The following is a 56209-nucleotide window of genomic DNA, read 5'->3' as shown; positions in this document are numbered from 1 at the left end:
ATACGCCCGCCGGCGGTGACCAAAGCCGTGCATAGATCATCGCCGTCGCCACGAGGGTGGACATCGTGAGGCTAAAGGCAATTGCGATGGCGATGAAGAGGGGGAGCGCGCCAGCGGTCGTGGCCGAGCGCGTGGGACCGAAGTGGAGGAGCAGCACCAGCGCTGTTCCAGGTCCGGCCAGCATCAGCAGGCCGATCACCGCCAGGCGCAGGCCTTCGGGCCCGACAAACGAGAGCGGTATGGCGGCCAGGGCGACGGCTGCCGTCGCATAGCTCACGTAGCTGCGTTCAGTTGCCATTGGTAACTCCTTCGATGTGAAAAATCACGCCGCCCGCGTTTTCATAGACCTTCGTCCAGCCTGGACTGGTGGCGCATGTGGCGGTAAAACGTTGAAGGTCGCCGGTGGGAGTCGAACCGCGGAGTTCGGCCGCCTCCCGCTGGCTTTCGGTAACGATGAGGTACGCGCCCGCTTTGTGGGCGATCTGGTTGGCCGCGTCACAGCTAAGCGGAGCGGCGTTGGGAATCGGCTCGGCAGCAACGAGCGCCCGGTAGTCGTAGTCCGCGTAGTGCTGGTATCTCCACGGGGTGTTGCGAACTGCCTCAATGAGGACGGCGCCGGTGGGCGCAGTCGCATAGAGCCGGTTCACTAAGGCGATTTCGTCGTCGTTGAAGCTCTCCATGCCGTCGTTTCCGTAGCGGGAAACCACCGTTGCCGTGGCCAGTACCGCGCCCATGAGCAGCAGCGCGAGGGCTCGGCGCAGGCTCAGCCCGGCATTGCTCTCTGACATCAGCGGCAGCACCGCCAGGCACACGGCAAACGGAAGGCTAAAGAGATACAGGCGCAGGAGCAGTTCGCCGCCATATGGCTGGAGCGGAATCAGGACCAGCGGCGCAAGCGCCGCGGCCCCGGCCGCCAACCACGGTGCCTTCCGCCGATAGCCAACGATGGCGCCGGCAACGGCGAGAATCCAGACCAGCGCGACCTCGGCGATGCGCGTGTAGACCACCAACACGTGGGCATCGCTGCCTGAGACCCGGGTGCTCAGCGCGCCGAGGCTGTTTGCGCCAATGTCACCGAAAGAGCCGAGCAGCTGGCCAAAGTGCCCCGACAAGAAGGCTGAAGCCGCAAAGATCAGCCAGCCGACCGGCAGGACCACGGCCAGGACGGGGAGGAAGCGCAGCCGGAGATGGCCGGTCAGCAGCAGCGCGGCCAGGATGGGGATCGCGGCGAAGGGGCTGAGCTGATGGGAAGCGGTCATGGCGAGAAGGAACAGCCCGCAGACCACCACGAGCACCGCCGTGTCCGCCCGGAGTGGCTCAATGGCGCCATATCCGGGCGCTGAGCTGTCAAGCTTGTTGACGCTGCGGGCAAGCCACCGGGAGAACCCGTTGCGCTCCGTGGACCAGGCCCAGCCGGCAAAGACGCTGAGCAGGCAGGCAACCAGGGTGAGCAGGAGGACGAAGGAATGCGCCTGCGGCGAGAGATAGTCCTGTCCAATCCAGCTGGCCACGTAGAAGATCCAGACAGCAGCCCACGCCTGGCGCGGATTTGCCGTCAGCCGCCGTGCCAGGGCCAGCAGCGGCGCGAGCAAGAGGAAGTTGATCCCCACCGGCGCCCAGGTTGCGATGCCGAATAGGTCCTTGGCGCCTGTCGCCCCCGAGAGCATTCCCAGCATGCTGAAGAATCCGGGCCAGTCGAAGTACGCGTCCAGGGTCGGATCGAGTTGGCCCGATTGGCTCATGGTGTCGGCAATGCCCAGATGGCGGAAGCTGGCCTCGAGCCGAGGCAGGCCATGGATGATGGGGTCAGCTCCAGCGAGGACAACCACTGTCACCAGAAGCTGCCAGGTCAGCAGGGGAGGGACCAGGCGGCGGAGGCTCAACGAGGCGACAAATCCGGTCAGGCTGAGCCCGAGCGCTACGAAGTAAGCGGGCGGGAGGACGCCAATAAGTCCGGCGCCGCCGATCCGAAGGGGATCGACCTGGGTCATACTCCAGACGCCGAGGACGAGGGCGACCGCGGCTGTGGCGGCCAAGGCGCCGACGTGCCACGACGGCGTCAGTCCCAGGTTGCGGCGGGTGGGCGGTTTGGCGCCGCCGACGTGCGCATGCGCCTCATGCCGGTGGGCGGTGTTCACGGGGCTTGTTGCCGTTTCGTGTGTCATCATTTCCTCGATTCAACTCGGCTGGTGGCGCGCTGAAGGAATCCCGCCTGCGGCTGGGGCGGGGTTCACTCGGGTCAGTGTGATCAGACGCCAAGCAGCAATCAGCGAAGCCGTCGCCTGGGCAACGGCCCAGAGTACGGATACGCCGGTCAGGCCATATTGCTGGGCCACAGCCGCGGCGGGGGCCACGATCAGGATGGCGGTCAAGGTGGCGACTACCGTTGATTCGAAAAGCCGCCCGTGGGCCCGGCACAGCCCGTAGTAGACCTGGGTCACACAACTCAGGAGGAGTGCCGGAACGAGTACAGGAAGAAGAACCCACGCGGCCGCGTACTGCGATCCGAGGAAGCCCAAAAGCAGTGGCCCGGCCAACATCAATATCAACCCGGCCGCGAGAGTCAACAGGAAGCTGGCCCGCAGGGCGGAGCCGAGGAGTCCCGGCCGCGCCCGCGTTCCCGCGAGGGCCGTTTGCAGCGTAAACCCGGCGGACTGCGGCACGAAGAACACCGCCGATGCCATCATCCACACCACGAACCAGGCGGCAGTCGGGGCGGGCCCCAGAGTTGCTGCAACGATGAGCGGAAGCAGGTAGCCGGGAGCGCGGTCGGCGAGCATGAGGGCGTGGTTGGGAAGCCCGGGCTTCAGGAGTTTTAGGGCCGGACGCGGCCGGAGGCCATGCTTCCAGTCGGGGGAGACCTGGGCCCGGGCAAGCTGGCGCAGTCCCACGAGGACGCTGGCCAGCGCGCCGGCGGCAACTGCGGACACAATCACCGCCAAGTCACGGAGTCCGACGGCGAACGCGGCGGCCAGGAAGGCGAGCTGCACGAGGCTCTGCACGAGGCTTCTGACCAGCGTTCGGTCGGCCCGCTCCTGGGCCACGCCCACGTAGTCAAGCTGGTAGGCGCTGGCGGCGAGGAGCGACGTGGCCAGGAAAAGGACCGTGACCAGCGGGATCCAGGCCTCGCCCACACCTGTGCCGAGCCAACTTGTGACGACAACCAGCAGGCCCGCGCCCAGCAGGGCGAAGGTCGCGACGGCAAGAAGGCTAGCGGCGATGAGCCGCCGCCCGCCGTCACTTTCCGCCGGTAGGAGCGTCAGGGTGGCGGGCCCGACACCGAGCATCCCCAGCTGCACGGTCAGGAGGGCGGCCGACACCACCGCGGAGCCGAGACCCAATTGCTCCGGCGGGAGCACGAGGGCCGCGAGCGCCCAGAACAGGAAGCCCGTCACCATGGGGGCGATCCTCGCGGCGGCCAGCCAGGCCGCGTTCCCTCCGACCGAGATGGGCTTGTGGGCCGGCCGCAGGAGTTCGCCGGCCATGGCGCGGTAGTTGTAGAGCAGGAAACCCATCCAATACGGCAGGAAGCGGGGCGCACGGACCAGCGACAGGCCCACGCCCCGCACGGTGGCCAGCAGGGGCAGCATCACCAGCCAGCCGGCCCTGCCCGTGTGCTTGCGGACGGTGCGGGCCATTCCGGCCCCATCCTGGAGCCACTGGTCGCGGGCGTAATCGAAGGTGTCGTCGAACCTGTGCCTGACCACTACGGAGTCGGAGACGCCGAGCCGGTACCCTGCCTGCTCCAGCCTGATCCTGAGCTCCACATCTTCCCCGGAGCGGAAGTCGTCGTCGAACCCGACGTCGAGCAGCACGTCGCGGCGCATCAGCGTGGCGCTGACGCCGAACCACTTGCGCACCCGGCTGTGGTTGTGGTGCCACGCCAGCGCAGCCCCCCAGTACCCGGGTCCGTCGGCTTCGCTGGCCAGCCCGAATTGCAGGCCGTCGTAACCCCCGGATTCGAATTCGGTCAGCAGCCGGGGCAGGCTCGTCGACGGAAGGACGACGTCGGCGTCGATCAGGGCGACTACCTCCCCGGTGGCTGTCCGGGCGCCGAGCATTCGTGCGGCCGGCAGGCCGCGCCCCTCATCGGAGATGACGGTTGCCCCGCAGTCGCGGGCTATTGCTGCAGTGTCATCCGTGGAGCAGCCATCGACCACTATCATTTCGTGCGGGTGTTGACTGCGGATCGACTCCAGGCACTCGCCCAGCCAGGCTGCGGCATTGCGCGCTGGAACGACAACCGACACCCTCAGATCGCTCACGTGGCCTCGCCTCACTCATCCAGTTTTGAAGGAACCAGATTCGCGATGAAGTCAGAGGCCTGGTCCGCTGACCAGGCGGCCGGCAGCCGGAGCAGCCAGCAGGGAACGTCTTCCAGGGCCCGGCGCACCACGGCCGCCTTCTGGCCGAAATGCTCCTCCAAGGGGACGAGGCTGGTGGCGCCGAGGGCCTCGACGAGCCGCCGCGACACCATGGGCAGTTCCGAATGGAAGTTGCCGACGATCCGCGACGTCATCCACTCCGCGCTTCGTGACTCCAGCCGTGCGTCCGCGCCGTCGAAGCGCTCTAGGAAGATGGCCAGCTGTGCCGGAGCCGCGGACGAGATCCGCTGCGCGCCGAAGACATGCTCCGGCTGGACCATGCGGTGCTCGGGGGACCAGCGCCGGGTGAAGGCCGCTGTTTTCGGATACCGGACAATAACCGGATGGACTGCCGTGGCCAGATGGGCGACGGGCGTCGTCAGCCATCCGGGGGCCAGAGGCTTGCGCGTACCCCGGAACATGTCCGGGTAGATGGCGCGGTGGTGGGGCTTGATAAACATCGGCTTGGCATAGCCCATGAGCATTCCGCCGGCGCCCATGAAGGCCCAGTCGTCCGCCATGAAACGCACGTCCGGCATGGCCACCAGCTTCGCCACCGTGCTGGTCTTTCCGACTCCGCCCCAGGCTGGCAGGAGCACCCCGGAGCCCCGGAAGTCCACCACCGCGGCATGGATCATTGCCGCATCCTCCTTGACGCACAACCGGTCCAGCAACGGAATCACGGAAGTCAGGAGCTCGCCGGCGCCTTCGATCCGGTACCCGTCCTTCGTCTCGATAATCTGGACGCGGTCTGCCGGAATATAGAGGGATTCGCCGGTGAACCGGTAGGCATCCTCCGCATGCGACTGGTTGGAAATCGGCGTAATTTTGGCGCCGATGGTGATCCGCCGTGGCGCGCCGGATTCCCCAAGGAACGGAGCGAGCATGTCCCTTAGCTGCGGTTCCCCTGGCGTCCCGGCCTCGACATCGATGCCCACGATCCCGTGGACATCGAAGGAGGCTCCGGCAGAGGCGCCGATCGGCTGTTTCACGTCGCGTTCAGGTTGGCTCATGATCCAGACTTTCTCGGGTCGGGTTCCTGCGGTCAGGCGGTTCCGTACGCAGGGGCTGCACTTGAAGTTTCACAGGGCGGTGTACAGAGACGGGCACCCAAGCTGCGCGATTCACTGGACTTCCCTCCAAGGCTCTTCCGCCGACCCCGCGGCCGCTTTCAGCGGCGATGCCGCGATAGGCAGGCGGCGGCCGCGTACATAGCCGGTCGCGGTGGCCGCGAGCACGGCCACGATGGTTGCGGCCCGGCCGAGCCCGGCGCGGTCCCCGCCGCCGAGCCAGCCGCGGATTCCGGCAAACACTGCACGTGGGAGGACCCGCCGGACATAGCGCCGTTCGGGACCCAGTGCCCGTTTGTGGCCGACCACCCTGCTGACCTGCGCCTTGGAGAGCCCTTCGCCCCAGGAACGTGCAAGCATGTAGCGCAGGGTGCCGCGCTCGACCGGAACGTGGTGGTGCACCAGGGCAGCGGGTTCATAGACCACCCGGGATCCGGGCGCTCCCAGCACTGCACGGATGCACAGTTCGGTCTCTTCGCATCCCAGCGGGACGGTGCCCTGGCGTCCCAAAGCTGTGTTGAAGCCGCCCACCCGGTCCAGGACATCGGCGCGGAAGGACATGTTCGCGCCAATGACATTGCGGACTTCGGCGGCGACCTTGGGCATTCCCCGGTACGTGCAGCCGACAATCCAGTCGAGCTCATTGGCGAAGTGGCCCGGCCGGCCGGCCTCCCAGAGCGGCTCCACCCGGCCGCCCACAGCCAGAACGTCGGGATCGTCGTACAGGGCCGCGAGGTGCTCGAGCCAATCCGGCTCGGCTTCGGCATCGTCATCGAGGTAGGCCACGATCTCCGCCTTGGCGATGCCCGAACCGGTGTTGCGGGCGCCGGAGAGGCCCTTGGGTCCGGTGTTCTCGACAATTACGGCGTCCGGGACGGTGAAGATGAGGCGCTTGTACAAGTCGACGTTGTAGTCGACGACGACGATCGTCTGCTTGGGCGGGACGGTCTGGGTGCGGACCGAGTCCAGGGCGCCCATCAGCCTGTCCCACCGGTCCTCCGAGTAGGAGCAAATGACCACGGATACTTCCGGAATGCTGGGGTCCTCGGACATCCTATTCGCCTGCCCGTCCGCCCAGAACGCTGCTGGGATCGGTGGGAACGTGGGGAAACACCACGCTGGGGTACTTGTACTTGACTCGGCGCAGGGCCTCGGGACGGGCGCCGGCTGTCGGAGCCTCCCAGCTCACGCGCTCGCGGGCAAGGGTGCGCAGGACCCGCCAGCCGTCCCGGAACGTGTGCAGGTTCGACTGGCCCGAAATCCGGGACAGTTCATGGCTGGGAACCTCGGCAATGCGGAGGCCGGCCCGTGAGGCCCGCACAATCAGTTCAGTTTCGATCTCGAATCCGTCGGACTCCAACTCCAGAATGTCAACGCATTCGCGGCGCAGGGCGATGTAGCCGTAGCAAAGATCCGAGTAGTCACTGTGGAGGACGGCGTTGGCGAGCCAGGTGAGCAGCCTGTTACCCCCGCTGCGCAGCAAGGTGAGATCGTCCGAGCCACCGCCCGTCACATAGCGGGAACCTTTGACGAAGTCGTACTCATGCTGGAGCGGAGTCACCAGCCAGCCGATCTCCTGGGGGTCCATGCTGCCGTCGCCGTCCAGCATGACGATGATGTCCCCGGAGGCCGCGGCAAATCCGGCCCGCACGGCGTTCCCCTTGCCGGGGCGGGGTTCAGCCACCACCACGACGTCCAGGCGCAAGGCCCGGGCCACTTCAACTGTGCCGTCCAGGGAACGGCCATCAACAATTACCACCTCATCCACATAGGAGGGCATACGCCGCAGCACCCACGGCAGGTTCATTGCCTCGTTCAAGGTGGGGATCACCACACTGACGGAGGGATTTGCCGGCGGGGGCGTCGTTTGGGGGCGCACGTTTGGCTTGAGATTCGGGATGGACACTGGCCTCACCACTCAATAACGTTTCTGCTCGTCTTAACTGCAGCGCTTTCCGGCTCCTCAGCCGGAAAATAGACCCAAGCTGACGCTGCGGTTGTCGACAACTTATTGATGTACCCCAGGGTTAAAGTTTGGTCATGTCACCTTGCATTAACCTTGGATTAAGTTGAAGAGTCAAGTTAAAATCGAGGGAGACTGTTGATGCCGGCTGGCCTCCATGCGACACTGGCCGGATGCGGACACGCGTTGTACGGGGGCGCGTGCCGGCAGGCCGCCGGCGTCCCCCCATCTTCCGTTTTATGGCGGCTACCGCCATGGCCCTGGGCCCGGTCCTGGCCCTGGCGGCATGCAGCGGGGACGGCGCTCCCGGGAGCGAGCGGCCACTCGTCACGTCCTCTTCGGCGTCGCCGGCCGGACCGTCAGGCGCACCGAGCACTGGCACTACGGACACCGGCTCCACGTCGGGAACGCCGTCGGGAGCTCCCGAAGGCGGTGCCGCGACTGGGCCCGCCGTGGCATCGTTGAATCCGAGCGCTCCCCAATCCGTACCCGCCCCCGCCCCGTCTCCCGTCCGGACCACGGATGTGACAATGACCGGTGACCTGCCCGGCTGGAAGCAGGTCTTTGTCGAGGACTTCTCCGGCGGCGGCGTCCCGCTGGGCCGCTTCCCGGGCCCGCTCTATAGCGCGCGGTGGAGCGCCGGCTACAAGGACGGGACCCCGGACACGGCCGGGCAACGCAGCGGCGGCAAGTCCGGCTACTACCCGTCCAGGGTGCTCAGTGTCCGCAACGGTTCGCTGGACTGGTACCTGCACTCGGAGAACGGGATCTCGATGGGGGCGGCGCCGACGCCCAGGATCCCCAACGCCAGCTCCAACCCACCGCGCGCCAACAGTCTCCTCCGCGGCCGGTACTCCGTCCGCTACCGGGCTGACTCGCTGCCCGGATTCAAGACGGCCTGGCTACTGTGGCCGGACAGCGGCGTCTGGCCCCGGGATGGCGAGGTGGACTTCCCCGAAGGGGACCTGGCCAGCATCATTTACGGCGCCGTCCACTTTGACCGGAACGGTGCCGATGCCTGGGAGAAATTCGATTCCGACCAGTACGTGACCTCGTGGCATGTGGCCACGATGGAATGGAGCCCCGGACGGGTCGAGTTCTTTCTCGACGGGCGGTCCCTGGGCGTGAGCACCAAGGCGCCGACGACGCCCATGCACCTGATCCTGCAGACGGAGTCCTGCCTCACCGGTTGCCCGGCCCCGGCGACCCAGGGCCACGTCTCGCTCGACTGGATCAGCATCTGGGTGCCGGCCTGAGGCTTCAGGACGCCCGCGACGGATTCCGCGGTCGACTGACGGCGTCCGAATACTAGCGGTCGATCACTTGCGCTTGAGCGTGAAGGAATCCGAGAAGGTGTAGCCGTCGGCGGGAACGAATCTGGCGGCAAGTTCATCCGCCGTGGCCGTGACGTCCAGGGTCCCAAAGGCCGGTTCCTGGTTCTTTCCGGAAGTGCTGGCGAAATAACCTATTTCCGGGTCATCGGATCTCACGTTGTAGAGTCCCACGCCGCCAACGCCGACCGTGGCGAACACGGTCCCCGATCCCTGGGCCATGGCGCCGTCGGTATCGCCCAGACAGCCGGAGGTGAAGCTGGCGGGAACGAGTTCCGCGCAGCTGCCGCCCGTGGCCAGCTGATGCGTCCGCTGATAGACGTGGTCGTGGCCGGACAGCACCAGGTCCACCTCCTTTTCGATCAGCATGTTCGTGAAATCCTGCCCCGCCTGACAGTCATAGTTGCCCACGCTCAGGCACGGGGCGTGCATCCCCACCACCGTCCAAGGGATGTTCTGCGATTTGGCTTCGTCGATGGCGTTCGCGGTCCAGCGCCAGCGCTCGCTGCCCCTTGAGTAGTCCAGGGGCTCCCCGCCCCGGAAGTCGATGCCGGGGGAGACCAGGATGAAGCGGACAACGGGATTCTGCTCGGGGACGTCGACCCGCCACTGGATGCCGTACTGGCCTTGGAGCCCGGGCAGCCTGTTGGGCAGGCACCGGACATATTTCTCGATGTCGCCGTCATGGCCGTCGCTCTCGTGGTTGCCGGTCACGAGCTGGTAGGGGAAGGCCTCGCCGAGGCGGGCTGTGACCATATCGCAGAACTGCTGTTCGAGTCCTGCCTTGTAGGCGAAGTCGCCGAGGGCAAGGTTCAGTTCGGGATTAAGGGCGGCAACGACGTCGAGCACCTTTTCGGCGCCAGAGCCGATGCCGATGTCGCCCTGCGCGGTGAAGTGCACGGACTCGCCGGCCGGGGGCGCGGCGGAGGACGGCGGGGCGGACGACGGCGGTGCCGAGGACGGCGGGGCGGACGACGGTCGGGCGGAGGAGGGGGTGCCCGGGATCGGGGCGGGTTCCGGCGGGCCGGGCAGGCAGGCTGACAGCAATATCCCAAGGCCCACCGAGAAAGCACCGATGCCCGCCTTGCCACGTTTCCCCAGGGACCCGGCCACGATTCCTCACATCACTTGGTTGATCAGAACTGTGCGAATAGTTCTGCGAAATTCGGTGAATGCCCGGCATTTATAGGCCAGAGTAACCCGGCCGCCGAACGATGGCCAGAGAACACTTCGGGCCCGGATCGCGGCATCCGCCGTCGGAAATCCTGAAGTCCATGCCAGCGTGCCCGCCTCACTGCTCCCCGTCAAGGACCGGCCGGACCTAGCCCGGGACGGGCTTCCTCGTTAGCATGCAGAGTGGGGAACACACCCCGATCACCCCCGGCGGAACAGGTCCGCCATCGCTCGAAGGAGACCGTTGTGACTCTGCCCGAAGGTTTGACCCCCGGCGTGTGGACGCTGGACATGTCCCACAGCGAAATCGGCTTCAGCGTCCGTCATGCGGGCATCAGCAAGGTCCGTGGCCGGTTCAACGAGGCCTCCGCCGAGGCCCGGGTGCGCGAGTCGCTGGCGGACGCCAGCCTGCATGCCACGGTCAAGACCGCCAGTTTCGATTCGGGGGACGCCAATCGTGACGGCCACGTCCGCGGCCCCGACTTCTTCGATGTCGAGACGTACCCCGAGATGACGTTTCGGGCCACCGGGATCCGCGGTGACGGAGAGGACTACGTGCTGACCGGCGAGCTCACCATCCGCGGCGTCACCAAGCCCGTGGATCTCGAAGTCGAGTACACCGGTGTGGCGGTGGACCCCTTCGGCGCCACCCGGGCCGGATTCAGTGCTGAGGCGGACATCAGCCGGAAGGAATTCGGCCTGACCTGGAATGCCGCCCTCGAAGCCGGCGGGCTGCTGGTCAGCGACAAGGTCAAGATCAACGTTGAGGCCGCCATGGTCAAACAGGCCGACACCTAAACGCCGAAGACGCGGGGCCCGCACTTGAAGCGTTTACCGGCACCCAGAAGCCGGTTGCCCTGAGCCGGAGAGGGCCGGGGCACGAAAGTCAGGGATTTTCCGGGTGAACCACTCATCCGAATGTCACTCCTACGGGCGAGAATGAATCCATGAAGACACTCCTGAACCTCATCTGGCTGCTCTTTGGCGGACTGTGGCTGGCCATTGGATATTTCCTGGCCGGCGTCGTCTGCTGCCTGCTGGTCATCACCATTCCGTGGGGGCTGGCCTCGTTCCGCATCGCGTCCTATGCACTGTGGCCGTTCGGCCGCATGGTGGTGGACAAGCCCGGCGGAACCAGCATCTTTGCCCTGCTCGGAAACGTGATCTGGCTGCTTGTGGCAGGGATCTGGATCGCGATCGGGCACGTCGTCACGGCCTTCGCCATGGCCATCACGATTGTCGGCATCCCGCTGGCGATCGCCAACCTCAAGCTCATCCCCGTCTCGCTGATGCCGCTCGGCAAGCAGATCGTTCCGAGCAATTCGCGCTATGTGACCGCGTACAGCCCCAGCCGGCGCTAGGGCTGCAGCGCAACCAGCGGTGAGGGGGCGCTTCCCCTGTCAGTCCAAGCAATTCGAGGGAGAGGATCATGAGCGAACCGGCGTCCGGGGATACGGACCTCATTCTGGTCATTGTCCGCGAGTTCAGGGCCCCGATCCAAGGCGTGTGGTCCGCGTTGACGGACCCGGACCAGGCCCCGCAGTGGTGGGGTCCGCGCGGCTTCCATGTCCCGCGTGAGAGCGTCGACGCGGACCTCGAAGTCGGCGGACTGTACCGCGCCTGCATGATCCAGGACAGCACCGGGCAGCAATTCTGGTGGAGCGGAGTGCATACCGATGTTGAGCCGCCGCACTTGTTCGTGTTCACCCATGCCTGGGACAGGCCCGACGGCACCCGCGGCTTCGAAACCGAGGTCACGATCCGGTTGGAAGAGGTCGACGGCGGCACGCAGATGACGTTCACCCAGGGGCCGTTTGATTCCGCGGCCAGCCGCGACCGCCACGGCGAAGGGTGGCGTGAATCGTTCGATCGGCTGGCGAATCACCTCAGCGTTGCCGCCTGAGCCTGGGCGGGTTGCCGGACGGGTTGCCGGGACACACCGTCAGGCTAGTTCGCCCTGCAGGTTCCGGCGGGCCGGCTCCAGCCACAGACCGCGGGCGCGGTCCGTATGGAAGAGCGGATCCAGCCGCAGCAGCCCGCGGACGACGGCGGCACGGCCGGCAGCGAAGTCGGCGTCGCCGATATGAGCGAAGTCTTCCCGGACGGCGGCCACGTAGCGGGCGTAGGCCTCCGGTTCCCCGCCGAGCACAGAGAGGTCGGCGTCACTGAGCAAAGCGCCGCCGTCGTCCCCGGGCTCCGGACGGTGGTCTGCCGTCAGCAGCACCAGGCGGACCACTTCGTCCACCTCGGCGGCCGGGAGACCTGCATGCCGGAGCCGGTCTTCGGCAAGCCGCGCCGATTCCTCCTCGTCCTGTCCCGCCACGCCGCGGTAGACGGCATCGTGGAACCAGGCGGCCAGCACCACGGTCCGGGGCGGATCGGCCGGATGGCACAGCAGGTCCAGGGCCTCCAGTACCGCCAGCAGATGGGTGCGGCCGTGGTACTTCCGGTGCTCCTCGCCCCAGCGGTCCATCAGGTCCAGGAAGAGGGCGTCGTGGCCGGGCAGTGCCTCGTTCCAGCGGTTCAGGAGCGGAACCCGGAGGGCCTTGCCGCGCCGGCGGGCCGGGATCCTCAACCCGCTGGCGATCAGCTTGCGGACCAGGACCCTGCCCTCCACCGGGACGGCTCCGGCCGCCACCAGGGCCGTGTACCTGGCCTCGGCGACGTCGTAGTGGTCGCCGTCGAACGCCCGCTCGGGGATGCCGGCGGCCGCTGCGAAGGCGTGCAGCTCCTCGAGTGAGGTGTCCGAGACGAGGTGCGAAAAGTGGGTTCCGTGGGCAGGCCAGAGCGGCGGATCGACGTAGACGGCCATGGTGGCAGTCTAGTCCTGTCCGCGGACACCGGCACGGGCACCGGCACGGTCCGTCGTCGGAGGCCCCAGACGGCGTCGGGCGGGCTTTTGGCGGGCTCTGGCGGGGGTCACACCGCGACGGCGGGGCGGATGTTCTGGTTGCCGCGGAAAACGTTCCCGGGATCAAACTCGCGTTTCACTTCTGCCAGCCGGTTGTAGTTTTCGTCGCCGTAGGCCGCGCGGATACGGGCTTGTCCTTCGTCGCCGATGAAGTTCAGCCAGACGCCTCCGGTGGCGTAGGGGGATATGTCCTGGCGGAAGCGCTTGACCCAGGCCTTCGCGTCCTGCCCGCCCTGCGGGGTGTCGCCCAGACCGAACGGGTGGCTCACCCAGCTGGCGCTCCGGTTCAGCAGCGGGGTGGCCGCGGCGGCAGGCCCGCTCACCGCCCCGCCCCAATGGGCTATCAGCTGCTGGGAACTTGGCCCCGGGAGGTTACATGCCGGCCACGGAATGGCCGCCGGCGCGGACGGCGACGTCGAGGCCGTGGGTCTTCGCGTAGGCCAAGGCCTCGGTCACCTCTTCTGGGTCGGCGCACGGGGCAATGACCGCTGGATGGCGGTCGATCATCGCGTTGAAGATTCTTCGAGTTTCGTCGTATTCCGGGTGACCCGGCCTGACCCACCTCATGGCAGTGCTCCTGGTGACCGCGGTTCCACCCCACTTTTAGAGCTTACCGACCGCGCGCCAGCTGTGGCTACGGCCCGTTGCTCGGCCAGTGAGCCGCGGACGGCGCGGACCAGGTGGCGGGATGGATAGCCGCGTGGTTAGCCGCGGGCGTGTGGCGAGTTAGTCGCGGGCCTCCCGGATCGGGTGCTGGCTGACGATGGAAACACGGTTGAATGCGTTCATCGTGATCGCCAGCCAGCTGACGGCGGAAAATTCGTCGGCCGTCAGGTGCCGGCGAGCCTGTGCGCTCTCGTGGTCGCGGGCTTGGGCGTCAGCGATGGTGGTGATGGCCTCGGCCAGCGTCAGGGCTGCGCGTTCCTTTTCGGAGAAGAGAGTTGTGTCGCGCCATGCAGGGAGAACGGCCAGGCGCTGGGCCGACTCGCCGTTCTTGACGGCATCGCCCACGTGCATGTCAAGGCAGTAGGCGCAGCCGTTAATCTGCGAAATGCGGACATTGAGCAGCTCGATCAGCGTCTCGTCCAGCCCGGCATCGCTGGCGGCTTCTTTGGCCTTCAGGCCCAGCCCGTTGAGTGCGCGCCAGGCAGCAGGATGCGCCTTGTCGAGGAATACATTCCGCTGCTCAGGACTCTGCTGCTGGGGATTCTGCCGTGCTGCCGTCTCAGTCATGGATTCCACAATACCGACGAGCCTCCGCGCGGCCGGGAGCGGCGTGTGACAGTTTTGTCAAACATGTGACAAGCTTAGGGGGTGGGAGTGTTTTGGTCCGGTGGCCGGCTCCTTGGGGGACCCAGCCACCGGACCACTCCTTCCGAACCGCTCCTTCCGGACAGGCCGGGGCCGGGCTTCGCCCCCCGAGTCTAGAAGTGCCCAGCCGCGTTGAGCTCTGCAAAGCCGAGCTCCGTCGGGCCGATCTTCCCCAAGCCTGCTGGGGGACATGTCCAGCTGTGCGGGCCAGCTGAGGGCATGCCCCGTGGCCAAGTGTGGAAGCCGAGGACATGTCCAGTTTTAGCGCCCGGAAATGCGCACAACGGGTGTATGTCCAACGGTGTGCGCCAGGGGAGGGCGTGCCCCGTGGCCAAGTGTGGAAGCCGAGGACAAGTCCGGTCTTCGCGCCGTTCTGGCCCAGACCGAGGGGACGTGTCCAGTCCCAGGCCTGGGCGCTGGACATATTCGGACTATGTCCAGTCTTCGGGTTCGGGGGAGGACATGTCCCCGGGCCGGGCCAGGTCGGTCGGCGGCGGCCGCGCCTCCCAGGCCGGCGGGCAATCCGCCCCTAGACAGGCGTTTCGCTGTCGGCAAACATGGAGCCAGCGTCCCTCATTGCAAAGTTGAGCGATGTAGACTCAACTTCGATATCAGGACCATTCCGAAAGGAGCCCTCTTTGGACGCCAAATTCACCACCAAGAGCCAGGAGGCTCTCGCCGCTGCCGCCATGAACGCCTCGACCGCGGGAAATCCGCAGCTTGAGCCCGCTCACCTGCTCAAGGCGCTCATGGACCAGCGGGAGGGTGTCGCCGTCGCACTGCTCCGAGCCGCCGGCGCAGACCCGGACGCGGTCAGCGTCCAGGCGAGCACCGCCATCAAGGCTCTGCCGTCGTCGTCCGGGAGCAGTGTGCAGCAGGCCCAGTTGTCCCGGGCCGGCCTGCAGGCGATCAAGAATGCCCAGAATGAGGCGGAGCGCCTCGGGGACAGCTTCGTCTCCACCGAACACCTGCTGCTGGGCCTGGCCGCCGGGAGCGACGGAGTCGGGAAGCTCCTGCGCGAGGCCGGCGCCTCCCATGAGGCGTTGCTGGCCGCCCTGCCGGGCGTTCGTGGCGACCGCAAAGTGGACAACGCCGACCCGGAAAACGCGTTCCAGGCGCTCGAGAAGTACGGCACGGACCTCACGGCGGTCGCCCGCTCCGGCAAGCTGGACCCGGTGATTGGCCGCGATGCAGAGATCCGGCGCATCATCCAGGTCCTGAGCCGGCGCACCAAGAACAACCCCGTCATTATCGGCGAGCCCGGCGTCGGCAAGACCGCCGTCGTCGAGGGCCTCGCCCAGCGGATCGTGGCCGGCGACGTGCCCGAAAGCCTGCGCGGCAAGACCCTGATCGCCCTGGACCTCGCCTCGATGGTGGCGGGGGCCAAGTACCGCGGCGAGTTCGAGGAGCGGCTCAAGGCCGTGCTGGAGGAGATCAAGAACTCCGAGGGCCAGATCGTCACGTTCATCGATGAACTCCACACAGTGGTGGGTGCCGGCGCCACCGGGGACAGCTCCATGGACGCCGGCAACATGCTCAAACCCATGCTGGCCCGTGGCGAGCTGCGGCTGATCGGCGCGACCACGCTGGACGAGTACCGCGAGAACATCGAAAAGGACCCCGCCCTGGAGCGCCGGTTCCAGCAGGTCTACGTGGGCGAACCAAGTGTGGAGGACACCATCGGCATCCTGCGCGGACTCAAGGAACGCTACGAGGCCCACCACAAGGTGTCCATCTCCGACTCCGCCCTCGTCGCGGCGGCGACCCTCTCCAACCGGTACATCTCCGGCCGGCAGCTGCCGGACAAGGCAATCGACCTCGTGGACGAGGCCGCGTCCCGGCTGCGCATGGAAATCGATTCCGCCCCGGAGGAGATCGACCAGCTCCGGCGCCAGGTGGACCGCCTGACCATGGAGGAACTGGCCCTGGCCGGCGAGACCGATCCCGCCTCGATGGAACGCCTTGCGGCACTGCGCGCGGACATGGCGGACAAGAAGGAGGAGCTCGCGGCCCTGAACGCCCGGTGGGAGGCCGAGAAAGCAGGCCTTAACCGGGTGGGCGACCTGCGGGCCAAGCTCGACGAGCTCCGCTCCGCGGCCGACAAAGCCCAGCGCGAAGGGGACCTAGAAACGGCGTCGCGGATCCTCTACGGCGAGATTCCCGCCCTGGAACGGGAACTGAACGCCGCTGCCGAGGCCGAGGCCGCCGTGCCCGACAAATCGAGGCAGATGGTGGCCGATGAGGTCACCGCGGATGACATCGCCGAGGTGATTTCGGCCTGGACTGGCATCCCCGCGGGGCGCATGCTGCAGGGCGAGAGCCAGAAACTGCTGAACATGGAGCACGTCCTGGGCGAGCGACTGATCGGCCAGAAGAAGGCCGTCGCCGCCGTCTCCGACGCCGTACGCCGTGCCCGCGCCGGGATCAGCGACCCCAACCGGCCCACCGGCTCGTTCCTGTTTCTCGGCCCTACCGGCGTCGGCAAGACCGAGCTCGCCAAGTCCCTCGCGGACTTCCTCTTCGACGACGAGCGCGCCATGGTGCGGATCGACATGTCCGAATATTCGGAGAAGCACTCCGTGGCCCGGCTCGTTGGGGCGCCTCCCGGGTATGTCGGCTACGAGGAGGGCGGCCAGCTCACCGAGGCCGTGCGGCGGCGCCCGTACTCGGTGCTGTTGCTGGACGAGGTGGAAAAGGCCCACCCGGAGGTCTTCGACATCCTCCTGCAGGTGCTCGACGACGGCCGGCTCACCGACGGTCAGGGCCGCACCGTGGACTTCCGCAATGTGATCCTGGTGCTCACCTCGAACCTGGGCAGCCAGTTCCTCGTGGACACCAACCTCGACGCCGTGGCCAAGAAGAACGCCGTCATGGCCATGGTGAACGCCTCCTTCAAGCCGGAGTTCCTGAACCGGCTCGATGAAGTGGTGCTGTTCGACCCCTTGAGCGTGGAGGAGCTGTCCGAGATCGTGGAACTGCAGGTCAAGGAGCTGGGCGAGCGGCTCAAGGGCCGCCGGCTGAACCTCGAGGTTACCGAGGGCGCCCGCGCCTGGCTGGCCGTTTCCGGCTTCGATCCCGCCTACGGCGCCCGGCCGCTGCGCCGTCTGGTGCAGCGCGAGATCGGCGACCGGCTGGCCAAGGCCATCCTGGCCGGCGAAATCACCGACGGCGACACCGTCCTGGTGGACACCGCGCCGGATTTGATGGAACTCACCATGGGCGGGCTGGAGGAGAGCTACGTGCCCGACGGCGGCGCGGGCACCGGCGCCGGACTCTCGGTCCGGCGCAAGGAGTAGGCGCCGAGGCCAAGAGTGCGCTAAAGCGCCACAAGCAGCCGGGCTGGTCCCGGCTGCTTGTGGGTTAAGATCGTGCGCCATGCCGGCACGCCAGATCCGTGCGCTACTGCAATGCGCTGAACCAGCGACTGAAGCCGGCTAGCGCTAGGGCAGCAGGGACTCCTTGATAACGTTTCCGGCGTCCGTCACGGCGTAGCAGTCGACTCGACGGTCGGCTCTCTCCCAGCTGCGCGAGCTTGGGTAGGCCAACTTGTAGCTCAGGTTGTACGCGCCGGCCTTGTCCGTCAGCGGAGCCGCCTTGCAGGCATCGCGCGCTCTCTGCTTGAGCGCGTCCCGGCCCGGGTAGGACTCGTTTTCGCCGTACTTCTCCACCGCGACCAGCTGGGCCGAGTGGCCGGTGGCGCAGTCCACCACGGTGGACTGCTGCGCATCCGGGTCGAAGTCCTTGAAGCAGTCCCGCAACTGGAAGTCCAGGGGGCTGACGCCTTCCAGGGGCAGGGTTCCGCGGCTGGCCGGGGCCGACGCCGACGAGGCCGCGGGGGTGGGGCTGCCGCCTTCGGCAGGGGCTTGGCTGCTGCCGGCGAATGCGGCCACAGCCCACCAGACCAGAAGCCCAAGCGCGACGATAAGGGCCGCGGCCACGCCCAGCCGCTTTGGCCCTTGCCTGCGGATCCGCCGGACCGCGGGGCGGAGCCGTCGGGCCAAGGGGCGGGCTCGGCGGGCCAGGGGGCGCGCTCGCTTCGAGAGTGCGCGCATGCTGCCAGCGAAGGTGCGGCCCGAGGGCTTCGCCGCTGCGGGCGCCGACGAACGATTCGTGGACCGCGCGGGTTCGGCTGTAAGAACGGGCAGGGCGGACGTCGGCGGCCTCGAAGGCGGCGGCGGGATGGACCCGGCGTCGTGCCTTGGATTCTCTTCAGTCACTGAGAAATTCACCACTTCCGTGCGTCTTCGCCGGGGCTGGAAGCCCGGCGTCGCGGCCCTTTTCTGGGCGCACATCACGAAACTCTATCGAAGATGCGCGGCACGGCGCATGTGCCGGTGGCCGCGGGCACCGTGGCGGGAGGCGCCACGGTGTCCACAGGGGGCAGGCCGGCGAGCAGTTGACGCCGAAAGCATGTAATCTAGGTGTACGACAAATTGACCAAACATTCCGGGGCCTCACCGATCGCCAAAGGTGACCACCTCCGGTCCAAGTACAAAAGGGGGTCACGCCATGGGGCGCGGCCGTCAAAAGGCAAAAGCTACCAAGCAGGCTCGGGACATCAAGTACTACTCCCCGAACACTGACTATTCGGCCCTTCAGCGCGAGCTCACGGGCCCGGGAAGTCGTGCCACGAGCCACTTCGCGGATGACCCGGTCGAGCCGGATTATTCAGCGTATGTGGATAAGTACGCGGACGATGTGGAAGACGACGACGACGAGGTTGATTCCCGTCGTATAGGTTAGTCGACGCTTCCCCGGCAGTTTTCTCCGGGGGATCCTTCCGGCACTGCGGGCCTGCCAAAGATTTTCAGGCCGCCGGCCACCCCTGTTTTCAGGCGTGGCCGGCGGCCTTTCTTGTACCCGAGCGTTTCCAACCTTGCCTGCGCCGCAGCCCGGCAAGTGATCCGCTCGGCAATACCCGGAACGGAGCAAACCACACGCCCGGCGTCCGCGGGACCGGCTAACGCTGCTAGGGGACGGCACGTGCCTCGTTGGCGTTCAAGAGCCGACCGCCCGCCAGCGTGCCGAAGGCCTTCACGAAATGCGCGCCGGCAGGGAGCAAATCTGCCAGGATCGAGGCTGCTGATTCGCCCTCCGGCAGCGTCGTCGTGAAGCCGCTGTTACCGATCCCGGTAATTGCAGTAGTCACTTCGACCTCCAGATTCAGGTGGCAGAAAGCCTACGACCGGAGGAATCTGCATGTAAACGGCCTCAGATTATTGATTCGGGGATGACAGTTTTCCCGGTCTTGGCGGCTAACTCGCCCTCGAGTAACTGGCGGAGGGGCGCGTCACGCCGGTTGGCACGCAAGGCGCTGAGCAGCGCTGATACAGTCCTGCTTTGGAGTAGGTTTATCTCCGGCCCACATTGGATTATCCGGAGGACCCGCAGCCCATGGACTACAGAGTCGCCCGAGAGCAGGCGCAGGCCGCGGAAGAAAGCCTGCAGTTGCCTGAGCCGGTCTCAATGCGTTCCATCCAGGCGCATCTGGAAGCAGCCAGGGGACGCAGGATTGTCATCAAGCCCATGGACAACACCCCGACGGACAAGGTCTGCGGTCTGTGGTTCGGTCTGGACACAGTGGACCTCATCTTCCATGCCAAGACCGCCTCGGAGGTCTACCGACAGCAGATCGTTCTGCACGAGTTTGCCCACATGGTCCTCCGCCACGAGCAAGAGGACCTTTCGCACGACTACGCCAAAGCCTTCTTCCCGGACCTCGATCCGGAGCGCGTCGTCTCGGCGCTGAAGCGTACCGACTTGTTCGACGAGCTCGAGGTGACAGCTGAGCTCCTTGCGGACCGGCTTGCGTCCCGTATCCGCCGCTCCGGCCAGCGGCCTGACGCGCAGCCCGGCAACTTCGGGGCGGTCTTCGGATGATGCAGTTCCTCATGGCAGCGGCACTGTTCCTGTTGGCCGGGGCCCGCATTCCCGCCCTGCTTCGCAACAGGACCGACCTGGTGTTCTCCTGTGCCGTGTTCGGGGCCGTCGGCTCTTTGCTCATGTCCCCGGCTGTCTACGTTCCCGTCGACACGGCCTTGGGCGGGATGAACCTGGTCAAACTGGTCCTGAACTCCCTGATGATCATCTCTCTCTGGTATCTGCGCCTCGCTGCATACGCCGCTATCGCCCCGGAAGCCGGCGGTCGCCGGTCCTGGTGGACACGCACCCTGCCTCTGACGCTCACGCTGACCCTGCAAACCGCGTTCTTCCTTCTCACCGGACCCACCATCACGACCCCCGCCTGGGGCATCTATGAGGACCGCTTCCCGGCTCTCCTGTTCTCACTGATGCTCACCCTCTTTATCTGTTCGATGAGCGCGGAAATTGCCGTGATCTGCTTCCGCTACGTTCCGCGTATGAGCCGCTCATTCCGTGTCGGTTTCTCCATGCTGGGCGCAGGCTGCATCATGGGTTTCCTGGTGATGGCCGAGATGTGCCTCTCCCTGCTGGCCCGACACCTGACGTTTCTGGCCATACTGGTCAGGCCTGATTTCCCATACCATCAGCTGGAACTGGTCGCGACCGTCCTGGCCGGCGCCGGACTCACGATTCCGGCGGTTGCCGGCAGGGCTGCCCGCAGAAGCCTGCACCGCTGGAACACCGAAACCCTCGCACGCGTGGAGTCCATCTGGGCCAAAGCGCTGCGGAGCACTTCTCTTGACCGGACCCTTGAGGCCGACCCCCAGGCGCCGGTACAGGACAGGCTGCACCGGATGATTGTCGAAATCTGGGACGCTGACCTCGCCGCCGACACTTCGGCGACCTTCCTGACCGCGGAGGAGCGCAGCTACCTGCTCTCCGTCGAAGCAAAACTCCATATCTCCCCTGCCCGGGCATAACCTGCGGCAGCTACAGAAGGCTCGCCATCCCCGCCACAGCGAGGACCCTGGCGACGACAGGAGATGAAAGCCCGGCTGATGAAGCGCGATCCTACGACACCGGCATCGTCATCTACGAGATCATCGCCAGCGGCTTCGAGCACGAACGAAGCCATGCCATGATCGAACTGCTCCGAACCGCCCGTCGTTTCCCTTGGTGCGCCATGGTTTCGCCGGCGCAGTTGTCACCGGCGGGGCCCCGGGCTAGGTTGTTGGTGCCGGATTTTCCCGGATGCGACCCAGATGCCCGGAAGGACTGCCATGACCATGCGCACAGGATTCGCTGAGGGTGAGCTCTGCTGGACGGACCTCCAGACCAGCGATGTGGAGGCAGCCAAGGCCTTCTACGCGGAGGTTTTCGGCTGGCGGTACGAGGACCTGCCCACCCCGGACGGGCGGAGTTACGCCAAAGCCTTCCTCGGCGATGCCTTGGTCACGGTGCTCGCGCCGCAGAACGCCGAGCAGGAAGCCGCGGGCGAACCGGGCCGGTGGAACGTATATTTCGCGGTCGAGGACGCCGGGGATCTGGCTGGCGAACTGGCCCATTCCCCGGGAAACCTTGAATTCGGCCCCGAGGCGATCGGAGACACCGGCGTCATGGTCTTCTTCGCCCCGCCCGGCGGCGGAACCACAGGGGCCTGGCAGGCGGGCAGCCATTTCGGAGCCGGCCGGAGCCAGGAACCGGGTACTTTGGCCTGGGCCGAGCTGCTGACGCCGGAGCCGCAGGCCGCCGTCGGCTTCTTCCAGCAGCTCTTCGGGCACGAGGTGACGGAATACCCCCAGGACGACGGCGGCACGTACACCACGCTCATGGTGGGCGGCACCGAGGTGGCCGGCATCGCCCGGGTTCCCGGCGACGCGCAGGGCACCCTCGAGCCGGGATGGCAGGTCTATTTCGGCGTCTCCGATGTCGCGAAGGCGGTGCAGGCAGCGGTGGCCGCGGGCGGTGTCGTACTGATCGAACCGGACGAGGTCGAGGAAGCCGGCACGATCGCCACGCTCCAGGACCCGCAGGGCGGCGTCTTCAGCCTGCTGGAGGTCTAGGCCTTAACCATCGAGTGCTCCACAACTGCCGTTTTCAGGTCTCAAAACGGCAGTTATGGAGCACTCGATGGGGGTTAGGAACCCTTAGGCGTAGGCGTTGACCAGCCGGACGGCGCCGCCGTCGACGCCCTTCGCGCCCTGGACGTAGTCCGGACCCGTCTTGATGACCGAGTCGGAGTTCTCGTTGACGGTGCCCATGATCCAGGACGGCAGGCCGCGGTCGTTGAGCCGGTTGACGGCGGCGTCGGCCGCTTCCGGCGAAACGATGGCGACCATGCCCACGCCCAGGTTCAGGGTGCGCTCCAGATCGGCCAGCGGGACGTTGCCGAGCTCGGCCACCAGCTTGAAGATAGCCGGGAGTTCCCAGGTGGAGCGGTCCACGGTGGCCAGCAGGCCCTGCGGGAGGACCCGGGCGAGGTTGGCCGCGAGGCCGCCGCCGGTCACGTGGCTGAAGCCGTGCACCGCCCTGCCGGCTGCTGAGCCGTTGACCGGGAAAGTGCGGGCCAGGTCCAGGCAGTCAGCGGCGTAGACCCGGGTGGGCTCGAGGAGCTCCTCGCCCAGGGTGCGGCCGAGTTCGGAGACCTGGCGGTCCAGGGCCCAGCCGGCGTGGTTGATGACGCGGCGGACCAGCGAGTAGCCGTTGGAGTGCAGGCCGGAGGAGGCCATGCCGATCACCACGTCGCCGGCGCGGACACGGTCCGGGCCGAGCAGCGCGTCGGCCTCGACAACACCGGTGGCGGCGCCGGCGACGTCGTACTCATGCTCGCCGAGGAGGCCCGGGTGCTCGGCGGTTTCGCCGCCCACCAGGGCGGTGCCGGCGACCGAGCAGGCGGCCGCGATGCCGCGGACAATGTCGGCGATCCGCTCCGGGACCACCTTGCCGCAGGCGATGTAGTCGGTCATGTAGAGCGGCTCGGCGCCCACGACGACGATGTCGTCCACAACCATGCCGACGAGGTCGAAGCCGATGGTGTCGTGGATGTCCATGGCCTGGGCGATTGCCACCTTGGTGCCGACGCCGTCGGTGGAGGTGGCCAGCAGCGGGCGCTTGTAGGTGAGCAGCCGGGAGACGTCATAGAGGCCGGCGAACCCGCCGACGCCGCCGATCACCGAGGCGTTGTGGGTTGCCTTGACGGCGCCCTTCATGAGTTCGACGGCGCGGTCTCCCGCTTCGACGTCGACGCCTGCGGAGGCGTAGGTGATGCCGGTGTTTTGGGCGGCGTTCATGTCAGCGGCCGGGGAGGCGGAAGTCATACTGGCTCTTTCTTGTCGGCTGTGGTGACGCGGTCGGCATCGGTGAGCAGTTCTTCGAATTCGGAGTCCGGCCCCGGATCGCACCCGGTGGCACCGGCCTTCTCGGCGGGATCGTCCGAGATCGCGGTGCCCGGTTCGGCGTCGGACTCCGATGCCGCAGCCGCGGACGCCGTGCCGGCGGAGGCCGGAGCGGGGGTTGACGGCAGCCCGCCGAGGTCCGTGCGCTCGAGCAGGTTCTTGCCGAGCTTGTCCGCGCCGGGCAGCTCGATCGGGTACTTGCCGGTGAAGCAGGCGGTGCAAAGACGCTCACGCGGCTGCCGGGTGGCGTCGATCATGCCGTCTTCGGAAATGTAGGCGAGCGAGTCGGCGCCGATTGCCTGGGTGATTTCATCGATGGTGGCGCCGTTGGCGATCAGTTCCGCGCGGGAGGCGAAGTCGATGCCGTAGAAGCAGGGCCACTTGACCGGCGGTGAGGAAATCTTGATGTGGACGCTTGCGGCGCCGGCTTCCCGGAGCATCCGCACGATGGCGCGCTGGGTATTGCCGCGGACGATCGAGTCATCCACCACCACAACACGCTTGCCGCGGATCACGGATTCGAGGGCGTTGAGCTTGAGCCGGATGCCGAGCTGGCGCAGCGTCTGCGAGGGCTGGATGAACGTGCGGCCCACGTAGGAGTTCTTGACGAAGCCGTGCGCGAAGGGGATGCCGGATTCCTCGGCGTAGCCCACGGCCGCGGGGGTGCCCGATTCCGGCACGGGGATGACGATGTCCGCTTCCTGGGTGTTTTCGCGGGCCAGCTGGCGGCCCATTTCCACACGGGATTCGTACACCGAACGGCCCGCAATGGAGGCGTCCGGGCGGGCGAGGTAAACGTATTCGAAAACGCAGCCGGCCGGCGTCGCCTCGGCGAAGCGCTGCGAGCGGACGCCGTCCTCGTCGATCGCGATGAACTCGCCGGGTTCGATTTCGCGGATAAAGCTGGCGCCGACGGTGGCGAGGGCGGACTGCTCCGAAGCCACCACCCAGCCGCGTTCCAGCCGGCCCAGGCAGAGCGGGCGGATGCCGTAGGTGTCCCGGGCCGCATAGAGGGTGCCCTCATCCATGAAGACGAAGCAGAAGCCGCCCTTGATCTTGGGCAGCAGCTCCATGGCGGTCTGCTCAAGGGACTTGCCCTCTTCGCCCTCCAGGAGTGCGGTGACCAGGGCCGTGTCCGAGGTGTTGCCCTGTTTCATCTCGCCGCTGAGGTTTCCGCCGTTGCGGTCCTCGATCATTGCCTTGAGCTCGGCCGTGTTGGTCAGGTTGCCGTTGTGGGCGAGGGCCACGGTACCCGTGGTGGTCGCGCCCAAGGTGGGCTGGGCGTTGGCCCAGTGGCTCGCACCCGTAGTGGAATAGCGGCAGTGGCCGACGGCCAGGTGCCCGGTCAGGGTGTTCAGGGTCGTCTCGTCGAAGACCTGGGAAACGAGGCCCATGTCCTTGTAGACGTTAATCCGCTTGCCGTCGCTGGTTGCAATACCAGCCGACTCCTGGCCGCGGTGCTGCAGTGCATACAGCCCGTAGTAGGTGAGTTTTGCTACTTCTTCACCGGGTGCCCAGACCCCGAAGACGCCGCATGCGTCCTGAGGGCCTTTTTCGCCTGGGAGAAGATCATGAGAAAGTTTTCCATCGCCGCGTGCCACTGGTCGATTATCTCACGATGTGCGCTAAGACTTTTCCGGCGGCCGGTTTATGACCTGCCGCCCTGTTGGGGCGGGGTTGAGGCGGCGGGGTCGAGACGCGGCTCAGGCGCGGTCGTCGTCGGCGTCCGGTGCGGACTCGACGACGGCGCGCTCGGCGCGGCGGACGCTCATGCGGTCCAGGACCAGCGCGACCAAGGCACCCAGGATGACGCCGCCGGCCGCGCAAAGGACCATGAAGAAGCCGAACACCGAGCCAGCGTCATAGCCCTCGTCGCCGGGAAGGGCGTAGGCGATGATGGCCGCGACGGCCACGCCCACCAGCCCGCCCAGGATCAGGAAGGGAACATATTTCGGTGCCCGGCGCACGGTGACCGCGCGGCGCTCCGGAACGTTCCCCGGAACGTTGCCGGGGGCAGGCTCCCGGTGGGGGTCGTTGCCTGCTGTGCCGGGGGTTTCGTGGGAAGACATGCCATTAAGCCTACTGCCCTTGGACTCATTGCCGGGGCCCGGTTCCCGGAGCAGACTAGGGCTACGTACAGACGAGCTAAGGAACCGCCATGTTAGCCTCAGCCGCCCGCATTCGCGACGAGCAGCGCATGATCTGGGATGAGTTCTCGGCGGGCTGGCACAAGTGGGACGCTGAACTGGTCGGCTGGCAGGCGCCGTTCGGGGACGCACTCCTCAAACAGCTGCCGCTGCGCCCCGACTCCCGGGTGCTGGATGTCGCGGCGGGCTCGGGGGAACCCGGTCTCACGGTGGCCGAGAGAGTGCCGGAGGGCAGCGTGGTCTTGGCCGATATCTCGGCGGGGATGCTCCGCGTGGCCGAGGAGAAGGCATCGGCCCGGGGCCTGACCAACGTGGACTTTGAGGTGTGCGACGCTGCCGCTATGCCCTTCGCGGACAGCACGTTCGACGCCGTGTACTGCAGCTTCGGCCTGATGTTTTTTCCGGTGATGTCCGCGGCCATGGCGGAGATGGCACGCACCGCCAAGCCGGGTGCCCGCGTTGGCGTCGTCGTCTGGGGGCGCGCTGCGGCCAACCCCTGGGCCAGCCTGATCCTGGGCACGATCGCCCGGCACCGGGAACTGCCCATTCCGCCGGCGGGCACTCCCGGGCTGTTCCGCTGCGCACCAACCGGTTTCATGACCCGGATGTTCAAGGACGCCGGTCTGGTCGAGGTGACCGAGCGCCAGGTCAGCACCGATCAGGTGCACGACTCTCCCGAGAGCTACTGGGAGTTCATGACTGACATCGCGACCACAGTGGCGATGGGCCTGGCCAAGGCGGACGAGGCGTCGCGGGACCTGATCCGCCAGGACGTGTTCGCGCTGCTGGGCCGCTATGAGCACGACGACGCGATCCGGCTCCGGTCGACCGCCACGGTGGTGGCGGGGACCAAGGTGTAGCTCAGGCGGGCGACGCCGGTCCGGACGCGTCCGCGATGATCGCACGCACGCTGTTATTGCGTTTGTCGTGGGTCAGTTCCACGAGGCCCAAGGCTTCGAGCAGGGGCGGCAGGTACATCCCGAACCGTCCCCGGTAGCCTTTGCGCAACCCGTACCACCCGCCCACGGGGTTTTCCGGGTCGCGGCCCCAGGCTTCCACTGACCCCTCCGCTGCCGGCTTGTTTTCGTCGGCGGCGCCCAGCGGAACCCAGTCCACCTTCTCCATCAGCCACAGGTGCAGGTCATCCAGCGCCCGGAGGTGGTATTTGAGGGTGGTGGAACCGACCTGGCACACCAGCGCCGGGGGATCGGACTCCTCGTCGCGGTACATCGAATACTCCGAAGTGCCCGGGGCCGTCTTGAGCTGCCAGGGATCCTGCTTGGTGCCGTTCGCCACGCTGTACCGCCTTCTGTCCGGCCGGATGCCCGGCGCCGATGGACCGAGCCTACCGAGCCATCCGGCGCGCGGCGAGGCCGGCGGCGGGAGAGAGCCGTGCCCTGTTAGGCGCCCAGCGCTTCCTTCAGCGCCGCCACGTGGCCCTGGGCCTTGACCTGGTACTGCGCCAGCGTCACCTTGCCCTCGGGGTCCAGCACCACGGTGGAGCGTACGATGCCCTCCGTGACCTCACCCTGGATCAGCTTCTCGCCCCAGGCGCCGTAGGCCAGGGCGACGGCGTGGTCCTCGTCGGCCAGGAGCGGGAAGGTCAGGGCGAAGTCTCCGGTGAAGTGGGCCAGGGCCTCGGGGGCGTCGGGGGAGATGCCCAGGACTTCGTAGCCTGAGCCCTGCAGGGACGCGAGGTTGTCGCGGAAGTCGCAGGCCTCGGTGGTGCAGCCCGGGGTGGCGGCCTGCGGGTAGAAGTACACAATGACGTTCTTGCCGCGGTAATCGGCGAGGGCAACCGGCTTGCCTTCGGCGTCCGGCAGCGTGAAATCCGGGGCCGGTGTGCCGGGCTGAAGCTTGACGGTCATGTTTGCGCTCATGGTGATCCTTCGGGAGTGGACAACGGGTCTGTGATGCACAACATCGTGGCCCGGGGCTCTATTCCGGTGCTGCATACCGCCGCCTGAGACTATCAAGAACCCGTCCCGGACGGCTTGCCAGGCTCGGGCCCTGACAGCTCATTCATAGGTGCCGCATAGCTGCCGTGCTTAACTTGGAGCCATTATGGAACAGCAAACTCCACGACAGCCACGTTTCGGATCCCGGCGCACGGCCACGGGACGGCAGCCAACGCCTGCCCGGTTCCGGGCCCGGATTCAGGTGGTCTGTGCCGCGGTGCTGGCCCTCGTACTGGCCCTAGGCATCTATTCCTTCGCGGACCGCTCGACGGCGGCAGATCTCACAACGACGTCTGCCGCGACGACTGGGGAGGCCAGTGCCTCGCCCTCATCCAGCCCCGAGGCGGCCGCCCCGGCTGCCCGAAAAGTCGACGCGGCACTGGGCGCGCGCATCCAGGCGATTCTCGATGCCAACAGCCAATACCAGATCGGCGTGGCGGTGGTCGACCTCTCCCAGAACGCCGGCTCCGCGGACGTCAACGAATATGGGGTCCGGGATAAGTTCGTGGCCGCGAGCACCGCCAAAGTCCTGGCCGCGGCGGCCTACTACCACCTGGTAGAAACCGGAGCGGCCACCCTCGATGACCCCTTAGGCAGCTACACCGCCGGATTCCAGCTCCGGGAGATGATCCAGCAGAGTGACAACGACTCGTGGTCGCTGATCATGAATGCCGTGGGCCACGAGGAACTGACGGAGTACGCGGCCTCGCTGGGCGTGAGCTATGACCCGACAACCAACACGCTGACACCGGCGGAAATGGCGACGATCGTCTCCCGCCTCTACTCCGGGACGCTCCTGAATGCCGGGAACACCGCCCAACTGCTGTCCTATATGCAGGACACCAACTACGAAACGCTCATTCCCGCCGCAGCGCCGGCAGGGATCACGGTCTTCCACAAGTACGGGCTCCTGGGCGGTGAACTGCACGACGCCGCCATCCTCACGCAAGGCGACGCCGCCTACGCCCTCGTCATCTACACCAAGGGCCAGGGCCTGAGCGACGATCCGGAACGCACCGAGGTGATTCATCAGCTGACGCAGGCGGTGGCGGGCGCCCTCTTTTAGCGAGTTCTAGCGAGGCGTTTCCGGATAACCGCGGCAGAATCGGACCATCGCACCGCGGATCCCTCGCCCCAAGGCGGCGCGGAAATCCCAGAGCAGCGCGGACCATCCGGCGGGCCCCTAGATGCCGAGCGCCTCCCGCAGCGCCCGGACGTGGCCCTGCGCGCTGACCTGGTACTGCGCCAGGACCACATTCCCGTCGGGGCCGACAACCACGGTGGAGCGGACGGTTCCTTCGCGGACTTCGCCGTCCACCAGCTTCTCACTCCACGCCCCGTACGCCAGGGCCGTGGCGTGGTCCTCGTCGGCGAGCAGCGGGAACGTGAGTGCATGTTCCGCGGTGAAGGCGGACAGGGCCTCCGGTGCGTCAGGTGAGATACCCAGGACCGCGAAGCCCGCGCCCTGGAGGGCCGCAAGGCTGTCGCGGAAGTCGCAGGCCTCGGCCGTGCAGCCAGGGGTGGCAGCGCGGGGGTAGAAATAGACAATGACGCTCTTGCCGCGGAAATCGGCCAGGGAAATCCGGTGCCCCGCAGCGTCGGACAGCGTGAATCCGGGCGCGGGAGTCCCACTGTGCAGTCTGGTGGTGCTGTTGAGTTTGGTCGTCCTGTGCAGTCTGGTGGTGCTGTGCAGTTTGGTGGCAGTTGTGGACTGCATGCGGTTCCTTTGATCGGGGGTCGGGATAGTGACGGGAGGGAACTCAGATGCTGTATTCCGCCGGTCCGCGCACCGTTGCCCGCGGGCCGGGGACGAAGCGATAGCCGCCACTGCGGACGGTGACGACGGCGTGCCGGCAGCCTTTGAGTTTCCGGCGTAACCGGCCGACGTACACGTCGATGGACCGTGTTGCCGCACCCGGGGTATCGAATGCGTCGAGGCAATGCTGCAGCTCCTGCCGGCTGACCGTGCGGGAGCAGTTCTGCACGAGGCATCTTAGGAGGGTGAACTCCAGCTCGGTCAGGGGCACCGGCTCGCCATCGAGCTTGGCGTCCCCGGCCGCGAGGTCGACGGCGAGCCGGCTGATGCTGCCGGGGGCGGGCGCCGGGCCCGCGCCGCCGTCGTCGCCGGTGGTGTCCCCCGCGGGAACCTCTGGTGCGGTTCCCGCGGGGGTGCTGTCTTCCGGGGACCGGACGACAGCGGACGTTGCGGCTCCGGCGGCGGGCCTAAAGTGGACTTCCGCCTCCGGGGCACATCTGAGGGCGCGGGCGAGCACGAGCTCGGCCGCGCGGGCCAGTACGGCCGGGTCACAGTCGGTGGCTTCCGGCAGGGTGACCCAGACGGCCAGACCCTTCGCGGTGAGGGCGGCGTGCCGGGCCCGTGCGGGAAGGGCCTGGCCGCGGCTGGCTTGCCGGGCCCTTCCGTGCACGTTGTGTCCGGCACCGGCCACGGCCGCCTGGCTCATACTCCGCCGCGGCGGATGAGCTTTCCGCCGGGGGTCTGGCCATCGATCAGGGTGCCGCGCAGGAATGTTTTCCGGACCACACCCGAGAGTGCCTTGCCGTCGTAGGGCGTGATGGGGTTCTTGTGCTTGAGCTGGGACACATCCACGACGAAGGCTTCGTCGGGCGCAAAGACGGCGAAGTCGGCGTCGTACCCCAGCGCGAGCTGGCCCTTGGTTGAGATGCGTGCCAGGGCTGCCGGCTTCTCGGCCATCCAGGAAACCACCTGCTCCAGGGAGATGCCGCGGTGCCGGGCCTCGGTCCAGATCAGCGACAGGCCCAGCTGCAGCGAGGAGACACCGCCCCAGGCCACGGCGAAGTCGCCGTTTTCCAGGTCTTTCAAATCCAGGGTGGAGGGCGAGTGGTCCGAGACGATGCAGTCGATGGTGCCGTCCTGCAGGCCTGCCCACAGCAGTTCGCGGTTGGAGGCTTCGCGGATCGGCGGGCAGCACTTGTAGGCCGTTGCGCCGTCCGGGATTTCCTCGGCCGTCAGCGTCAGGTAGTGCGGGCACGTTTCGACGGTGAGGTGGACGCCGTCGCGCTTGGCGGTGGCGATCATGGGGAGCGCGTCGGAGGAGGACAGGTGCAGGATGTGGGCGCGGGCGCCGGTCCAGCGGGCCCGTTCAATGACCTCGGCGATGGCCTTGTTCTCGGCGCCGCGGGGGCGGGACGCCAGGAACGTGGAGTAGTGGTCGCCGCCCGGGTGGGGTGCGTGGTCGATCGCGTGGGAGTCCTCGGCATGAACGATCATGAGCGAGTCGAAGGACTTCAGCTCGGCCATGTCCTCTTCCATCTCGTCCGCTTCCAGGTGCGGGAACTCGTCCACACCGGAGTGCAGCAGGAAGCATTTGAAGCCGAAGACGCCCTCGTCGTGCAGCGGCCGCAGTTCGTGCTTGTTGCCGGGGACGGCTCCGCCCCAGAAGCCCACGTCCACGAACGCCTGGTCCTCGGCCACCTCGCGCTTGAGTTTCAAGCCTTCCACCGTGGTGGTGGGCGGGATGCTGTTCAGCGGCATGTCGATGATGGTGGTGACGCCGCCGGCCGCGGCCGCCCGGGTGGCGGACGCGAAGCCCTCCCACTCGGTGCGGCCGGGCTCGTTGACGTGCACGTGCGTGTCCACCAGCCCCGGAATGAGCGTTTCGTCGTCGGCGAGCTCGATCACCTCCGTGCCGGCAAGTCCGTTGCCGAGCGGCTCGATGGCGACGATCTTCCCGCCGCGCACACCGACCTCGCGGGCTGCGAGACCGGCGGTGGTGAGAATGCGCCGGCCCCGGATGACGAGGTCAAAGCTGTTTTCAGACATTGAGGGTCTCCTTTGTGCGGGCACTGTTCCCCGGCGCAATGCTGGCGGGCACCAGGCCCGGCAGTTCCGCGCCGATTTGCTTTCCCAGTTGCTCAAGCAGGGGTCTTGGTTCGGCTATACATATTTCTACATTGGCCTCGAGCGATGTCAGCGGGTAGACCTGCCGGAATCCGGAATCCGCCTGCTGTTCCCGCGTCAGCGTGGTACGGCCGCAGACGGCCACCACCGGCACGCCGGCCCGTGCAGCCGCCCTTGCAACGCCCATTGGTGTCTTGCCCAGCAGGCTCTGCTCGTCGAGGCTGCCTTCGCCCGTGATCACCAGGTCCGCGCCGGCCAGCCGCTCCGCCAGCCCGGTGAATTCAAGGACCACGTCGATGCCCGGCCGGCGGGTCGCGGCCAGAACCGCGATCGCGGCGTAGCCCACGCCGCCGGCTGCCCCGGCGCCCGGCGCCCCGGCGGCTTTCCCTGCGCGCGGCCCGATTTCGGCCCCGAGCACGTCTGCAAAGTGGGTCAGTGCGGCGTCGAGGACCGCTACGTCCTCAGGCGTAGCGCCCTTCTGCGGGCCGAAGATCGCCGCGGCACCCTGGGCGCCGAGCAGCGGGTTGTCCACGTCGCTGGCGAGCACGAAACGTGCCCCGTCCAGGCGGGAATCGAACCCGGAGAAGTCGATCCAGGCCAGCCGGGCGAGGGCCGCGCCGCCGGGCGGCAGAACACCACCGTCGGCGTCGAGGAATCTGGCGCCGAGTCCCTGCAGGAGCCCGGCTCCGCCGTCGGTGTTGGCGCTGCCGCCGACGCCCAGAATGATCTGCCGGCACCCGGCGTCGAGCGCTGCCCGGATCAGTTCCCCGGTGCCAAGGCTGGTGGCGCCTTTGGAGTCCTTGACGCCGTCCGGCAGGACGGCGAGGCCGGATGCGGCGGCCATCTCAATGACCGCCGCGCGGCCGCGGACCGCGAACTCTGCTCGGAGCGGGGCGCCGGTGGGGCCGCTGACGACGGCGCTGCGGCGGGTGAAGCCGGAGCCGACGGCGGCATCGAGGGTGCCCTCGCCGCCGTCGGCCACGGGAATCCGCAGTACCTCCAGGTTGCCTCCGCATGCCCTCTGGAGCCCCGTTTCAAGGTGCCGGGCGACGTCCGGGGCCGAGAGCGAGCCTTTGAACTTGTCCGGCGCAATGACCACCCGCATCTCAGGCCTGCAGGGCCAGGATGGCGGTCGGGGCGTCTTCGGCGGTCTCGGCCAGGGCCTCGAACTCGTTGACGGCGTTGATCTCGGTGCCCATGGAGATGTTGGTGATCTTCTCCAGGATCACTTCGACCACGACGGGAACCTGGAACTCGCCCATGAGGGCCATGGCCTTGTCGAACGCGGCCGGCAGGTCCTCAGGGGTTTCCACCCGGATGGCTTTGCAGCCCAGGCCCTCTGCCACTTTGATGTGGTCCACGCCGTAGCCTCTGGCGGTTTCGGAGAGTTCGGTGGAGTTGATGTTCTCGAACGCCAAGGACACGTTTTGTTCCATGTTGAACCCGCGCTGGGACTGGCGGATCAGCCCCAGGTAGGAGTTGTTGACCACCACGTGGATGTACGGCAGGTTGAACTGTGCGCCCACGGCCAGTTCTTCGATCATGAACTGGAAGTCGTAGTCACCTGACAGGGCAACAACGGTCTGGTCCGGCTTGCCGCGAACCACGCCCAGCGCCGCGGGGGCCGTCCAGCCCAGGGGGCCTGCCTGTCCGGCGTTGATCCACTTGCGCGGGCCGAAAACGTGCAGCATCTGGGCACCGGCGATCTGCGACAGCCCGATCGTGGACACGTAGGTGGTGTCCTTGCCGAATGCCTTGTTCATCTCCTCGTACACGCGCTGGGGCTTGATCGGCACGTTGTCGAAGTGGGTCTTGCGGTGCAGGGTGGCTTTGCGTTCGGAGCATTCGGTAACCCAGGCGCTGTAGTCCGGCAATGACCCGGCGGCGCGGCGTTCCCGGGCCAGTTCCAGCAGCCCGTCCAAGGCGGCCCCGGCGTCGGAGGCAATGCCGAAGTCCGGGGAAAATACGCGGCCAATCTGGGTGGGCTCGATGTCGATGTGCACGAACGTGCGCCCGGCGGTATAGGTGTCCAGCCCGCCGGTGTGGCGGTTGGCCCAGCGGTTGCCGATCCCGATCACGAAGTCGCTGCGCAGGAAGTTCTCGTTGCCGTAGCGGTGGCTGGTCTGCAGGCCCACCATGCCGGCCATGAGTTCGTGGTCATCAGGGATGGCGCCCCAGCCCATCAGGGTGGGGATCACCGGGACGTTCAGCAGCTCAGCCAGTTCCACCAGTTGCCCGGAGGCGCCGGCATTGATGATGCCGCCGCCGGCCACGATCACCGGGCGCCCGCCCGCGGTGAGCATGTCCAGTGCCTTGTCCAGCTGCTTCCGGCTGGCCTTGGGCTTTTCCACGGGCAGTGGCTCGTAGGTGTCGATGTCGAATTCGATCTCGGCCATCTGCACATCGATCGGCAGGTCCAGCAGGACCGGGCCCGGGCGGCCTGAGCGCATCAGCTGGAAGGCCTTCTGGAAGGCGCCGGGGACCTGGCCCGGTTCGAGGATGGTCATGGCCAGCTTGGTGACGGGCTTGGCGATGGACTCGATGTCCACGGCCTGGAAGTCCTCCTTGTGCAGCTTGGCAACAGGTGCCTGGCCGGTGATGCAGAGCATCGGAATGGAATCGGCCCACGCCGCGTACAGGCCGGTGATCATGTCCGTGCCGGCGGGGCCGGAGGTGCCGATGCAGATGCCGACGTTGCCGTCCTTGGCCCGGGAGTACCCGTCGGCCATGTGGCTGGCGCCTTCGACGTGGCGGGCCAGGGTGTGGCGGATGCCGCCGTGGGCCCTCATGGCCGAGTAGAACGGGTTGATCGCCGCGCCTGGCAGGCCGAACGCCTCGGTGGCGCCCTCCTTCTCCAGGATGGCGACGGCTGCGTCTACAGTGCGCATCTTCGTCATGGTGTGCTCCTTGAAAGTCTGTTTTTGGGTGTGCTTGAGGTGCCGGCGTCGTGATGGACGACGGCGGATGTGAGCGTGTGTGGGTGGGGCTGGTCCGGATTCGGGTGGGCCCGCGGCGTAGGGGCTAGCTGCGGCCGCTGAGCTGGAGGACCTGCTTGAAGAGGCCGGAGTGGTCCAGGCCGCCGTCGCCCTGGTTGACGGTGGCGGCGACGAGTTGCGCGACGACGGCGCCGAGGGGGACGGCGACGTTCGCCTCGCGGGCCGCGGAGGTGACGATGCCGAGGTCCTTGTGGTGCAGGGCCAGGCGGAAGCCGGGATCGAAGTTGCGGTCGAGCATCTTCTGGCCCTTCTGGTCCAGGACCTTGGAGCCGGCCAGGCCGCCGCCGAGGACCTTGAGGGCGGCGTCCGTGTCCACGCCGTAAGCCTCAAGGAAGGCGATGGCCTCCGCAAGGACCTCGATATTGACCGCGACGATCAGCTGGTTGGCTGCCTTGACGGTCTGGCCGGAGCCGGAGGGGCCGACATGGACGATGGTCTTGCCCACTGCGTCAAGGACATCCCGAGCGTCCTCGAAATCTACCGTTTCGCCGCCCACCATGATGGACAGGGCCGCATCGATGGCGCCCTGTTCGCCGCCGGACACCGGGGCGTCGAGGGGACGGATCCCGGCGGCGCGGGCGTCATCGGCGAGGCGCTTGGCGACATCCGGGCGGATGCTGCTGGCATCGATCCACAGCGCCCCCTTCTTGGCGTTGGCGAAGACGCCGTCCTTGCCGCTGACGACGCCCTCAACATCAGGGGAGTCCGGCACCATGGTGATGACGACGTCGGCGTCCCTGACGGCCTCCGCGATGCTCGCGGCACCCGTGCCACCTTCGGAGACGAGCTTGTCGATCTTGTCCTGGCTGCGGTTGAAGCCGGTCACGGTGTGGCCGGCCTTGACCAGGTTGATGGCCATGGGCAGGCCCATGATTCCGAGCCCGATGACTGCAACGTTGCTCATAGTGGTTCTCTTTCTGAAGTCTTTGGATGCGGTTTTAGCGCGGGTGTGTTGTTTAGGGGTTGGCTACCGGGAGACGCGCTGGCGGATGGCCCAGCTGAACGCGGTCGCCGCCGGCTCCTTGTATTCCAGGCCGATGTATCCCATGTAGCCGAGTGCGCGGCTGCGGGCGATCCATTCGCCGAGGGGAAGCTGCCCGGATCCGGGAGCCCCGCGGCCGGGGTTGTCGGCGATCTGGATGTGGCCGAAGTCCTTGGCGTGCTTTTCGATGACGGCGGCGACGTCGTCGCCGTTGGCCGCCAGGTGGTAGAAGTCGGCGAGGAGCTTGATGTTCTCGGCGCCGGATTCCTGCTTGACCCGGGCAATGACGTCGAGGGCGTCCTGGGCCTTGAGGAGCGGGTACTTGGGGGCGCCGCTGACGGGTTCCAGGAGCACCGTGCCGCCGATGCGGGCGACGCCGGCGGCCGCCGTCGCCAGGTTTTCCGCGCCGATGGCGTCCTGCCGCTCAGCGGATTCGCCGGCAATGCGGTTGCCGTAGAGGGCGTTAAAGGCCTTGCAGGCGAGGCGCTCACCGATGCCGGCGACGACGTCGATGTTGTCCTGGAATTCGGTGGAGCGTGCCGGCCAGGAGACCAGGCCGCGGTCGCCGCCGGGCATGTCGCCGGCGTTGAAGTTCAGGCCCGTGAGCTGCACGCCGGCGTCGATGATGGCCCGTTCGAAGCGGGTGATCTCGGCGTCGCCGGGGACTGATGTTGCGAACGGCCACCAGAACTCGACGGCGTCAAAGCCGGCAGCCTTCGCCGCGGCGGGGCGCTCGAGGAGGGGCAGTTCGGTCAGCAGGATGGAGCAGTTCACTGAATACGTCATGGCGGGTTCTTTCCGGTCTGGGTGGGAGCTGGATCCCGGGCGTCGTTGCCCGGCTACCTTTCCTGAATGAATTCCACTGTGATAATTTCCACAGTATTGATTTCCACTTTGTGGAATTAAGATTCTGCTTTATGAAAAGTGTAGGGAAGGTAGGGCGGGGGAGTCAAGGGGTGCGTGGAAGCGCGGCGGGTGAACGCGGGGTGTGGGCTGCGGGGGAGGCTCGTGCGAATCCCGTGTTTCGGGTCCGGCGTTTCAGGGCGGGGCAGTCCGGGGCGTGTGGGAAACAGCCCGGGGGATTTATCTACCCTTGCGGGGGTCCTTTCGGGCCGCCAGGCCGACGAGGGCGCCGAGCCCAATGCCGATCAACAGGCCCGTGAACGGCTGGTCGACGGTGGTGGCTCCGATGGCGAAGCCGAGGGCCGCACCAAGGAGCATTCCGATCGACAGGGATTCGTACTTCACACGCTCAGGCTAGCAAGCCTCGCGGGGGCCACAAGGGGTCACGGTTCTGGCACCGCGGATGGCTCCGGAGCGCCGTATGGCCCGGAACCACGAAGGGGTCCGCCCCGGCCTGCGGGGCGGACTCCATGGCGTGGATTGGTCTTACGTGAGGCGGATCTGGCGGTTGACGTCCTTGTAGAGCAGGTAGCGGAATGGGCCCGGCCCGCCGGCGTAGCAGGCCTGCGGGCAGAAGGCGCGCAGCCACATGAAGTCGCCCGCCTCGACTTCCACCCAGTCGTCGTTGAGGCGGTAGACAGCCTTGCCCTCCAGGACGAAGAGCCCGTGTTCCATCACATGGGTTTCGGCGAACGGGATGGACCCGCCGGGCTGGAACGTGACGATGTTGACGTGCATGTCGTGGGCGAGGTCGTCCGGGTCCACGAAGCGGGTGGTGGCCCAGGCGCCGTTGGTGTCCGGCATGGGCCGCGGCTCGACGTCCTGGTCGCGGGTCACGAATGATTTTGCCGTGAAGCCTTCCAGCGGCTCATAGGCCTTCCGGATCCACTGGAAACTGACAGCCTCCGAGGGAGCATCGTTGGAGACCTTCCAGTCCGAGCCGGCGGCGAGGTAGGCGTAGCCGCCGGTCTCAAGGTGGTGGATTTCGCCGTCGAGGGTCAGGGTCAGTTCTCCCTTGGTGAGGAAGATGACGCCCTCGACGCCGGCCTCCGCCTCGGGCTTGTCGCTGCCGCCGCCGGGCGCTACTTCCACGATCAGTTGCGAGAACGTCGTGGCGAAGCCGGCGATGGGCCGGGCGATGATCCACGCGCGTGTCTTGGTCCAGCCGGGAAGGTTGCTGGTGACGATGTCGCGCAGCACCCCCTTCGGGATGACCGTGTAGGCCTCTTTGACCACGGCGCGGTCGGTGAGGAGCTGGGTCTGGGGCGGCAGGCCGCCTTCGGGTGAAAAGTAGTTGCTCATGGGTCCGCTCCTTTGAGAAGGGTCAGTGAATGGGTCAGTGGTTGTGGGAGGCGGCGGGCTGTGCCAGCCGGGGGTGTGCCAGGACGGTCAGCTGGGGCAAGCCAATGCCGGTCAGCTCCAGGACTTCGTCTGCGCCGGCAGCACCGCACTGGATGCCCCGCAGCACGAAGGCTGCCAGTGCGCGTGCGGTGGCGGGTTCATCCATAACGCCGCCTTCGGTGCGCTCCGCATAGTTGCGGAGCCGCGCGGCGGCGGCGGGAAGCCCCTGCCGGTAGAACGCGTAGGTGGCGGCGAAGCGGCTCGGCAGCTGTGCAGGGTGAAGATCCCAGCCCTGGTAGTAGCCGCGCTCCAGTGAGCGGCGGACCAGCCGGCCGTGGAGCCGCCAGGCCTGTTCCACGTTCTCGCCCACCGGGATGATGTTGGTGGATCCGTCGGAGAGCCGGATGCCGGTGCCGGCGACGGCAAGCTGCATCACCTCTTTGGCGTAATCAGCCACCGGATGTTCCATGGACTGGTATTCGGCTGAAATCTGCAGGGACGCCGAGTAGTCGTAGGTGCCGTAGTGCAGGGCGCTGATCCGCCCGGGGACGGCGTGCGGCAGCTGCGCCACCGGGGAGGTGCCGTCCGGGCCCAGGATCAGCTGCGGCGTTTCCACCTGCACTTCAAACCGTAGGCGTCCGGCGGGCAGCGAGTGGAGTTCCTCCAGCCGGGACACGGCGTAGTCCATAGCCTGCACCTGGGCCACGGTGGTGACTTTGGGCAGGGTGAGGACCAGGCCTTCGGGGAGCTCGCCGGCGGCCGCGAGGCCGGACACGAACAGGTCCAGCGTGCGCAGCCCGCGGGCACGGGTGGGCGCCTCGAAGCACTTGAACCGGATCCCGATGAACGGCGGGGCACTGCCGTCCGCCACGGCGGCGGCAACGGCGGCCGCGGCCGCGACGGCGTCGGCGTCCTCGGCGTCGTCACCTCGGTCCCCGTAGCCGTCCTCGAAGTCCAGCCGGAGGTCCTCGATCGGCTCGCTGGCCAGCTTCGCGGCGACGCGGGATGCGACGGCGCCAGCCAGTGCCGGGTCCTGGCCGAGTAGGGTGCCGAGCCGTTCCAGTCCGCCGTGGGCATCGGCTGCAGCCAGGGCATGGGCACCCCAGTCGGCGGCGAAGTCCGGGGTGAAGCGGTCGGCCGGGACGTAGACGGTGTGTACCGGCTGGCGGGTGCCGTCGTCGCCCGGATAGTTCCGCTGCAGCAGTTCATCCGTTGCCGCGAGCTGGGCATCGATCCGGCTCAGGTCGGCGCCGGAGAGCGACCCGGAGGGAGATCCAGCCATGGCTCAGCCCACCAGTTCGTAGGCCGGCGTGGTGAGGAAGTCCGTGTAGTCCTCGGACAGGCAGATGTCGCCAATGAGCTTGCTGGCGGGCAGGTAGTACTTCGCGAAGGCGTCCTCGCCCACCTCGCCGCGGAGCTTTTCGGTTTCCTCGGCCAGGATCCCGGAGACCAGCTCGCGGGTAACGGTCCTGCCAGTGTCCGCGAGGACCACCTGGTTGCGGATCTGCTGCCAGACCTGCGAGCGGGAAATCTCCGCCGTCGCGGCGTCCTCCATGAGGTTGTGGATGGCCACCGCACCGTTGCCCGAAATCCACACCGCTGTGTAGGCGACGGCGACATAGAGGTTCAGGCGCATGCCTGCCTCGGTCACCGTGCCATGGGCGGAGGCGATGTCCAGGAGCTGGTCCGCGGTGACCGAGACTTCAGGGCGCTGCCTGTCCAGCTGGTTGGGCCTCTCGCCCAGCACGGCGTCGAAGACGTCCCGGCAGACCGGCACCAGGTCCGGGTGGGCCACCCAGGAACCGTCAAAGCCGTCGTTAGCCTCGCGGGTCTTGTCCGCGCGCACTTTCTCGAACGCCTGGGCGGTCACATCAGGTTCGCGGCGGTTGGGAATGACGGCCGCCATGCCGCCCATGGCGAAGGCGCCGCGGTGGTGGCAGGTCTTGACCAGCAGTTCGGTGTAGGCGCGCATGAACGGCGCGGTCATGGCCACGGTGGCGCGGTCCGGCAGCACAAAGCGCGGGCCGGCGTCGCGGAAATACTTGATGATGCTGAACAGGTAGTCCCAGCGGCCCGCGTTCAGGCCGGACGCGTGGTCGCGGAGTTCGTAGAGGATCTCGTCCATTTCGAACGCCGCGGGGATGGTCTCGATCAGGACCGTCGCGCGGATGGTGCCGTGCGGTATGCCGAGGTAGTCCTGGGCAAAGACGAAAATCTCGTTCCAGAGGCGGGCCTCGAGGTGGCTCTCCATCTTGGGCAGGTAATAGTACGGGCCATGGCCGTTCTGTAGCAGCTGCCGGGCGGTGTGGAAGAAGTGCAGGCCGAAGTCCACCAGGGCGCCCACGGTGTGTTCGCCGTCGATCAGTAGATGGCGCTCGCTCATGTGCCAGCCGCGCGGGCGGGCGACAACAACCGCCAGCGGGGCGTCGGTGCGGAGCGTGTATTCCTTCCCCTCCGGGGAGGTGTAGGCCAGGGTGCCGGCGGCGGCGTCGCGGAGGTTCAGGATCGATTCGATCACGTTGGACCAGGTGGGGGTGCTGGCGTCCTCGAGGTCGGCGAGCCAGACCTTGGCCCCGGAGTTCAGGGCGTTGATGGCCATCTTGGCCGGTGCGGCAGGGCCTGTCATTTCCACCCGGCGGTCCTGCAGGGCTGCGGGGGCCGGGGCCACCGTCCAGTCGCCCTCACGGATATCGCGGGTTTCCGGCAGGAAATCGAGCCGGCCGGTGCGGGCCACCTCGTCGCGTTTGACCGCGCGGGCCTTGAGCAGTTCCCCGCGGGTGCCGGCGAAACGCTGGTGCAGTTGCTCGATGAAGGCCAGCGCCCCGGGAGTGAGGATCTCCTCCGCACGGTCAACGGGGCGGTGGGCTGAAATGGTGAGGGCCATTGTGGTCCTTCCTGGTTGGTGAATCAGGCGGCGAATCAGGCGTGGGTCAGCGCGGCGGCCGGGGCTGCCGCATGGGCCGCCGCGGCAACTGCGGCGGCGACGTCGGCGGCAACGTGGGGGTCGAAGACGCTGGGAATGATGTAGCTGGCATTGAGCTCATCGTCCGCCACCCGGTTGGCGATCGCCTCGGCGGCGGCCACGAGCATCTCGGGGGTGATGTCCGCCGCCCCCGCGTCCAGCAGCCCGCGGAAGAACCCCGGGAACGCCAGGACGTTGTTGATCTGGTTGGGGAAATCGCTGCGGCCGGTCGCCACCACGGCGGCGTGCCGTGATGCGACCACCGGGTCGATTTCCGGCGTGGGGTTGGCCATGGCGAACACAATAGCGTCCTTGGCCATGGAAGCCACGTGTTCTTCGCCGATCACGTGCGGTGCGCTGACGCCGATGAAGACGTCGGCTCCCTTGAGTGCTTCGTGCAGGGTGCCGGAGAAGCCCTGTTCATTAGTGTTCTCGGCAATCCAGGTGCGGTGCTCGTCGTCGTACTGTTCGCCGAAGTGGATCGCTCCCGAGCGGCCGGCGGCGATGATGTTGCGGGCCCCCTGCGCCTTGAGGAGGGCAATGATGGCGGAGCCGGCCGCGCCGACGCCCGAAACGACAATCCGGACCTCGGCGAGTTCCTTGTCCACCACGCGCAGGGCGTTGGCCAGGGCCGCCAGCGTGACGATAGCGGTTCCGTGCTGGTCGTCATGGAAGACCGGGATGTCGAGTTCCTCGCGGAGCCGGGTTTCGATCTCGAAGCAGCGCGGCGCGGCGATGTCCTCAAGGTTAACGCCGCCGTAGACCGGGGCGAGCGCCTTGACGATCCGGATGATTTCCTCCGTGTCCTGGGTGTCCAGGCAGACCGGCCAGGCGTCGACGTTGGCGAACTGCTTGAAGAGCGCGGCCTTGCCTTCCATGACCGGCAGCGCTGCCGCCGGGCCGATGTTGCCCAGGCCAAGGACGGCGGAGCCGTCGGTCACGACGGCGATGGTGTTGCGCTTGATGGTCAGGTTGCGGGCGGCCTCGGGGTTTTCCGCGATCGCCAGGCAGACGCGGGCGACACCGGGGGTGTAGGCACGGGAGAGATCATCGCGGTTTCGCAGGGCGACCTTCGGGACAACCTCCAGCTTGCCGCCAAGGTGCATCAGGAAGGTGCGGTCCGAGACGTTCCGGACCGTGACGCCGTCGAGCGCGTTCAGCGCGTCCTTGACGCGGGCGGCGTGGCGGTCGTCCGTGGTGTTGCAGGTGACGTCGACTACCAGGGTCTCGTGGTGGGACTCGGTGACGTCCAGGGCTGTGATCGCGGCGCCGGCGGCGCCGACGGCGGCGGCCAGTTCGCTGGTGGCGGTGAAGCTCGACGGCGCCTCCACGCGCAGGGTGATCGAATTTCCGGGGCTGGGATTCGCCATTGAATTTCCTCCTAGTCGGCCCGCGGACGGGCTCTCACTGTGCTCACTTATTTCGTATGATGGATATTATTATCTACTTTGTGGAAATACAAGCCCCCCAGGGTTCGTCGCCGATGGCCCGGCGGTACGGTATCTTGGGTCTACTAAGCACTTTTTTCACGATGTGGATAAAATTTGTCGTGAGCAACCCTCAGGAGAGCAAAGTTATGGCGGAAAAAGCCCCCGGAGGCGTGCAGTCCGTTGAACGCGTTTTCGAACTTCTGGAACTGATTACTGATGCCGGCGGCGACGTCACGCTCAGTGAACTCTCGTCCTCCACCGATCTGCCGCTTCCTACCATCCACCGGCTGCTGCGCACACTGGTCTCCCTGGGCTATATCCGGCAGCTGCCGAACCGCCGCTATGCCCTGGGCCCGCGCCTGATCCGCCTGGGCGAAGCGGCAAACAAGCAGCTGGGTGCGCTCGCCCGGCCGCAGCTCCAGTCCCTCGTGGAACGGCTCGGCGAAACCGCCAACATGGCCGTGCTGGACTCCGACATGGTGATGTACGTGGCCCAGGTCCCGTCCCTGCACTCCATGCGGATGATCACCGAAGTGGGCCGGCGCGGTTATATGCATGCCACCGGCATGGGCAAGGCGATCCTGGCCCAGCTGGACGATGAGACGGTGCGTGGCATCGTCACCCGGAAGGGCATGCCCACGCCCACGCCGAAGAGCATCGGCGACGTCGAGTCCCTGTTCGCCGACTTGAAGCTGATCCGCAGCCGCGGCTATTCCATCGATGAGGAAGAGCAGGAGATCGGCGTCCGCTGCTTCGCCATTGCCATCCCCAATGCGCCGACCCCCGCGGCGATTTCCGTCTCCGGGCCCGTTTCCCGGGTGGACGAGTCCTTCGCGGACCGGGCGGTGCCGTTGCTGCGCGAGGCAGCCCTGGCGATCTCCCAGGACCTCAACAAGAGCTGAAGCCCCCGCGGCCGTGCTGCAGCTTGCCAGGCCAGGTTGCGGCCCCTTTCCCTTCCGGGGAGGGGCCGCAACGCTCAGGCCGTTGGTGGCTTTCGTGGCTAGTGCTCGGAGGCCGCGGCGGACTCCACGGGCACTTCCTTGCCGTCACAGTCGATCAGCTTGCCGTTCTCATAGCGGTCGCCGTCGGCGAGGCACTTGAGGTCTTCCTCGCGGATGACCCGGCCTGTTCCGGCGACGAAGACCGACTGGTCCTCCGAGTTGCCCTTCTTCAGGTGGTTGAAGAGGAGGTTCAGCGAGATGGCCATGACGGCCGCCGAGCTGATGCCGGAGTGGAAAATCGTTCCGAACCAGCTGGGGAATTTGTCGTAGAACGTAGGGGCGGCGATCGGGATCATGCCGAAGCCGATGGAGGCGGCGACGATGATCAGGTTCATGTTGTTCTTGTACTCCACCTTGGCCAGCGTGCGGATGCCGCTCGCGGCCACCGTGCCAAAGAGCACGATCCCGGCGCCGCCCAGGACGGCCGTGGGAACCGCCGCGACCACGCGGCCGAGCACCGGCAGCAGGCCCAGCAGCACCAGGATGACGCCGCCGGCCGCCACCACATAGCGGCTCTTGATCTTGGTGACGGCGACCAGGCCGACGTTCTGGGCGAACGCGCTCTGCGTGAAGGAACCGAAGACCGGCGCCACGAGGCTGGAAACCATGTCGGCCCGCAGGCCCGCGGCGATCCGCTTCGAGTCGACCCGGGTGCCCACGATCTCGCCGACGGCCAGGATGTCGGCCATGGTCTCGGTCAGGATCACCAGAACCACGATCAGCATGGAGATGATGGCGGCGGCCTCGAAGGTGGGTGCGCCAAGGTGGAACGGTGCGGGGAAGGCCACGATCGGGCCGTCGCCGACCTTCGAGAAGTCCGCCATTCCCGTCACGACGGCGATTCCCGTTCCGATCACCATGGCCAGCAGGATGGACAGTCGGGAAATCGTGGCGCTGCCGACCTTGCTCAGCAGGAGCACGAGGGCCAGGGTAATCCCCGCCAGCCCAATGTTGGCCACGCTCCCGTAGTCCGCGGCCTTCTTGTTTCCGCCCATGGCCCAGTTGGCCGCCACAGGCATCAGCGTGAGGCCGATGGTGGTGATGACTGTTCCGGTGACCACCGGCGGGAAGAACCGGACAATCTTGGAGAACACCGGCGCGATCAGCAACCCGATGGCTGCCGAGGCAATGACGGCGCCGAAGACTGCCGGGAGGCCCCCTCCGCCGGTGACGATGGCGACCATGGTTGCCACGCTGGCGAAGGACACGCCCTGGACCAGGGGTAGTTGGGAGCCGAAGAACGGCAGCCCGAGGGTCTGGAGCAGTGTTGCGAGGCCACCCATGAACAGGGCGGCGGCGATCAGGACTCCGACGTCGGCCGGAGCCAGGCCGGCGGCCTGGCCGACGATCAGCGGGACGGCGATGATGCCGCCGTACATGGTCAGGACGTGCTGGAAGCCGTAGGCGAAGCTGCTTCCGATGGAGAGCCGTTCGTCCTCGGGGCGGGCAGTGCCGCCGGTCCGAGGCGGCCGCGGTGGCCGGGCGGTCAATTTTTTACGTGCGTTCATGGCAGACCTTCTTGGTTCATGGCGGACGTCGTCGTCCGGCTAACAATGTCTGGCTAACGTTTTCTGGCGTGCCGGCGTCGGAAAGCCCGGGCCGGCTGGCTCGGGGGACCTAGCAGAAGCCGGCGATCCCGGCCCAGGCGATCTCCGCCGGGGCGGCGTCTTCACGCTGGACCGTGGCCTCAATCAGGCCGTAGGGGCGGTCGGCGGCAAAGAAGACCTCGTTGGGGTTGTCGAGGCCAAACGGCGAGAGGTCAACGAGGAAGTGGTGCTTGTTGGGCATGGAGAACTTGATCTCGTCGATCTCGGTGTGCGCCTCCAGGACCTTGGCTCCCATGTCGAAGAGGGTCTGCTGCAGGGCGTGGGAGTACTTCTCGCTGAACCCCTCCAGCAGCAGGCTCTTGACGTCCTCGTAGCTCTTGTTGAAGTCGAGGGTGCCGAAGTCGGTGCCGGCCCTGAAACGCCAGCGGGCCGATACGTCCGTGGCGAGAATACGGTCGGACGTTTCCGGCAGGGTGGTGTACTTGTCCCGCGGGAAGCCGCTGAACCCGGACTGGGTCGACTTCAGCACGGTGAGGTCCTTGAGCCCGGCAATGAGGTGCTCGGTCCCGCCGTCGCGGACAAGGACCGCGGTGCGGACTTCCTGGCCGCTGCGGACGAACGAGTGGTCGTGCCCGGCACCGTGGGCCTGGATCCGGTCCCATTTGTAGGACTCGGCCGCCCAGCGGCCGCCGGTGACCCAGTCGAAGTTCGAGGTGAAGTGCTTGCCCAGCCGCAGCAGGAAGGCCTCCGGGGAGCCGATGCCCTCCCGGGCGAAGGCGTAGATGGTGTTCTTCTGGGTGTCCGTGGCCACCACGTGGGCGTTGTCGCCTTCGAGGTGGGCCGCCGCGAAATCCCCGCGCAGCTGCGAGGTGACGTTCAGGTCTTCGATCTCATGGCGCTCGGTGTCCCTGGTGATCTTGACGACCCGGACTTCGGCTTTTCCGTACTGGTTGCGGCCGAGGACGATCTTGTTGCTCATGGTCTGATTCCCAACTTCAGGTATGTGGCACCAAAGTCCCACATAGAAATTAAGCGCTTGTTTCCCGCGCGTTTCTCATTCCGTCGGCCCACAAAAAATGAGCCGACATCAGTTGATGCCAGCTCATTACGACCCTGCCTGCTGCTCCCAGGTTACGTGACCTGCGCCACGAATTGGGATTAAGCGTAGCCCGGTCTCGGCGTGGTGTACATCACTTCTCGAAAAATCGGTTTGTGACCGGAACGGCCGCGGCCCTTGAGTGCACCCTTGACCGCCGACTCCATCGGCTCTACCCTTTTCCACATAACAATAAATTATTTCCAAATTGTGGAACTTCGCTGGAATGATTCAACCCGATGCGAGGAAGTAGCCACACATTGAATGAGGAGGAGTCCGTGGACTCGCAAGAGAAGGACAGTGCCGTTGGTTTTCCGGCGCCCGGCCAGGAGCTGTACCTGCCGTTCGGCGCAACCGACCCGGACTTCTACATTCCTGCCGACTGCGAGCGGACGGACCGCGGCTTTTCCCGGTGGCTCCGCGCTTTGCCGCTCTTCGGGCGGTAGGGCGTTTCTTAGGGCCGTAGCGAAGTAGGACGCTGGCGAAGTAGGACGCTGGCGAAGCAGGACGGTGGCGAAAGTAGGACGCGGGCGTGAAGAAGCGGAAATAGAGATTTCACATAACGAAACTGGGCTTCCTCCAAAATAGGGCGCGCCGTGCCGAGGTCCCGGTGCTACTGTCAATCTTGCCAACGGCGGGCGGCCCGGGATCCGGGAAGCTATCTACCAGGCGCAACCTTCAAGGCACATGCTGAAGACTGGTCACCGTCGCATCCGGCCCTTGCATTCCCGTCGCGGTGTACCGGCTTCCGCAGGTAGGGAGTGGCGGCATGACTACAACCGATACGGCCCAGAAGTTCCTGGCGAGATCCATCGAGTTGGCCACGGCCAACGTCCTGAACGGCGGCGGCCCGTTCGGTGCGGTGGTGGTCACTGCGGACGGGCACGCGTTCGACGGCGTCAATCGCGTCACTGCCACCAACGATCCCACCGCTCACGCCGAAGTCACGGCCATCCGGCGCGCGTGCAGTGAACTGGGCACGTTCGATCTCAGCGGAGCCACACTCTACTGCAGTTGCGAGCCGTGCCCCATGTGCCTGGCGTCCGCGCTGTGGGCTCGGGTGTCACGCGTGGTGTTCGCCGCCGACCGGCACGATGCCGCGGCCGCGGGGTTCGACGACGCCCTCTTCTACGAATATTTCGAAAACGATCAGCGCGGCGCGCTCATGCCGGTGGGCAGGCTGAACCTGACAGACCCGCAGGCTCCCGCGGCCCTGGATCCCTTCAAGGCCTGGAACTCGCTCGAGTCCAGGACCGACTATTAGCGCCGGGGACTGCGGCCATGTTGGATCTGCTCCCGCACTTGGGCACCTGGCGGCCTGCCGCGTCAGGGCAGCGCTGCGCGGTGGCCACCGTGGTGGGCACCGCCGGCTCGGTGCCGAGGCCGGTGGGCACGTCCATGCTGGTCTCGGAGGCCGGCGAGGTGCTGGGCAGCCTGTCCGGCGGCTGCGTTGAAGGGGCCGTGGTGGAGGCGGCCTTGGAGGCGCTGCGCGACGGCGGGACGCGCCGGGAGTTCTTCGGCTACAGCGCCGAGGACGCGTTTGCCGCCGGGCTGACCTGTGGCGGCGGGCTGGAAATCCACATCGAACCCCTGGGCACAGGGCCGGGCCGGCTGCGGCTGGACAGCCTGCACGCCCTGGCCGGGAGGCCCCCGGCCGGCGGGGCGGCGCTGATCCGCAGGGTGGACGCCGGCGGAGGCGGCGCCGTCGTGGTTCCTGACCCGGATGCCTTCCGGGTGCTGCAGTCGGCCGAGCTCGCCGCGCTGCTGGGAGCAGGCGGTTCCGCCGGTGCCGGCATGCTGCTGGGGGCGGCAGCGCAGCTGGAACCGCTGCTGAGGGGTGGCCGTACCGGGCTGGTCCGGATCGCGCCCGCGGGGGACTGCCAGCCGGAACCCGTGAGCCTGCTGGTGGAGAGCCGGCTGCCCGCGGCGCGCCTGCTGATCTTCGGCGCCAACGACTTTGGTGCGGCCCTGGTGCCGGCCGCGAAACTCCTGGGCTTCCACGTCACGGTGTGCGATGCCCGCCCGGCGTTCGCGCAGCAGGACAGGTTCAGCGCCGCGGACGAGGTAGCCACGGCCTGGCCGCACCGGTATCTGGCGGACCAGGCGCGCGCCGGCCGCATCGACGCCCGGACGGCCATCTGTGTGCTCACGCATGATCCCAAATTCGATGTCCCGCTCCTGCAGGCCGCGCTCGGCCTGGACGTGGCCTATGTGGGCGCCATGGGGTCCAGACGCAGCCATTGCGCCCGGATCGATGCCCTGCGGCAAGCCGGCGTGGCCGATGCGGACCTGGCCCGGCTGCACTCACCCATCGGCCTGGACCTCGGGGCCCTCACGCCCGGGGAGGTCGCGGTGTCCATCGCAGCAGAACTCGTGGCCAGCCGGAGCAAGGCCGCCGGGCCGGCCCAGGGCAGCGCGTCCCTGAAGGACACCAGCGGCCCCATTCACCGGTACGCCCCAGATCGTCCGAACAGCAGCCATCAGAACAGGAGTCATCGCGAGAGCAGACATCACGACAGCAATCATTTCGACAGCAGCGCCGGCATGCCCGAACCTCAGGAGGCCCCGTGGACCTGAACACTATCGAGGCCGTGGTCCGCACCGCGGATCCGGCGCAGTGGCGCGAAGGCGACGCCTGGCTCGCGGGTGGCACCGTGCTTTTCTCCGCCGGGAGTCCTGACTCCGGACCGGAACCGCTCCGGCGTCTCCTGGACCTCGGCTCTACGGATTGGACACCCTTTGCCCTATCGGCGGCGGGCATCGAGCTCGCGGCAACCTGCACCATCGCGCAGCTGTATGCGTTCCCTGATTCGGACGCCGGCCGGGGAGTGGCCGGGGACTGGCCCGGCGTGGAGCTCGTTCGCCCCTGCTGCGAGTCCTTTGTGGCTTCCTTCAAGGTCTGGACCATGTCTACCTTGGGCGGCAATCTGTGCACCTCCCTGCCGGCCGGGCCCATGATCTCGCTCTGCGCGGCGCTCGACGGCACGGCCACCATTTTGGGTCCCGACGGCGCCCGCCGCACGCTCCCGGTGCTGGACTTCGTCACGGGCGACGGGACCAACGCCCTCGCTCCCGGCGAGCTCCTGCGCAGCGTGATCCTGCCGGCGTCGGCCCTGTCCTCACCGGTGGCCTTCCGCCGGCTGTCGCTGAGCAACCTGGGCAGGTCCGCGGTGCTGCTGATCGGAAGGCTCGACGCCGGCGGCGCCTTGGTCCTGACCGTCACCGCAGCCACCAAGCGCCCGGTGCAGCTGCGCCTTAGGCCCTCAGCGGCGGCGCTCGCCGGCGCCCTCCCTGGCACTCTCTTCGAGGCCTTGGATGACGCCATCCCCGATGAGCTGTACCACGACGACGTCCACGGCCTGCCCGCCTGGCGCAAAGACATGACGTACCGGCTGGCCCAGGAAATCCAGGCCGAACTCACGGCCCCGGCGGGCCGCGATCGGCTGCCGGTATCCGGTGACTTCTGGCCGCCGCGTGCCAGGCCTGTGCGGACAGAGTCCCCGAACCCGGAGTCGCCGAGCGCCTCCCGGCACGCCGAGTCCCCGGCCGCCGGGTCCCGGACGGAAGGGGCCTGAGCATGGCAGTCGAGAGCAACGGCCCCATTGAAAGCAACGGCGCGATTGAGATCAACGGCGTCCCGACGCAGGCTGAACCCCGTCCCGGCCAGTGCCTGCGGACGTTCCTTCGGGAACAGGGGAACCTGGGCGTAAAGAAGGGCTGCGACGCTGGCGACTGCGGCGCGTGCACGGTGCATGTGGACGGGGTGCCGGTGCACAGCTGCATCTATCCTGCCGTCCGCGCCCAGGGCCGCGCCGTCACCACGGTGGAAGGACTGGCTGCCACCTGCGCCTCCAGCGGACCTGAGTACCCTGGCGGCCCCGCACTCCATCCGATGCAGCAGCAGTTCCTGGACCGGCAGGGCTTCCAGTGCGGTTTCTGCACGGCCGGTATGGTGATGACGGCGGCCACCTTCGATGATGAGCAGAAGGCGGACCTGCCGCGGAACCTCAAGGGCAACCTGTGCCGGTGCACCGGGTACACGGCCATCGAGGACGCCGTCTGCGGCAGGGGGAGCCACCCGGAACCCCCTGGCCCGGACGCCCCACGCCCGGACAGTCCTCGTGCGGAACCCCCTGGTACCAACATGCCTCGTCCGGAAACCTCCGGCACGGACCCGGCAACCGCGGGGCACGGCCGGCCGGAGCCGCGCCCGGGACAGCTGGGCGACGACGTTCCCGCCCCCGCGGGCCTCGCCATCGTCACGGGTCAGGCCCGCTACACGCTGGACGTCCCGGCCGAGGAACTGCCCGGTCTGCTGCACGTGAAGCTGCTGCGCTCCCCGCACGCCCACGCCCGGATCCGCTCCATCGACGCCGTGGCTGCGCTGGCGATTCCCGGCGTCGCGGCCGTCTTCACCCACGAGGACTCCCCGGCGCAGCTGTTTTCCACTGCGCAGCACGAGCTCTACACCGACGACCCGGACGACACCCGCGTGTTCGACGACGTCGTCCGGTTCATCGGCCAGCGCGTCGCCGCTGTCGTCGCCGAGACGGTGGCGGCAGCGGAGGCAGGCGTGCGGGCTCTGAGGGTCGACTACGAGGCGCTGGACGCCGTCTTCACCCCGGAGCGCGCCATGCTCCCCGGGGCCCCCGCCCTCCACGGGGACAAGGACGCGGCCACGGCCCGCATCAGCCGGCCGGAGCGGAATGTCGTGGCGGAACTGCACTCCGAGCTCGGCGATGTGGCGGCCGGGTTCGCCGCGGCGGACTTCATCCACGAACACACCTACAGGACCCAACGGGTGCAGCACACGGCGCTCGAAACCCATGCGTCCATCGCCTCCTTCGGCAGTGACGGGCGCCTGCTGATCCGCACATCCAGCCAGGTCCCATTCCTGGTCCGGCGGACCCTGTGCCGGGTCTTCGGCCTGCCGGAAGAGCAGATCCGGGTGGTGGCGGGACGAGTAGGCGGCGGTTTTGGCGGTAAACAGGAGGTGCTCACCGAGGACGTCGTGGCGCTGGCCGCGCTGAAGCTCAACCGCCCTGTGCAGCTTGAATTCACCCGGACCGAACAGTTCACCGCCGCCACCACCAAGCATCCCTTCACCATCCACCTCAAGGCCGGCGCCAGCCGCGACGGCAGGCTGACCGCACTGCAGCTGGAGGTGCTCACCAACACGGGCGCCTACGGCAACCACGCCATTGGGGTCATGTTCCACGGCTGCGGCGAGTCGCTGGCGGTGTATAAGTGCGCCAACAAGAAAGTGGACGCTCACGCCGTGTACACCAACACCGTGCCGTCGGGTGCCTTCCGCGGCTATGGGCTCAGCCAGATGATCTTCGCGATCGAATCCGGCATCGACGAGCTCGCGACAGGGATCGGCATGGACCCCCTGGAGTTCCGCCGCCGGAACATGGTCCGGGAAGGCGACGACATGCTCTCCATCAGCGACGAGCCCCAGGAGGACGTCCGCTACGGCAGCTACGGCCTGGACCAGTGCACCAAGCTGGTGGAGGACGCCCTGGCCCGTGGACGGGAGCGCTACCGCGCGGCCGGGCTCCACAGCTTGGGCCCGGACTGGGTGGTCGGGGAGGGGACGGCCCTGTCCATGATCGACACCGTCCCGCCCCGCGGCCACTTTGCCCACTCCAGGCTCCGGCTCCTGCCCGACGGGACGTACGCCGTCGACGTCGGGACGGCAGAATTCGGCAACGGCACCACCACTGTCCACGCGCAGCTCGCGGCCACAGCGCTGTCCACGTCCGCCGCCCGCGTCACCGTGCGGCAGTCCGACACCGATCTCGTGGACCACGATTCCGGTGCGTTCGGATCTGCCGGCACCGTGGTGGCGGGCAAAGCGACGCTGGCCGCCGCAGAGGAGCTCGCCCTCCGCATCCGCTCCTTCGCGGCCGGGATCCGCCGCGTGCCGTCTTCCGGCTGCGTTCTGGACGGGGACGCCGTGGCCTGCGAGGGAACCCGGGTGCCCCTGACGGACATTTTCGCCGCCGCCGACCGGGCCGGCGTCGAGCTCGCCGCGGAGGGGCGCTGGGGCGGGACGCCGCGTTCGGTGGCGTTCAACGTCCAGGGCTTCCGGGTGGCCGTGAACACCGGGACAGGGGAGTTGCGGATCCTGCAAAGCGTGCAGGCGGCCGATGCCGGCGTGGTGGTCAATCCGCGCCAGTGCCGCGGCCAGATCGAAGGCGGGATCGCCCAGGCCCTCGGCTCCGCGCTTTACGAGGAGGTCAAGGTGGACGACGCCGGCCGCGTCACCACCGACGTCCTGCGGCAGTACCACGTCCCCTCGTTCGCGGACGTGTCGCGCAGCGAGGTCTACTTCGCCGACACCAGCGACAAGCTGGGCCCGCTGGGCGCGAAGTCCATGAGCGAGAGCCCGTTCAACCCGGTGGCGCCGGCGCTCGCCAATGCCATCCGGAGCGCCACCGGCGTGAGGTTCTCCCAGCTGCCCATCTCCCGGGACAAGATCTACTTGGGCCTGAAGGAAAACCAACGCGGGGTCAGTTACGGCCCATCGGAGGGACCATAATGGGCCGTATCTGACCCCGCGTTGCAGTTCGGGCTTATAGTCGGACGATGGAAAAGCGAATGTTGGGCAAGACCGGACGGAACGTCTCCATCGTTGGCCTGGGGACCTGGCAGCTCGGCGCGGACTGGGGCACCGTCGACCCCGCGCAGGCGCAGGCCCTCCTGGCCGCATCCGTGGAAGCGGGTGTCACGTTCTTCGACACCGCGGACGTGTATGGGGACGGGCACAGCGAACAGGCCATTGGAGCGTTCCTGGCAGACAACCCCGGCCTGGACATCACGGTGGCCACCAAGATGGGCCGCCGGATGGAGCAGCGCCCGGAGAACTACAACCTCACCAACTTCCGCGCATGGACCGACCGGTCGCGGCGCAACCTGGGCGTCGAGCAGCTGGATCTGGTCCAGCTGCACTGCCCGCCCACGGCCGTGTACAGCAACGCCGAGGTCTACGACGCGCTGGACACCCTCGTGGCCGAGGGCGTCATCCGCAACTACGGCGTCAGTGTGGAACGGACCGAGGAAGCCCTCGAGGCCATGCGCCACGAAGGCACCGCCACCGTGCAGATCATCCTCAACGCCTTCCGGCTCAAGCCGCTGGACGAGGTGCTGCCCGCGGCTGAGGCCGCCGGGGTTGGCATCATCGCCCGCGTCCCGCTCGCCTCCGGGCTGCTCTCCGGCAAATACACCGCGGAGACGTCCTTCGCGGCGGACGACCACCGGAACTACAACCGCACCGGATCAGCGTTCGACGTCGGGGAGACCTTCTCCGGCGTGGACTTCGGCCAGGGCCTCAAAGCCGTGGCCGAGTTCGAGGAATTGGTGCCCGACGGCGTCAGCACCGCCCAGGCGGCCATCGCCTGGATCGCGGCGCAGGACGGCGTCAGCACGGTGATCCCGGGCGCCCGGAATGTGGACCAGGCGCGCGCCAACGCCGCCGTGGCAGATGCCAGCGGCATTGACGCAACGTTCGACGTCGGCGTCCGCGAAATCTATGACCGCTACTTCCGCGAATCGATCCACCCCCGCTGGTAGCACAGTGAAACCAACGCGGGGTCAGATCCGGCCCATTGTGGGCGGTTTCTTGGGCCGTAACTGACCCCCGCGTTGTGGTGCCATACCCGACGCTAGGCCGCGCCGGGTACCACACCCGCTTTCCCTCAACCCGTGCGAAGGAAGTCAGGGTGTGGGGTTTCGCGGACTTCTCCGTCATGATGTCCAGCACTCCGACATTCCGGGCCAGGAGGGCGTCACCGATCAGCGAGCGGTGGCAGCGCCACGGGACTGCTTCCGCGCACATGATGACGGAATCCTTGGTCCGCCCGCCCTCCAGCAGCTGGTCGATGGCCGTGGAGAATTCTTCGGTCTGCATGTAGTCCGCGTATCCCCGGAACGACGCGTTGCGCCAGGCGCCGTTGGGGCTGTCCTTTCGGGCGTGCCGCAGGCCGCCGAGGGATTCCATTCGAGGGTACGTGATTCCGCAGGCCCGCACGCTCGCCGCCAGCGCGTCGCCGTTGAACTGTGGATTGTGGCGCGACTTCGGGACGGTTCGCACGTCGATCAGCTTCTTAACGCCGTGGGCCTGCAGGATGCGGATAAATTCGCCGATGGGATGAGTAGAGTGCCCCACCGTGAAGATGGTCATGTCCGTCATGTCCCCATGCTAAGGCGGCAAGGATGCCCGTGTCGGTGGAGCCGCCCGGATATTCTGGGTGACCTACCGGCTGTCAACGAAACGGACGCGGAATGACTTCATCCTCCATCGATGGCTTTGTTGAACGTCTTGCCGCCGTGGCAACGGGTCCGGAGTGCAACAACTTCTTCGATCACACCGTGCCTGGGAATGCGCAACGCCAGCGGAACCTGGCCATCTACCTGCGGGAGATGCAGGACCGCGCCCCAAAGGTCTTATTGCTGGGCGAGGCGCCGGGATTCCGGGGTATGAGGATCACCGGAGTTCCCTTCACCAACCGCACCATGTTCGAGGGCCCCGCCAACGCGTTCGGGCTGTTCGGGCCGGGAAAGGGCTACGTGCTGCCGGCGGATGCTAAGGGCATCGCGGCGGAACCGACGGCCACGGTGATGTGGGACGTGCTGGCCGAGCTGGACTTCCTGCCCCTTCTCTGGAGCGCCTGCCCGTGGCACACCCACGTACCCGGGCGGCCGCTGTCCAACCGCACGCCAAGGGCTTCCGAGGCTGCGCTGGGAACTCTGTTTTGGCAGGCGCTGACGGACATCTTTCCCATCGAATCAGTGGTGGCCGTGGGCAATGTGGCGCACCGCAGCCTGCAGCGCAGCGGCTTGGACGTGCCGAAAATCAGGCATCCGGCCCACGGCGGCCGGTCCGGTTTCAAGCTCGGCCTCCGGGAGCTGTTAGCTCACTCGCGCTAAAACCAACGCGGGGTCAGATACGGCCCATCGGAGGGCCTTTGATGGGCCGTATCTGACCCCGCGTTGTTCTTAATTGAGGTTGTTCTTAATTGAGGGGCGTTATTCAAGGAGGTGCAGCTGGTCGGGGGAGTCGAGGTCCTCGCCGCCGGAGAGGTCGCTGCAATCCACCAGATCAACCAGGTCCGGGTGGGCCCGCAGGAAGACGCGTGCTCCGGCGTCGCCCGCGGCTGTTTCCGCGGCTTCAGCGCGAAGGCTGGCATCGAGCAGCAGCGGATGTCCCCGCTGCAGCTTCCCCTCCGCATCGCGGTAGGCGGTCGCCGTGACCCGGCCTGGCCGGTGGGCGGCCAGCAGCCGGGCCACAGTCTCCGGGGTCAGGCCGGGCTGGTCCACCAGCGCGATGAGCACGTGGTTCTCCGGGGCCGCCGCGGCAACTCCAGCCCGGAACGAACTGCCCATCCCGGTGTCCCAGCCAGGGTTGACGATGACCCGGTGCCGGCTGAGGTCGGTGGCGGCGCGGACCCTTGGCGCATCCGCGCCGAGCACCGTCACCACTTCGCGGCAGCCGCCCGCGAGCAGCACGTCAGCGAGCACTTCGACCAGCGTGCGGCCGCGGAAGGGGAGCAGCGCCTTGGGCCCGAGCCCCAGCCGCGTCCCGGCGCCGGCGGCCAGCAGCACCGCCGTCGTCCCGGGTGTACGGCCTTCATGTAGTCCGTGACTGCCACGATCGGGCCGGTGGCGCCGGCGAGCTGCTGCGTCACGAACGGGACGCGGGCGGGCTGGCCGGGGTTAAGGAAGGCGTCTTCCTCGGCGGCCATGGCGTCGCGGCGCAGTTCGGTCCAGGACGTCACGGACCAGACATCGGCTGAGACGCCCCAGTCCTCGGCCAGGACCCGCTGGGCTTCGAGGGCCCAGGGAACAGACACACCCGAGGCCAGGATCTGGCTCTTGGGTCCTTCCACGTCCGACGCCGACACCCGGTAGATGCCTTTCAGCACACCGTTGACGTCAAGGTTCTCGGGTTCGGCCGGCTGGACGATCGGCTCGTTGTAGACCGTGAGGTAGTACATCAGGTTTCGGTCGGCGTCGCTGCCTGAGGCGTCGCCGTACATCCGCTCCAGTCCGTCCCGGATGATGTGGCCCATTTCGTAGCCGTATGCCGGGTCGTAGGTGATGACGGCAGGGTTCGTGGCGGCGAGGATGGGGGAGTGCCCGTCCGCGTGCTGCAGCCCTTCGCCGGTCAGCGTGGTGCGCCCTGCGGTGGCGCCGATGATGAACCCGCGGGTCATCTGGTCGGCTGCTGCCCAGAAGGAATCGCCGGTGCGCTGGAACCCGAACATTGAGTAGAAGACGTACACCGGCACGAGCGGCTCGCCGTGGGTGGCGTAGGACGTACCCGCGGCGGTGAAGGCTGCCACGGAACCGGCCTCGTTGATGCCGGCGTGCACGATCTGGCCGGAGATGGACTCCTTGTACGCCAGGACGAGCTCACGGTCCACGGAGAGGTAGTTCTGGCCGTTCGGGTTGTAGATCTTCGCCGTCGGGAAGAACGCGTCCATGCCGAAGGTGCGGGCCTCATCCGGAATGATCGGCACAATCCGCTTGCCGAACTCCTTGTCCCGCATGAGGTCCTTGAGCAGGCGGACAAACGCCATGGT

52 protein-coding genes and 2 pseudogenes (1 of these 54 cut by a window edge) are annotated in these 56209 nt (G+C 67.2%); 19 read left to right on the top strand and 35 right to left on the bottom strand.

Annotated elements, in window-relative coordinates; translation table 11 throughout:
• From AC1DEM_RS16695 to AC1DEM_RS16670, 6 genes are all read right to left on the bottom strand, one after another.
• Window positions 1–298, bottom strand: partial view of a hypothetical protein gene (locus AC1DEM_RS16695; RefSeq protein ID WP_476885420.1) — the 5' portion only. 80 nt of this gene lie to the left of the window's left edge; 298 of the gene's 378 nt are visible here — the first part of the coding sequence; it begins with the start codon at window positions 296–298; the stop codon falls past the left edge of the window.
• Window positions 288–2168, bottom strand: a complete 1881-nt coding sequence (locus AC1DEM_RS16690) for a hypothetical protein (protein WP_476885419.1) — start codon at window positions 2166–2168, stop codon at window positions 288–290. The genes AC1DEM_RS16695 and AC1DEM_RS16690 overlap by 11 nt, the downstream gene beginning before the upstream one ends.
• Before the next feature lie 9 nt (window positions 2169–2177).
• Entirely contained in the window at window positions 2178–4265 is a 2088-nt protein-coding gene (locus AC1DEM_RS16685; protein WP_476885418.1) for a glycosyltransferase, read from the bottom strand.
• An 11-nt stretch (window positions 4266–4276) separates the two neighbouring features.
• Window positions 4277–5377 (bottom strand): hypothetical protein, encoded by a 1101-nt coding sequence (locus AC1DEM_RS16680; protein WP_476885417.1) that lies wholly within the window; start codon window positions 5375–5377, stop codon window positions 4277–4279.
• Window positions 5378–5488: 111 nt separating this feature from the next.
• Window positions 5489–6487 carry a glycosyltransferase family 2 protein gene (locus AC1DEM_RS16675; protein ID WP_476885416.1) on the bottom strand — a complete coding sequence of 333 codons (999 nt, stop codon included), beginning with the start codon at window positions 6485–6487 and terminating at the stop codon, window positions 5489–5491.
• Between the two features lies 1 nt (window position 6488).
• The gene (locus AC1DEM_RS16670; protein WP_476885415.1) at window positions 6489–7340 is read right to left on the bottom strand and encodes a glycosyltransferase family 2 protein; all 852 of its coding nucleotides are present in this window, start codon (window positions 7338–7340) and stop codon (window positions 6489–6491) included.
• Between the two features lie 587 nt (window positions 7341–7927).
• Here AC1DEM_RS16670 and AC1DEM_RS16665 point away from each other — a divergent pair.
• Window positions 7928–8653: a glycoside hydrolase family 16 protein gene (locus AC1DEM_RS16665; protein ID WP_476885414.1), complete on the top strand. Its 726-nt coding sequence runs from the start codon at window positions 7928–7930 to the stop codon at window positions 8651–8653.
• A 63-nt stretch (window positions 8654–8716) separates the two neighbouring features.
• On the opposite strand, the gene AC1DEM_RS16660 is transcribed toward AC1DEM_RS16665, so the two are convergent.
• Window positions 8717–9841 carry a metallophosphoesterase gene (locus AC1DEM_RS16660; protein ID WP_476885413.1) on the bottom strand — a complete coding sequence of 375 codons (1125 nt, stop codon included), beginning with the start codon at window positions 9839–9841 and terminating at the stop codon, window positions 8717–8719.
• A gap of 306 nt (window positions 9842–10147) precedes the next feature.
• Between AC1DEM_RS16660 and AC1DEM_RS16655 the strand changes: the two genes are divergently transcribed.
• The 3 genes from AC1DEM_RS16655 to AC1DEM_RS16645 all read left to right on the top strand — a co-directional run bounded on the left by AC1DEM_RS16655 (window position 10148) and on the right by AC1DEM_RS16645 (window position 11804).
• The gene (locus AC1DEM_RS16655; RefSeq protein WP_476885412.1) at window positions 10148–10699 is read left to right on the top strand and encodes a YceI family protein; all 552 of its coding nucleotides are present in this window, start codon (window positions 10148–10150) and stop codon (window positions 10697–10699) included.
• 149 nt (window positions 10700–10848) lie between these two features.
• On the top strand, window positions 10849–11262 hold the full coding sequence (locus AC1DEM_RS16650) for a YccF domain-containing protein (protein ID WP_476885411.1): 414 nt from the start codon (window positions 10849–10851) through the stop codon (window positions 11260–11262).
• A gap of 68 nt (window positions 11263–11330) precedes the next feature.
• Window positions 11331–11804: an SRPBCC family protein gene (locus AC1DEM_RS16645; RefSeq protein WP_476885410.1), complete on the top strand. Its 474-nt coding sequence runs from the start codon at window positions 11331–11333 to the stop codon at window positions 11802–11804.
• Window positions 11805–11843: 39 nt separating this feature from the next.
• Here the strand turns inward: AC1DEM_RS16645 and AC1DEM_RS16640 are convergent, their stop codons facing one another.
• The 4 genes from AC1DEM_RS16640 to AC1DEM_RS16625 form a co-directional block, all read right to left on the bottom strand.
• On the bottom strand, window positions 11844–12713 hold the full coding sequence (locus tag AC1DEM_RS16640) for a DUF4031 domain-containing protein (RefSeq protein ID WP_476885409.1): 870 nt from the start codon (window positions 12711–12713) through the stop codon (window positions 11844–11846).
• Between the two features lie 107 nt (window positions 12714–12820).
• The gene (locus AC1DEM_RS16635; protein WP_476885408.1) at window positions 12821–13135 is read right to left on the bottom strand and encodes a BBE domain-containing protein; all 315 of its coding nucleotides are present in this window, start codon (window positions 13133–13135) and stop codon (window positions 12821–12823) included.
• Window positions 13136–13184: 49 nt separating this feature from the next.
• Window positions 13185–13379 carry a hypothetical protein gene (locus AC1DEM_RS16630; protein ID WP_476885407.1) on the bottom strand — a complete coding sequence of 65 codons (195 nt, stop codon included), beginning with the start codon at window positions 13377–13379 and terminating at the stop codon, window positions 13185–13187.
• 159 nt (window positions 13380–13538) lie between these two features.
• Window positions 13539–14045, bottom strand: a complete 507-nt coding sequence (locus AC1DEM_RS16625; RefSeq protein WP_476885406.1) for a carboxymuconolactone decarboxylase family protein — start codon at window positions 14043–14045, stop codon at window positions 13539–13541.
• 716 nt (window positions 14046–14761) lie between these two features.
• Here AC1DEM_RS16625 and clpB point away from each other — a divergent pair.
• Window positions 14762–17419, top strand: a complete 2658-nt coding sequence (gene clpB / locus AC1DEM_RS16620; protein WP_476885405.1) for an ATP-dependent chaperone ClpB — start codon at window positions 14762–14764, stop codon at window positions 17417–17419.
• A gap of 144 nt (window positions 17420–17563) precedes the next feature.
• On the opposite strand, the gene AC1DEM_RS16615 is transcribed toward clpB, so the two are convergent.
• Window positions 17564–18061 carry a septum formation family protein gene (locus tag AC1DEM_RS16615; RefSeq protein ID WP_476885404.1) on the bottom strand — a complete coding sequence of 166 codons (498 nt, stop codon included), beginning with the start codon at window positions 18059–18061 and terminating at the stop codon, window positions 17564–17566.
• 571 nt (window positions 18062–18632) lie between these two features.
• On the opposite strand from AC1DEM_RS16615, the gene AC1DEM_RS16610 reads away from it, so the two are divergent.
• Window positions 18633–18866, top strand: a complete 234-nt coding sequence (locus AC1DEM_RS16610; RefSeq protein ID WP_018774150.1) for a DUF3073 domain-containing protein — start codon at window positions 18633–18635, stop codon at window positions 18864–18866.
• A gap of 226 nt (window positions 18867–19092) precedes the next feature.
• Here the strand turns inward: AC1DEM_RS16610 and AC1DEM_RS16605 are convergent, their stop codons facing one another.
• Window positions 19093–19272, bottom strand: coding sequence for a hypothetical protein (locus tag AC1DEM_RS16605; RefSeq protein WP_476885403.1), 180 nt, complete (start codon window positions 19270–19272; stop codon window positions 19093–19095).
• Between the two features lie 245 nt (window positions 19273–19517).
• Between AC1DEM_RS16605 and AC1DEM_RS16600 the strand changes: the two genes are divergently transcribed.
• The 3 genes from AC1DEM_RS16600 to AC1DEM_RS16590 all read left to right on the top strand — a co-directional run bounded on the left by AC1DEM_RS16600 (window position 19518) and on the right by AC1DEM_RS16590 (window position 22048).
• The gene (locus AC1DEM_RS16600) at window positions 19518–20003 is read left to right on the top strand and encodes a hypothetical protein (protein ID WP_476885402.1); all 486 of its coding nucleotides are present in this window, start codon (window positions 19518–19520) and stop codon (window positions 20001–20003) included.
• A gap of 11 nt (window positions 20004–20014) precedes the next feature.
• Window positions 20015–20965, top strand: a complete 951-nt coding sequence (locus AC1DEM_RS16595) for a hypothetical protein (RefSeq protein WP_476885401.1) — start codon at window positions 20015–20017, stop codon at window positions 20963–20965.
• A gap of 300 nt (window positions 20966–21265) precedes the next feature.
• Window positions 21266–22048, top strand: a complete 783-nt coding sequence (locus tag AC1DEM_RS16590; protein ID WP_476885400.1) for a VOC family protein — start codon at window positions 21266–21268, stop codon at window positions 22046–22048.
• An 84-nt stretch (window positions 22049–22132) separates the two neighbouring features.
• On the opposite strand, the gene purM is transcribed toward AC1DEM_RS16590, so the two are convergent.
• From purM to AC1DEM_RS16575, 3 genes are all read right to left on the bottom strand, one after another.
• Complete coding sequence (purM, locus tag AC1DEM_RS16585) at window positions 22133–23302, bottom strand: phosphoribosylformylglycinamidine cyclo-ligase (RefSeq protein WP_476885399.1); 1170 nt, start codon at window positions 23300–23302, stop codon at window positions 22133–22135.
• The gene (gene purF / locus AC1DEM_RS16580; RefSeq protein WP_476885398.1) at window positions 23299–24981 is read right to left on the bottom strand and encodes an amidophosphoribosyltransferase; all 1683 of its coding nucleotides are present in this window, start codon (window positions 24979–24981) and stop codon (window positions 23299–23301) included. Before purF ends, purM begins: the two co-directional genes overlap by 4 nt.
• A gap of 102 nt (window positions 24982–25083) precedes the next feature.
• Window positions 25084–25449, bottom strand: coding sequence for a hypothetical protein (locus tag AC1DEM_RS16575; protein WP_476885397.1), 366 nt, complete (start codon window positions 25447–25449; stop codon window positions 25084–25086).
• Between the two features lie 89 nt (window positions 25450–25538).
• On the opposite strand from AC1DEM_RS16575, the gene AC1DEM_RS16570 reads away from it, so the two are divergent.
• Window positions 25539–26387: a class I SAM-dependent methyltransferase gene (locus tag AC1DEM_RS16570; protein ID WP_476885396.1), complete on the top strand. Its 849-nt coding sequence runs from the start codon at window positions 25539–25541 to the stop codon at window positions 26385–26387.
• Window position 26388: 1 nt separating this feature from the next.
• Here the strand turns inward: AC1DEM_RS16570 and AC1DEM_RS16565 are convergent, their stop codons facing one another.
• Together AC1DEM_RS16565 and bcp are read right to left on the bottom strand one after the other, a co-directional pair.
• Window positions 26389–26823, bottom strand: coding sequence for a DUF6855 family protein (locus tag AC1DEM_RS16565; protein ID WP_377985765.1), 435 nt, complete (start codon window positions 26821–26823; stop codon window positions 26389–26391).
• 104 nt (window positions 26824–26927) lie between these two features.
• On the bottom strand, window positions 26928–27407 hold the full coding sequence (gene bcp / locus AC1DEM_RS16560) for a thioredoxin-dependent thiol peroxidase (protein WP_476885395.1): 480 nt from the start codon (window positions 27405–27407) through the stop codon (window positions 26928–26930).
• A gap of 184 nt (window positions 27408–27591) precedes the next feature.
• Between bcp and AC1DEM_RS16555 the strand changes: the two genes are divergently transcribed.
• Window positions 27592–28551, top strand: a complete 960-nt coding sequence (locus tag AC1DEM_RS16555) for a serine hydrolase (protein WP_476885394.1) — start codon at window positions 27592–27594, stop codon at window positions 28549–28551.
• Window positions 28552–28668: 117 nt separating this feature from the next.
• On the opposite strand, the gene AC1DEM_RS16550 is transcribed toward AC1DEM_RS16555, so the two are convergent.
• The 12 genes and pseudogenes from AC1DEM_RS16550 to AC1DEM_RS16495 form a co-directional block, all read right to left on the bottom strand.
• Window positions 28669–29202, bottom strand: a complete 534-nt coding sequence (locus AC1DEM_RS16550) for a peroxiredoxin (RefSeq protein WP_476885393.1) — start codon at window positions 29200–29202, stop codon at window positions 28669–28671.
• 43 nt (window positions 29203–29245) lie between these two features.
• Window positions 29246–29947, bottom strand: coding sequence for a winged helix-turn-helix domain-containing protein (locus tag AC1DEM_RS16545; RefSeq protein ID WP_476885392.1), 702 nt, complete (start codon window positions 29945–29947; stop codon window positions 29246–29248).
• Window positions 29944–31287, bottom strand: a complete 1344-nt coding sequence (gene allB / locus AC1DEM_RS16540; protein WP_476885391.1) for an allantoinase AllB — start codon at window positions 31285–31287, stop codon at window positions 29944–29946. Before allB ends, AC1DEM_RS16545 begins: the two co-directional genes overlap by 4 nt.
• On the bottom strand, window positions 31280–32470 hold the full coding sequence (locus AC1DEM_RS16535) for a glycerate kinase (RefSeq protein ID WP_476885390.1): 1191 nt from the start codon (window positions 32468–32470) through the stop codon (window positions 31280–31282). The genes allB and AC1DEM_RS16535 overlap by 8 nt, the downstream gene beginning before the upstream one ends.
• Before the next feature lies 1 nt (window position 32471).
• Window positions 32472–34262: a glyoxylate carboligase gene (gene gcl / locus AC1DEM_RS16530; RefSeq protein ID WP_476885389.1), complete on the bottom strand. Its 1791-nt coding sequence runs from the start codon at window positions 34260–34262 to the stop codon at window positions 32472–32474.
• A gap of 124 nt (window positions 34263–34386) precedes the next feature.
• Window positions 34387–35283: pseudogene (locus tag AC1DEM_RS16525) on the bottom strand (2-hydroxy-3-oxopropionate reductase); the annotation flags it as partial.
• Between the two features lie 45 nt (window positions 35284–35328).
• Window positions 35329–36129, bottom strand: a complete 801-nt coding sequence (locus AC1DEM_RS16520; protein ID WP_476885388.1) for a hydroxypyruvate isomerase family protein — start codon at window positions 36127–36129, stop codon at window positions 35329–35331.
• A 297-nt stretch (window positions 36130–36426) separates the two neighbouring features.
• A complete protein-coding gene (locus AC1DEM_RS16515) occupies window positions 36427–36591 on the bottom strand; it encodes a hypothetical protein (protein ID WP_476885387.1) in 165 nt (54 codons plus the stop codon).
• Between the two features lie 141 nt (window positions 36592–36732).
• Entirely contained in the window at window positions 36733–37548 is an 816-nt protein-coding gene (locus tag AC1DEM_RS16510; protein ID WP_476885386.1) for a bifunctional allantoicase/(S)-ureidoglycine aminohydrolase, read from the bottom strand.
• Window positions 37549–37582: 34 nt separating this feature from the next.
• Window positions 37583–38869, bottom strand: coding sequence for a DUF6986 family protein (locus tag AC1DEM_RS16505; protein WP_476885385.1), 1287 nt, complete (start codon window positions 38867–38869; stop codon window positions 37583–37585).
• Between the two features lie 3 nt (window positions 38870–38872).
• Window positions 38873–40471 (bottom strand): malate synthase A, encoded by a 1599-nt coding sequence (gene aceB, locus AC1DEM_RS16500; protein WP_476885384.1) that lies wholly within the window; start codon window positions 40469–40471, stop codon window positions 38873–38875.
• Window positions 40472–40506: 35 nt separating this feature from the next.
• A complete protein-coding gene (locus AC1DEM_RS16495) occupies window positions 40507–41919 on the bottom strand; it encodes an NAD-dependent malic enzyme (RefSeq protein WP_476885383.1) in 1413 nt (470 codons plus the stop codon).
• A gap of 206 nt (window positions 41920–42125) precedes the next feature.
• Here AC1DEM_RS16495 and AC1DEM_RS16490 point away from each other — a divergent pair, with 206 nt between their 5' ends.
• The gene (locus AC1DEM_RS16490) at window positions 42126–42881 is read left to right on the top strand and encodes an IclR family transcriptional regulator (protein WP_476885483.1); all 756 of its coding nucleotides are present in this window, start codon (window positions 42126–42128) and stop codon (window positions 42879–42881) included.
• Between the two features lie 98 nt (window positions 42882–42979).
• Here the strand turns inward: AC1DEM_RS16490 and AC1DEM_RS16485 are convergent, their stop codons facing one another.
• Together AC1DEM_RS16485 and pucL are read right to left on the bottom strand one after the other, a co-directional pair.
• Window positions 42980–44488: a nucleobase:cation symporter-2 family protein gene (locus AC1DEM_RS16485; protein WP_476885382.1), complete on the bottom strand. Its 1509-nt coding sequence runs from the start codon at window positions 44486–44488 to the stop codon at window positions 42980–42982.
• Between the two features lie 109 nt (window positions 44489–44597).
• Window positions 44598–45506 carry a factor-independent urate hydroxylase gene (gene pucL, locus AC1DEM_RS16480; protein WP_476885381.1) on the bottom strand — a complete coding sequence of 303 codons (909 nt, stop codon included), beginning with the start codon at window positions 45504–45506 and terminating at the stop codon, window positions 44598–44600.
• A 395-nt stretch (window positions 45507–45901) separates the two neighbouring features.
• Here pucL and AC1DEM_RS16475 point away from each other — a divergent pair, with 395 nt between their 5' ends.
• The 6 genes from AC1DEM_RS16475 (at window position 45902) to AC1DEM_RS16450 (ending at window position 53198) form a co-directional block, all read left to right on the top strand.
• On the top strand, window positions 45902–46069 hold the full coding sequence (locus tag AC1DEM_RS16475) for a hypothetical protein (protein WP_476885380.1): 168 nt from the start codon (window positions 45902–45904) through the stop codon (window positions 46067–46069).
• Between the two features lie 323 nt (window positions 46070–46392).
• Window positions 46393–46887: a nucleoside deaminase gene (locus tag AC1DEM_RS16470; RefSeq protein WP_476885379.1), complete on the top strand. Its 495-nt coding sequence runs from the start codon at window positions 46393–46395 to the stop codon at window positions 46885–46887.
• A 17-nt stretch (window positions 46888–46904) separates the two neighbouring features.
• The gene (locus AC1DEM_RS16465) at window positions 46905–48200 is read left to right on the top strand and encodes an XdhC family protein (RefSeq protein WP_476885378.1); all 1296 of its coding nucleotides are present in this window, start codon (window positions 46905–46907) and stop codon (window positions 48198–48200) included.
• Window positions 48191–49198 carry an FAD binding domain-containing protein gene (locus AC1DEM_RS16460; RefSeq protein ID WP_476885377.1) on the top strand — a complete coding sequence of 336 codons (1008 nt, stop codon included), beginning with the start codon at window positions 48191–48193 and terminating at the stop codon, window positions 49196–49198. Before AC1DEM_RS16465 ends, AC1DEM_RS16460 begins: the two co-directional genes overlap by 10 nt.
• Window positions 49199–49200: 2 nt before the next feature.
• Window positions 49201–52167, top strand: a complete 2967-nt coding sequence (locus AC1DEM_RS16455) for a molybdopterin-dependent oxidoreductase (RefSeq protein ID WP_476885376.1) — start codon at window positions 49201–49203, stop codon at window positions 52165–52167.
• A 47-nt stretch (window positions 52168–52214) separates the two neighbouring features.
• Window positions 52215–53198 carry an aldo/keto reductase gene (locus tag AC1DEM_RS16450; RefSeq protein ID WP_476885375.1) on the top strand — a complete coding sequence of 328 codons (984 nt, stop codon included), beginning with the start codon at window positions 52215–52217 and terminating at the stop codon, window positions 53196–53198.
• 220 nt (window positions 53199–53418) lie between these two features.
• Here the strand turns inward: AC1DEM_RS16450 and AC1DEM_RS16445 are convergent.
• Window positions 53419–53808: pseudogene (locus AC1DEM_RS16445) on the bottom strand (DUF488 domain-containing protein); the annotation flags it as partial.
• A gap of 101 nt (window positions 53809–53909) precedes the next feature.
• On the opposite strand from AC1DEM_RS16445, the gene AC1DEM_RS16440 reads away from it, so the two are divergent.
• A complete protein-coding gene (locus AC1DEM_RS16440) occupies window positions 53910–54554 on the top strand; it encodes a uracil-DNA glycosylase (RefSeq protein WP_476885374.1) in 645 nt (214 codons plus the stop codon).
• 99 nt (window positions 54555–54653) lie between these two features.
• On the opposite strand, the gene nboR is transcribed toward AC1DEM_RS16440, so the two are convergent.
• On the bottom strand, window positions 54654–55199 hold the full coding sequence (nboR, locus tag AC1DEM_RS16435) for a nicotine blue oxidoreductase (protein WP_476885482.1): 546 nt from the start codon (window positions 55197–55199) through the stop codon (window positions 54654–54656).
• A partial coding sequence (locus tag AC1DEM_RS16430) for a transketolase-like TK C-terminal-containing protein (protein WP_476885373.1) occupies window positions 55100–56209 on the bottom strand: 1110 nt, incomplete at its 5' end. The genes nboR and AC1DEM_RS16430, both read right to left, overlap by 100 nt.

It is taken from the genome of Arthrobacter sp. 05T420, from assembly GCF_056396305.1.
Note: the sequence above shows the minus strand (reverse complement) of the source record. Positions and strands in the feature narration are given on the sequence as shown.

Bases quoted from the DNA above. Each gene is read 5' to 3' on its own strand.
- AC1DEM_RS16630 (WP_476885407.1), bottom strand. From the start codon at position 13,379: ATGAGGTGGGTCAGGCCGGGTCACCCGGAATACGACGAAACTCGAAGA.
- AC1DEM_RS16690 (WP_476885419.1), bottom strand. From the start codon at position 2,168: ATGATGACACACGAAACGGCAACAAGCCCCGTGAACACCGCCCACCGG.
- purM (WP_476885399.1), bottom strand. From the start codon at position 23,302: ATGACTTCCGCCTCCCCGGCCGCTGACATGAACGCCGCCCAAAACACC.
- AC1DEM_RS16465 (WP_476885378.1), top strand. From the start codon at position 46,905: ATGTTGGATCTGCTCCCGCACTTGGGCACCTGGCGGCCTGCCGCGTCA.
- pucL (WP_476885381.1), bottom strand. From the start codon at position 45,506: ATGAGCAACAAGATCGTCCTCGGCCGCAACCAGTACGGAAAAGCCGAA.
- AC1DEM_RS16570 (WP_476885396.1), top strand. From the start codon at position 25,539: ATGTTAGCCTCAGCCGCCCGCATTCGCGACGAGCAGCGCATGATCTGG.
- AC1DEM_RS16640 (WP_476885409.1), bottom strand. From the start codon at position 12,713: ATGGCCGTCTACGTCGATCCGCCGCTCTGGCCTGCCCACGGAACCCAC.
- AC1DEM_RS16545 (WP_476885392.1), bottom strand. From the start codon at position 29,947: ATGAGCCAGGCGGCCGTGGCCGGTGCCGGACACAACGTGCACGGAAGG.
- AC1DEM_RS16505 (WP_476885385.1), bottom strand. From the start codon at position 38,869: ATGGCTGGATCTCCCTCCGGGTCGCTCTCCGGCGCCGACCTGAGCCGG.
- AC1DEM_RS16555 (WP_476885394.1), top strand. From the start codon at position 27,592: ATGGAACAGCAAACTCCACGACAGCCACGTTTCGGATCCCGGCGCACG.
- AC1DEM_RS16455 (WP_476885376.1), top strand. From the start codon at position 49,201: ATGGCAGTCGAGAGCAACGGCCCCATTGAAAGCAACGGCGCGATTGAG.
- AC1DEM_RS16510 (WP_476885386.1), bottom strand. From the start codon at position 37,548: ATGAGCAACTACTTTTCACCCGAAGGCGGCCTGCCGCCCCAGACCCAG.
- AC1DEM_RS16665 (WP_476885414.1), top strand. From the start codon at position 7,928: ATGACCGGTGACCTGCCCGGCTGGAAGCAGGTCTTTGTCGAGGACTTC.
- gcl (WP_476885389.1), bottom strand. From the start codon at position 34,262: ATGACGAAGATGCGCACTGTAGACGCAGCCGTCGCCATCCTGGAGAAG.
- AC1DEM_RS16495 (WP_476885383.1), bottom strand. From the start codon at position 41,919: ATGGCGAATCCCAGCCCCGGAAATTCGATCACCCTGCGCGTGGAGGCG.
- AC1DEM_RS16625 (WP_476885406.1), bottom strand. From the start codon at position 14,045: ATGACTGAGACGGCAGCACGGCAGAATCCCCAGCAGCAGAGTCCTGAG.
- bcp (WP_476885395.1), bottom strand. From the start codon at position 27,407: ATGAGCGCAAACATGACCGTCAAGCTTCAGCCCGGCACACCGGCCCCG.
- AC1DEM_RS16595 (WP_476885401.1), top strand. From the start codon at position 20,015: ATGGCAGCGGCACTGTTCCTGTTGGCCGGGGCCCGCATTCCCGCCCTG.
- AC1DEM_RS16600 (WP_476885402.1), top strand. From the start codon at position 19,518: ATGGACTACAGAGTCGCCCGAGAGCAGGCGCAGGCCGCGGAAGAAAGC.
- AC1DEM_RS16440 (WP_476885374.1), top strand. From the start codon at position 53,910: ATGACTTCATCCTCCATCGATGGCTTTGTTGAACGTCTTGCCGCCGTG.
- AC1DEM_RS16610 (WP_018774150.1), top strand. From the start codon at position 18,633: ATGGGGCGCGGCCGTCAAAAGGCAAAAGCTACCAAGCAGGCTCGGGAC.
- AC1DEM_RS16450 (WP_476885375.1), top strand. From the start codon at position 52,215: ATGGAAAAGCGAATGTTGGGCAAGACCGGACGGAACGTCTCCATCGTT.
- AC1DEM_RS16575 (WP_476885397.1), bottom strand. From the start codon at position 25,449: ATGTCTTCCCACGAAACCCCCGGCACAGCAGGCAACGACCCCCACCGG.
- AC1DEM_RS16650 (WP_476885411.1), top strand. From the start codon at position 10,849: ATGAAGACACTCCTGAACCTCATCTGGCTGCTCTTTGGCGGACTGTGG.
- aceB (WP_476885384.1), bottom strand. From the start codon at position 40,471: ATGGCCCTCACCATTTCAGCCCACCGCCCCGTTGACCGTGCGGAGGAG.
- AC1DEM_RS16550 (WP_476885393.1), bottom strand. From the start codon at position 29,202: ATGCAGTCCACAACTGCCACCAAACTGCACAGCACCACCAGACTGCAC.
- AC1DEM_RS16520 (WP_476885388.1), bottom strand. From the start codon at position 36,129: ATGACGTATTCAGTGAACTGCTCCATCCTGCTGACCGAACTGCCCCTC.
- AC1DEM_RS16645 (WP_476885410.1), top strand. From the start codon at position 11,331: ATGAGCGAACCGGCGTCCGGGGATACGGACCTCATTCTGGTCATTGTC.
- AC1DEM_RS16590 (WP_476885400.1), top strand. From the start codon at position 21,266: ATGACCATGCGCACAGGATTCGCTGAGGGTGAGCTCTGCTGGACGGAC.
- AC1DEM_RS16490 (WP_476885483.1), top strand. From the start codon at position 42,126: ATGGCGGAAAAAGCCCCCGGAGGCGTGCAGTCCGTTGAACGCGTTTTC.
- AC1DEM_RS16470 (WP_476885379.1), top strand. From the start codon at position 46,393: ATGACTACAACCGATACGGCCCAGAAGTTCCTGGCGAGATCCATCGAG.
- AC1DEM_RS16535 (WP_476885390.1), bottom strand. From the start codon at position 32,470: ATGCGGGTGGTCATTGCGCCGGACAAGTTCAAAGGCTCGCTCTCGGCC.
- allB (WP_476885391.1), bottom strand. From the start codon at position 31,287: ATGTCTGAAAACAGCTTTGACCTCGTCATCCGGGGCCGGCGCATTCTC.
- AC1DEM_RS16675 (WP_476885416.1), bottom strand. From the start codon at position 6,487: ATGTCCGAGGACCCCAGCATTCCGGAAGTATCCGTGGTCATTTGCTCC.
- AC1DEM_RS16680 (WP_476885417.1), bottom strand. From the start codon at position 5,377: ATGAGCCAACCTGAACGCGACGTGAAACAGCCGATCGGCGCCTCTGCC.
- AC1DEM_RS16485 (WP_476885382.1), bottom strand. From the start codon at position 44,488: ATGAACGCACGTAAAAAATTGACCGCCCGGCCACCGCGGCCGCCTCGG.